General features: G+C 43.4%; 47 protein-coding genes and 3 tRNA genes (1 of these 50 running past the window's edge). 26 read left to right on the top strand and 24 right to left on the bottom strand.

Going from position 1 to position 57,671, the window contains the following annotated elements; all coding sequences use genetic code 11:
- A protein-coding gene (locus H571_RS0108840; RefSeq protein WP_027848983.1) for an LPP20 family lipoprotein crosses the window boundary here: on the top strand, positions 1-292 show its 3' end. The gene continues 308 nt to the left of window position 1, outside the view; 292 of the gene's 600 nt are visible here — the last part of the coding sequence; its start codon lies beyond the left edge, outside the window; it ends in the stop codon at positions 290-292.
- 86 nt (positions 293-378) lie between these two features.
- A complete protein-coding gene (locus tag H571_RS14780; protein ID WP_051168256.1) occupies positions 379-1,575 on the top strand; it encodes a murein transglycosylase domain-containing protein in 1,197 nt (398 codons plus the stop codon).
- 75 nt (positions 1,576-1,650) lie between these two features.
- On the opposite strand, the gene serA is transcribed toward H571_RS14780, so the two are convergent.
- Complete coding sequence (serA, locus tag H571_RS0108830) at positions 1,651-2,880, bottom strand: phosphoglycerate dehydrogenase (protein ID WP_027848982.1); 1,230 nt, start codon at positions 2,878-2,880, stop codon at positions 1,651-1,653.
- Positions 2,881-3,083: 203 nt separating this feature from the next.
- Between serA and H571_RS0108820 the strand changes: the two genes are divergently transcribed.
- From H571_RS0108820 to H571_RS0108770, 11 genes are all read left to right on the top strand, one after another.
- Positions 3,084-4,478, top strand: coding sequence for an FAD-binding oxidoreductase (locus tag H571_RS0108820; protein ID WP_027848981.1), 1,395 nt, complete (start codon positions 3,084-3,086; stop codon positions 4,476-4,478).
- A gap of 12 nt (positions 4,479-4,490) precedes the next feature.
- Entirely contained in the window at positions 4,491-4,736 is a 246-nt protein-coding gene (locus H571_RS0108815) for an exodeoxyribonuclease VII small subunit (RefSeq protein ID WP_027848980.1), read from the top strand.
- A complete protein-coding gene (ispA, locus tag H571_RS0108810; RefSeq protein ID WP_027848979.1) occupies positions 4,736-5,608 on the top strand; it encodes a (2E,6E)-farnesyl diphosphate synthase in 873 nt (290 codons plus the stop codon). The genes H571_RS0108815 and ispA overlap by 1 nt, the downstream gene beginning before the upstream one ends.
- Positions 5,609-5,623: 15 nt before the next feature.
- Positions 5,624-7,510, top strand: a complete 1,887-nt coding sequence (gene dxs / locus H571_RS0108805; protein WP_027848978.1) for a 1-deoxy-D-xylulose-5-phosphate synthase — start codon at positions 5,624-5,626, stop codon at positions 7,508-7,510.
- A gap of 66 nt (positions 7,511-7,576) precedes the next feature.
- The gene (locus H571_RS0108800) at positions 7,577-8,482 is read left to right on the top strand and encodes a hydrogen peroxide-inducible genes activator (protein ID WP_027848977.1); all 906 of its coding nucleotides are present in this window, start codon (positions 7,577-7,579) and stop codon (positions 8,480-8,482) included.
- Positions 8,483-8,486: 4 nt separating this feature from the next.
- A complete protein-coding gene (recG, locus tag H571_RS0108795; RefSeq protein WP_027848976.1) occupies positions 8,487-10,586 on the top strand; it encodes an ATP-dependent DNA helicase RecG in 2,100 nt (699 codons plus the stop codon).
- A 141-nt stretch (positions 10,587-10,727) separates the two neighbouring features.
- Positions 10,728-12,122, top strand: coding sequence for an HDOD domain-containing protein (locus H571_RS14775; protein WP_051168255.1), 1,395 nt, complete (start codon positions 10,728-10,730; stop codon positions 12,120-12,122).
- An 84-nt stretch (positions 12,123-12,206) separates the two neighbouring features.
- Positions 12,207-14,084, top strand: a complete 1,878-nt coding sequence (locus tag H571_RS0108785; RefSeq protein WP_027848975.1) for a TIGR00341 family protein — start codon at positions 12,207-12,209, stop codon at positions 14,082-14,084.
- An 86-nt stretch (positions 14,085-14,170) separates the two neighbouring features.
- Positions 14,171-16,204: a methyl-accepting chemotaxis protein gene (locus H571_RS0108780; protein ID WP_027848974.1), complete on the top strand. Its 2,034-nt coding sequence runs from the start codon at positions 14,171-14,173 to the stop codon at positions 16,202-16,204.
- 37 nt (positions 16,205-16,241) lie between these two features.
- Positions 16,242-17,006 carry a hypothetical protein gene (locus H571_RS0108775; RefSeq protein WP_027848973.1) on the top strand — a complete coding sequence of 255 codons (765 nt, stop codon included), beginning with the start codon at positions 16,242-16,244 and terminating at the stop codon, positions 17,004-17,006.
- Positions 17,007-17,008: 2 nt separating this feature from the next.
- A complete protein-coding gene (locus tag H571_RS0108770; RefSeq protein ID WP_027848972.1) occupies positions 17,009-17,482 on the top strand; it encodes a GNAT family N-acetyltransferase in 474 nt (157 codons plus the stop codon).
- A 10-nt stretch (positions 17,483-17,492) separates the two neighbouring features.
- On the opposite strand, the gene H571_RS14770 is transcribed toward H571_RS0108770, so the two are convergent.
- The 5 genes from H571_RS14770 to H571_RS0108745 all read right to left on the bottom strand — a co-directional run bounded on the left by H571_RS14770 (position 17,493) and on the right by H571_RS0108745 (position 26,041).
- Positions 17,493-17,729, bottom strand: a complete 237-nt coding sequence (locus tag H571_RS14770; RefSeq protein ID WP_051168254.1) for a cell division protein ZapB — start codon at positions 17,727-17,729, stop codon at positions 17,493-17,495.
- A 127-nt stretch (positions 17,730-17,856) separates the two neighbouring features.
- Positions 17,857-19,770 carry a beta-ketoacyl synthase gene (locus H571_RS0108760; protein ID WP_027848971.1) on the bottom strand — a complete coding sequence of 638 codons (1,914 nt, stop codon included), beginning with the start codon at positions 19,768-19,770 and terminating at the stop codon, positions 17,857-17,859.
- A 45-nt stretch (positions 19,771-19,815) separates the two neighbouring features.
- A complete protein-coding gene (locus tag H571_RS16185) occupies positions 19,816-22,488 on the bottom strand; it encodes a LuxR C-terminal-related transcriptional regulator (protein WP_027848970.1) in 2,673 nt (890 codons plus the stop codon).
- An 85-nt stretch (positions 22,489-22,573) separates the two neighbouring features.
- A complete protein-coding gene (locus tag H571_RS0108750) occupies positions 22,574-23,929 on the bottom strand; it encodes a DUF1329 domain-containing protein (RefSeq protein WP_036218009.1) in 1,356 nt (451 codons plus the stop codon).
- Between the two features lie 30 nt (positions 23,930-23,959).
- Entirely contained in the window at positions 23,960-26,041 is a 2,082-nt protein-coding gene (locus H571_RS0108745) for a DUF1302 domain-containing protein (RefSeq protein ID WP_027848968.1), read from the bottom strand.
- Between the two features lie 312 nt (positions 26,042-26,353).
- Here H571_RS0108745 and H571_RS0108740 point away from each other — a divergent pair, with 312 nt between their 5' ends.
- Genes H571_RS0108740 through H571_RS0108725 form a run of 4 tightly spaced genes read left to right on the top strand, consistent with a single transcriptional unit; the run spans position 26,354 to position 29,508 of the window.
- Positions 26,354-27,124 (top strand): ParA family protein, encoded by a 771-nt coding sequence (locus tag H571_RS0108740; protein ID WP_027848967.1) that lies wholly within the window; start codon positions 26,354-26,356, stop codon positions 27,122-27,124.
- Positions 27,114-27,773, top strand: coding sequence for a tRNA (guanine(46)-N(7))-methyltransferase TrmB (gene trmB / locus H571_RS0108735; RefSeq protein ID WP_027848966.1), 660 nt, complete (start codon positions 27,114-27,116; stop codon positions 27,771-27,773). The genes H571_RS0108740 and trmB overlap by 11 nt, the downstream gene beginning before the upstream one ends.
- A 9-nt stretch (positions 27,774-27,782) precedes the next feature.
- Positions 27,783-28,736 (top strand): bile acid:sodium symporter family protein, encoded by a 954-nt coding sequence (locus H571_RS0108730; RefSeq protein ID WP_036218007.1) that lies wholly within the window; start codon positions 27,783-27,785, stop codon positions 28,734-28,736.
- The gene (locus tag H571_RS0108725; RefSeq protein WP_084482775.1) at positions 28,726-29,508 is read left to right on the top strand and encodes a tRNA-uridine aminocarboxypropyltransferase; all 783 of its coding nucleotides are present in this window, start codon (positions 28,726-28,728) and stop codon (positions 29,506-29,508) included. Before H571_RS0108730 ends, H571_RS0108725 begins: the two co-directional genes overlap by 11 nt.
- Here the strand turns inward: H571_RS0108725 and trxB are convergent.
- The 7 genes from trxB to mutY all read right to left on the bottom strand — a co-directional run bounded on the left by trxB (position 29,484) and on the right by mutY (position 33,093).
- A complete protein-coding gene (gene trxB, locus H571_RS0108720; protein WP_027848963.1) occupies positions 29,484-30,440 on the bottom strand; it encodes a thioredoxin-disulfide reductase in 957 nt (318 codons plus the stop codon). The genes H571_RS0108725 and trxB overlap by 25 nt on opposite strands.
- An 89-nt stretch (positions 30,441-30,529) precedes the next feature.
- The gene (locus H571_RS0108715) at positions 30,530-31,132 is read right to left on the bottom strand and encodes a peroxiredoxin (RefSeq protein ID WP_027848962.1); all 603 of its coding nucleotides are present in this window, start codon (positions 31,130-31,132) and stop codon (positions 30,530-30,532) included.
- A 233-nt stretch (positions 31,133-31,365) separates the two neighbouring features.
- Positions 31,366-31,441 (bottom strand) — tRNA-Thr (locus H571_RS0108710).
- A gap of 16 nt (positions 31,442-31,457) precedes the next feature.
- A tRNA-Gln gene (locus H571_RS0108705) sits at positions 31,458-31,532 on the bottom strand.
- 21 nt (positions 31,533-31,553) lie between these two features.
- Positions 31,554-31,629 (bottom strand) — tRNA-Phe (locus H571_RS0108700).
- Between the two features lie 108 nt (positions 31,630-31,737).
- Entirely contained in the window at positions 31,738-32,013 is a 276-nt protein-coding gene (locus tag H571_RS0108695) for an oxidative damage protection protein (RefSeq protein WP_027848961.1), read from the bottom strand.
- On the bottom strand, positions 32,014-33,093 hold the full coding sequence (mutY, locus tag H571_RS0108690) for an A/G-specific adenine glycosylase (RefSeq protein ID WP_027848960.1): 1,080 nt from the start codon (positions 33,091-33,093) through the stop codon (positions 32,014-32,016).
- Between the two features lie 200 nt (positions 33,094-33,293).
- On the opposite strand from mutY, the gene H571_RS0108685 reads away from it, so the two are divergent.
- Positions 33,294-34,493, top strand: a complete 1,200-nt coding sequence (locus H571_RS0108685; RefSeq protein ID WP_027848959.1) for a GGDEF domain-containing protein — start codon at positions 33,294-33,296, stop codon at positions 34,491-34,493.
- A gap of 4 nt (positions 34,494-34,497) precedes the next feature.
- Here H571_RS0108685 and tadA read toward each other — a convergent pair whose 3' ends face one another.
- The 3 genes from tadA to guaB are packed head-to-tail and all read right to left on the bottom strand — an operon-like array spanning position 34,498 to position 38,007.
- Positions 34,498-34,962 carry a tRNA adenosine(34) deaminase TadA gene (tadA, locus tag H571_RS0108680; RefSeq protein ID WP_245562337.1) on the bottom strand — a complete coding sequence of 155 codons (465 nt, stop codon included), beginning with the start codon at positions 34,960-34,962 and terminating at the stop codon, positions 34,498-34,500.
- Positions 34,953-36,524, bottom strand: a complete 1,572-nt coding sequence (guaA, locus tag H571_RS0108675; RefSeq protein ID WP_027848957.1) for a glutamine-hydrolyzing GMP synthase — start codon at positions 36,522-36,524, stop codon at positions 34,953-34,955. The genes tadA and guaA overlap by 10 nt, the downstream gene beginning before the upstream one ends.
- Before the next feature lie 13 nt (positions 36,525-36,537).
- The gene (gene guaB, locus H571_RS0108670; protein WP_027848956.1) at positions 36,538-38,007 is read right to left on the bottom strand and encodes an IMP dehydrogenase; all 1,470 of its coding nucleotides are present in this window, start codon (positions 38,005-38,007) and stop codon (positions 36,538-36,540) included.
- Positions 38,008-38,210: 203 nt separating this feature from the next.
- On the opposite strand from guaB, the gene metX reads away from it, so the two are divergent.
- Genes metX through H571_RS14765 form a run of 6 tightly spaced genes read left to right on the top strand, consistent with a single transcriptional unit; the run spans position 38,211 to position 43,340 of the window.
- A complete protein-coding gene (metX, locus tag H571_RS0108665) occupies positions 38,211-39,374 on the top strand; it encodes a homoserine O-succinyltransferase MetX (protein WP_027848955.1) in 1,164 nt (387 codons plus the stop codon).
- Positions 39,375-39,965, top strand: a complete 591-nt coding sequence (gene metW / locus H571_RS0108660) for a methionine biosynthesis protein MetW (RefSeq protein ID WP_027848954.1) — start codon at positions 39,375-39,377, stop codon at positions 39,963-39,965.
- A 21-nt stretch (positions 39,966-39,986) separates the two neighbouring features.
- Positions 39,987-40,451 (top strand): DUF4426 domain-containing protein, encoded by a 465-nt coding sequence (locus tag H571_RS0108655; RefSeq protein ID WP_027848953.1) that lies wholly within the window; start codon positions 39,987-39,989, stop codon positions 40,449-40,451.
- 3 nt (positions 40,452-40,454) lie between these two features.
- Positions 40,455-41,081, top strand: coding sequence for an RdgB/HAM1 family non-canonical purine NTP pyrophosphatase (rdgB, locus tag H571_RS0108650; RefSeq protein WP_036218005.1), 627 nt, complete (start codon positions 40,455-40,457; stop codon positions 41,079-41,081).
- Positions 41,074-42,291: a radical SAM family heme chaperone HemW gene (gene hemW, locus H571_RS0108645; protein WP_027848951.1), complete on the top strand. Its 1,218-nt coding sequence runs from the start codon at positions 41,074-41,076 to the stop codon at positions 42,289-42,291. Before rdgB ends, hemW begins: the two co-directional genes overlap by 8 nt.
- A 29-nt stretch (positions 42,292-42,320) precedes the next feature.
- Positions 42,321-43,340, top strand: a complete 1,020-nt coding sequence (locus H571_RS14765; protein ID WP_051168253.1) for an extracellular catalytic domain type 2 short-chain-length polyhydroxyalkanoate depolymerase — start codon at positions 42,321-42,323, stop codon at positions 43,338-43,340.
- A gap of 9 nt (positions 43,341-43,349) precedes the next feature.
- Here the strand turns inward: H571_RS14765 and H571_RS0108635 are convergent, their stop codons facing one another.
- Positions 43,350-43,868: a hypothetical protein gene (locus H571_RS0108635; protein WP_027848950.1), complete on the bottom strand. Its 519-nt coding sequence runs from the start codon at positions 43,866-43,868 to the stop codon at positions 43,350-43,352.
- A 209-nt stretch (positions 43,869-44,077) separates the two neighbouring features.
- On the opposite strand from H571_RS0108635, the gene H571_RS0108630 reads away from it, so the two are divergent.
- Positions 44,078-44,896 (top strand): AEC family transporter, encoded by an 819-nt coding sequence (locus H571_RS0108630; RefSeq protein WP_342664340.1) that lies wholly within the window; start codon positions 44,078-44,080, stop codon positions 44,894-44,896.
- 12 nt (positions 44,897-44,908) lie between these two features.
- On the opposite strand, the gene H571_RS0108625 is transcribed toward H571_RS0108630, so the two are convergent.
- Positions 44,909-45,301 (bottom strand): CoA-binding protein, encoded by a 393-nt coding sequence (locus tag H571_RS0108625; RefSeq protein ID WP_027848948.1) that lies wholly within the window; start codon positions 45,299-45,301, stop codon positions 44,909-44,911.
- 52 nt (positions 45,302-45,353) lie between these two features.
- Between H571_RS0108625 and H571_RS0108620 the strand changes: the two genes are divergently transcribed.
- Positions 45,354-46,148 (top strand): enoyl-CoA hydratase, encoded by a 795-nt coding sequence (locus H571_RS0108620; protein ID WP_027848947.1) that lies wholly within the window; start codon positions 45,354-45,356, stop codon positions 46,146-46,148.
- Between the two features lie 36 nt (positions 46,149-46,184).
- Here H571_RS0108620 and H571_RS0108615 read toward each other — a convergent pair whose 3' ends face one another.
- From H571_RS0108615 to H571_RS15945, 6 genes are all read right to left on the bottom strand, one after another.
- Positions 46,185-46,379 carry a hypothetical protein gene (locus H571_RS0108615; RefSeq protein WP_027848946.1) on the bottom strand — a complete coding sequence of 65 codons (195 nt, stop codon included), beginning with the start codon at positions 46,377-46,379 and terminating at the stop codon, positions 46,185-46,187.
- 24 nt (positions 46,380-46,403) lie between these two features.
- Positions 46,404-50,780 carry a protein kinase domain-containing protein gene (locus tag H571_RS15555; protein ID WP_051168252.1) on the bottom strand — a complete coding sequence of 1,459 codons (4,377 nt, stop codon included), beginning with the start codon at positions 50,778-50,780 and terminating at the stop codon, positions 46,404-46,406.
- A 13-nt stretch (positions 50,781-50,793) separates the two neighbouring features.
- A complete protein-coding gene (locus H571_RS0108605) occupies positions 50,794-51,540 on the bottom strand; it encodes a PP2C family protein-serine/threonine phosphatase (RefSeq protein ID WP_036218003.1) in 747 nt (248 codons plus the stop codon).
- 16 nt (positions 51,541-51,556) lie between these two features.
- Entirely contained in the window at positions 51,557-52,459 is a 903-nt protein-coding gene (locus H571_RS0108600; protein ID WP_027848944.1) for an adenylate/guanylate cyclase domain-containing protein, read from the bottom strand.
- Positions 52,460-52,486: 27 nt separating this feature from the next.
- Positions 52,487-52,894, bottom strand: a complete 408-nt coding sequence (locus H571_RS0108595) for a hypothetical protein (RefSeq protein WP_027848943.1) — start codon at positions 52,892-52,894, stop codon at positions 52,487-52,489.
- Positions 52,895-52,970: 76 nt separating this feature from the next.
- Positions 52,971-57,671, bottom strand: a 4,701-nt coding sequence (locus H571_RS15945; protein ID WP_036217999.1) for a beta strand repeat-containing protein, incomplete at its 5' end; no start/stop codon positions are given.

The raw sequence follows: 57,671 nt of genomic DNA, 5'->3' as shown, positions 1-57,671 counted from the left end.
GTTAACTAACTGGTCGCGTGCCACTGGTGCAGGCGAAAACCAAACTTATGAAGCCAACTTTGAGAATGTTTCACGTCAAGTTTCTCAGCAAACATTGGAAGGCAGCCGCCAGTTAAAGCGTTGGCTTACTCCTGATGGAACCTTGGTTTTATTAGTAGGTGTATCTGATTCAGCTAGCGTTAAAGAAGGCCTAAAAACTAGCCTTAAAAATGAGGAAGCTTTATGGCAGCAATTCCAAAGCAAACAAGCTTTGGAAGAGCTAGACAAACAAATGGATGCAGAGTTTAAATAGTAGGCTGTATACAGGGCAGCTAAGCTGCCCTTTTTTATAGATAAATAGTGTAACCCTAAATTTTCAAAAGACAGGAGAGCAATAGAATGGATAGAAGGCGTTTTTTACAAGGATTGAGTTCATTAGTGGTACTTTTTCCATTAAACCCAATATTGGCAGCGTCTCCTAGTTTTGAAGATTTTAAAAAACAGCAAAGTGATGGCTTTGCTAACTACCAAGCTGAATTAGAGCGTGATTTTGCTAACTACCAAAAAGCCATAGATGAAGAGTTTGGTAAGTTTAAAGGTCAGGTTAAAAAAGTTTGGGGCGATGAAGAAATCGGCTCACCCACTGTTTTAGTGCAGTACTCCAAAGACTTAAAATCTAGAACGATTATCGATTTTGAAAAAGGCACCATGACAGTTGAGCTAGTTGCTGCCGAGAATGCCGAAGGTATGGGTTCTAAAGTACGTCAAGCACTGGTTGACTCAGCTGGCGCTAGTGTAAAAGAGGCTTATGACCAAGACCCTCTATTACAAAAATTAGAAAAGCGTTTAAACACAGAAGTAGCTAATCAAGAAAAAGGTAAAGCTAAACGAGAGCCGGTTATATCTGATGTGCTTACGGGAAAAGCTAACCCAACTAAGCAGCAGCTTGAAGCTTCGGTTGTTCAAGCAGCACAGCAAGGCACGGCAACAACTCGTAGCACGCCCCAAGCAGGGCAAAAGGTTTTTGCTTTTAGTATTCCTTTAAATAAAGTGCGTATAAGTAATAAATCACAGCAGTTTATGCCAGCCGTTAAAAAATACTCTGCTAAAGAAAAAATTGATCCAGCGCTAGTGCTAGCCATTATGCACTCAGAAAGTGCTTTTAACCCTATGGCAAAATCTCATGTGCCAGCTTATGGTTTAATGCAAATAGTGCCCGTTTCAGCAGGAAAAGATGCCTCAGAAAAAGTTTATGGCAAGCAGCGTTTGTTATCACCTTCTTATTTGTACAATAGTGATAACTGTATAAAAATGGGCTGTGCCTACTTAAATATTCTTTACTATCGTTATTTAGTAAAAATTGAAAATAAAGAAAGTCGAACCTATTGCACCATTGCTGCCTATAATACAGGCGCAGGTAATGTTGCTAAGGCTTTTGGAGCAGGTACAAGCATGGCACGAGCGGCCAAAACTATTAACCGCATGTCACCCCAACAAGTTTATAATAAGTTAGTTAAAGATTTGCCCTATGCAGAAACGCGCAACTATATGAAAAAAGTAACGCCTAGGTATAAAGCTTATCAGGCACAAGTTTAGAAGCTGTTTGGTTAAAAATTAAATATAAAAAAACCGCAGACTATTATAAGCTGCGGTTTTTTGTTTAAGACAAGCCTAGAACAATACGCGGCTACGCACTGTGCCCTTAACATTTTTTAAGGCTTCTAATGCTTGCTGGCTGTACTCACGGTCAACATCCACCACGACATAACCGACTTTTTCGTTAGTCTGTAGGTATTGGCTGCTAACGTTAATGCCATTTTCAGAAAGCACACGGTTAACCTCAGACAGCACTCCAGGAATATTTTCATGGATGTGTAGTAAACGGTGCTTGCCAGGGTGAGCAGGTAAAGCAACTTCAGGGAAGTTAACCGCAAAAGTTGTGGTGCCATTATCACTGTAACGTATTAGCTTCTCAGACACTTCCTTACCAATATTGGCTTGGGCTTCTAGGGTAGAGCCACCTATGTGCGGTGTCAGAATTACGTTGTCTAAACCGCGTAGTGGGCTAACAAACTCATCATCGTTACTGCGAGGCTCAACAGGGAAAACATCAATCGCTGCACCCGCAAGATGGCCTGATTTTAATACATCGGCTAAATCTTCAATAACAACTACTGAGCCACGAGAAGCATTAATTAAATGTGCGCCTGCTTTCATTTTGCCAAGTTGTTCAGCAGCAATCATCCACTTAGTAGAGTTAAGCTCAGGCACGTGCAAAGAAACCACATCAGATTCAGCAAGCAACTCATCTAAGGTATCTACTTGGCGCGCATTACCCATGGCTAATTTGGTGACTACGTCATAGTAAATAACTTCCATGCCTAGGCTTTCAGCTAAAACAGAAAGCTGCGAGCCAATATTACCGTAACCCACAATACCTAGTTTTTTGCCACGTACTTCATAACTGCCTTCTGCAGATTTAATCCAGCCACCTTGATGGCACTCACGGCTTTTATGAGGAATGCCACGCATCAACATGATCATTTCACCTAGTACCAACTCAGCAACTGAGCGTGTATTAGAATAGGGAGCATTAAACACAGGAATACCGCGAATCAAGGCGGAGTAAAGTTCAACCTGGTTAGTTCCTATGCAAAAGCAGCCAACAGCAACTAGTTTTTTAGCAGCGGCAAACACTTCTTCAGTTAATTGGGTGCGAGAACGAATACCCACAAAGTAGGCATCTTCAATTGCTTTTAGTAAATCAGCTTCAGATAAAGATTTGGGGTGATATTCTATGTTGGTGTAACCACTAGCCTTGAAGTTATCAACAGCAGTCTGGTGAACGCCTTCAAGCAGCAGAATTTTAATCTTGCTTTTATCAAGTGAGGTTTTAGGCATGAGAGGTCAGTGTCCTGATATAAGAGGTAGTACTAAGGTGGAAAAAATACGGGCAGGCAAGCCAGCCTTAACGCAGCTATGTTACCATATCAAGATCAATATGCAGCCCCCAGACAAAGATTACCTAGGTGAATTTAACGCGCATTTAAACTGCATTTCATTCAACCTATGATTTGATTATTACCTTATAAAGAGCCGCCGAGATGACACCCGAGCAAATTAAGTTAGCCCTTGAAGCCCAGATTGGAAAAGATAGAGTGCGCCTAGATGGTGAGGCGCTTGATATTTACGGTCGTGATTGGACTAAAATTCACTCACCTAACCCACGTGCTATTGCCTTTCCTCGCACTACTGAAGACGTACAGAAAATTGTTCAATTTGCTAACGAAAACCAAGTTTCTATTGTGCCTTCTGGTGGTCGAACAGGGCTTTCTGCTGGTGCAGTAGCCTCCAATAACGAACTGGTTATTGTGATGGACTATATGAATAAAGTTGTAGACTTTAATCCCATTGATCGCAGTGTCACCGTTCAAGGTGGCATGATAACCGAGCAGCTTCAGGCGTTTGCTGAAGAACAAGGCTTATACTACCCTGTCGACTTTGCTTCAGCAGGCTCTAGTCAAATTGGTGGCAATATCTCGACTAATGCTGGTGGTATTAAGGTTATCAAATATGGCATGACCCGTGACTGGGTATTGGGTTTAACCGTGGTAACTGGCAAGGGTGAAATTTTAAACCTGAACAAAGGCCTAATTAAAAACAACACGGGTTACGATTTACGCCACCTATTTATTGGTGCAGAAGGCACGCTAGGTATAATTACTGAGGCCACCATTAAGCTAACGCGTACACCCAAAGATTTAACCGTAATGGTTCTAGGTGTACCTAGTATGCCAGCGGTAATGGAAGTGCTAAAAACCTTCCAAAACAGCTTAGATTTAACTGCTTTTGAATTTTTCTCAGAAAATGCACTGGCTAAAGTAACCGCACATCATCAGCTACAACGCCCCTTTGCAACAGCGACACCCTATTATGCTTTACTGGAGTTTGAAGCAGAGAATGAAGGTGTAATGGATAGTGCTATGGAGTTGTTTGAAGAATGCATGGAAAATGGCTGGGTAGAAGACGGCGTTATTAGCCAGAATGAAACGCAGCTACAAAACTTGTGGAGTTTGCGCGAATTTATTTCAGAAACCATCAGTCATGAAACGCCCTATAAGAACGATCTTTCAGTCATCGTTTCTAAAGTGCCAGAGTTTTTACAAGCCGTTGATAGCTTTGTAGAAGAAACCTACCCAGGTTTTGAAATTGTCTGGTTTGGCCACATAGGTGATGGTAATTTGCACCTAAATATTCTAAAACCTAAAGACATGGAACAAACAGAATTCTTTGAAAAGTGCCACCAAGTAAGCGCCAAGGTGTTCACTATAACTCAAGCCTTTGGTGGCAGTGTTTCAGCAGAACATGGCGTAGGCTTGGTTAAAAAAGACTTTTTACACTTCAGTCGTAGCCCAGAAGAAATTCTGTATATGAAAGCCATTAAAAATGCCTTTGATCCAAACAAAATAATGAACCCAGGCAAGATGCTGGATAGTTAAAGGAAGTTTCCCTTGAGCAGTGAACAGCCTAACTTTGAACAATTGATGCAGCAGCTAGAAACCTTGGTTGCCAGCATGGAAACGGGTGAACTGAGCCTAGAAGCTTCTTTGCAAGCTTATGAGCAAGGTGTACGCCTAACCCGCCTGTGCCAGCAACAGCTAACCCAGGCAGAGCAGCGAGTATTTAGTCTGCAAGAGCAAAAAGGGCAAGTCAGTTTTGAGCCACTGAACATTAAGCCTCAAGCAGGAAATATTTAATGAAGCTAGAAGAACTCACTAGACTTTACGCCACACGTGTTGATGCTGCGTTAGCTAAGTTGCTTACAGAAACGGCTGGTCCTAGTGCCCTATTAAAAGAAGCGCTAGAGTACAGCCTGCTTAATGGTGGTAAGCGCCTACGCCCACTCTTGGTTTATGCCACGGGTCAGGCTTTAGGTGCTGATTTAATTCACTGTGACAAACCCGCCATGGCAGTCGAACTTATTCATGCCTACTCCCTAGTGCATGACGATTTACCTGCCATGGATGACGATGACCTGCGCCGTGGGCGCCCCACCTGCCATAAAGCCTTTGATGAAGCCACCGCAATTTTAACCGGCGATGCTTTGCAAACCTTGGCTTTTGAAGCCTTGGCAAGTGATCAACAGCCCGCCGCCTTAGCCATGGTGAAAACCCTAGCGCAAGCCAGTGGCACGCAAGGCATGGTGGCTGGGCAAATGCTTGATTTACAAGGTGAAGGCAAGCAATTAAGCCTAGAAGAATTACAGCGTTTACACAGCCATAAAACCGGTGCGCTTATTCGTGCCGCCGTGCGCATGGGTGGATTAGCCGCTGGCGCGAGTGCCGATGTTTTGGCAACCCTAGATATTTATGCCACCGCTTTAGGCTTGGCCTTTCAAGTACAAGATGACCTGCTAGATGTTAAAGGTGATGAAGCCACACTAGGCAAAAAAACCGGCTCAGATGCACTCTTGCATAAAGCCACCTACCCTAGCTTGTTGGGCGTTGAAGGCGCAGAACAAAGAGCGCAGGCGTTAGTTAAGCAAGCCTGCGACAGTTTGACTAATTTATCAGGTGAATGGAGCAGTCTAGTTGAGCTAGCTAACTGGTCTATTAACCGCAATTTTTAATGAGCAACTTAATTCATGTTTGATGCCCTGCCCACGCAAGCACCCTTAACGCCTTTGCTCGATGCAATTAAGCAGACAGCAGATTTAAAAAAGTTATCCGAAAGGCAATTGCTTTTGTTGGCACGAGAAGTGCGTGCTTGGTTATTGTGGAGCGTTAGCCAAACGGGTGGTCATTTTGGTGCGGGTTTAGGTGTAATAGAGCTAACCGTTGCGCTACATGCCGTATTCGATACACCAGATGATCGGTTGATTTGGGATGTTGGGCATCAGGCTTACCCACATAAAATCTTAACCGGTCGTAAAGAGTCGCTACTCACCATTCGCCAAAAAAATGGCGTGGCAGCTTTTCCTAAGCGCAGTGAGTCTGACTACGACGCTTTTGGTGTTGGCCACTCAAGCACCTCCATTAGTGCGGCTTTAGGCATGGCACTAGCTGCTAAAGCGCAGGGTAGTAAACGCCGTAGCATTGCCGTTATTGGTGATGGCGCTTTAACCGCGGGCATGGCGTTTGAAGCACTGGCACATGCTGGGCATTTACAGCCTAACCTTTTAGTAATTCTGAACGACAATGAAATGTCGATTTCAGAAAGTGTTGGCGGCATGGCAACCTACTTGGCTAGGTTGCTGGTAAGTGAACCCTTTAACCAGCTACGTGAAGGCAGTCGTCGGGTACTTTCTAAATTGCCTTTAGCTTGGGAACTAGCCCTTAAAACTGAAGAACAGGTGAAGTCTTTTATTAGCCCTAGCTCTTTGTTTGAAGAGCTAGGTTTTAATTATATTGGCCCTGTAGATGGCCATGACTTGCCTGAATTAATGGCAACACTTAAAAGCCTAAAGCATTTAAAAGGCCCGCAGTTTTTGCATTTGGTGACTAAAAAAGGCAAGGGTTTTATTCCAGCCGAGGCCGACCCGATTGGTTATCACGCCCTTAGTAAGCTAGAAAAACCAACAGTAGAACAAGCTCCCACAATTAAAAAACCCAGCTATTCCAATGTGTTTGGCCAGTGGTTGTGCGATACCGCTGCGGTGGATAAACGCTTATTAGGCATTACGCCAGCCATGCGTGAAGGCTCAGATATGGTCAGGTTTTCGCTTGAATACCCTGAAAGGTATTTTGACGTTGCCATTGCCGAACAACATGCCGTTACCCTAGCAGCAGGCATGGCATGTGAAGGTATGAAGCCGGTGGTGGCTATTTATTCTACTTTTTTACAAAGAGCCTATGATCAGCTCATTCACGATGTAGCCGTACAAAATTTAGATGTGCTTTTTGCTATCGACCGTGCCGGTGTGGTGGGCGAAGATGGCCCAACCCACCACGGTACTTTAGATATTTCATTTTTACGCTGCGTTCCAGAAATGCTGATTATGGCACCGGCTGATGAAAATGAATGCCGCCAAATGCTCACCACAGGTTATCACTACCCAGGCCCAGCAGCGGTACGTTACCCAAGAGGTAAAGGACCAGGTGTTCTAATAGAAGAAGATTTAACCAGCTTACCGCTAGGAAAAGCCCAGGTAAGACGCAAGTCGGGTAAAGAAAAGGGCAAAAAAATTGCTTTACTAGCTTTGGGTAGCCTAGTTGCGACAGCGGCAGAAGTGGCAGAAGAGCTAGACGCTACCTTGGTAAACTTACGTTTTGTAAAACCTTTAGATGAACAGCTTTTATTAGAAGTAGCAGCAAACCACGAGCTGCTAGTAACGCTAGAAGAAAATGCTCTTATGGGCGGGGTAGGCAGTGCCATTAATGAGTTTTATGCCAGCCAAAACCTACAACCTAAACTGCTTAACTTAGGTTTGCCTGATGCTTGGATAGATCAAGGTTCGCAACAAGAATTATTAGCTGATTGCGGATTAAATGCCCAAGGTATACTAGCTGCAATTCAACAGCGTTTAGCTTGATTATTTAAATCAATGCACCATACTTTTTGAATACAACTTTAAATAAACACCAGCAGGTAGGAACCTATGACTCTGACGGAACTTAAGTATATTGTCACGCTGGAACAAGAAAGGCATTTTGGGCGTGCGGCAGAGCGGTGTTTTGTTAGCCAACCTACCTTGAGTGTGGCGGTAAAAAAGCTAGAAGAAGAGTTAGGTGTTGCACTGTTTGAACGCAGCAAAAGTGCTGTGCAGCTAACGCCTATAGGCGAAAAAATTGTTGAGCAGGCACGCAAAGTGCTTGAGCAAACATCAATCATTAAAGAAATGGCGCAAGAAGGCAAAAACCAGCTAACTTCACCTTTGCGTTTAGGTGCTATTTACACCATAGGGCCTTATCTTTTCCCCCACCTTATACCCAAGCTACAAACCCTAACGCCCGAAATGCCGCTTTATATAGAGGAAAATTACACTGCTAATTTGCGTCGTAAGCTGCGTTCAGGTGAGCTGGATGCGATTATTATTGCGCTACCTTTTACTGAAGCGGATGTTGTTACACGCGAGCTTTATAGCGAACCCTTTGAAGTGCTACTACCCAAAAGTCATGCTTGGGCAAAGCGCAGCAAAATTCCCATTAGCGACTTACCCAGTGAAAAACTATTAATGCTAGGTGAGGGGCATTGTTTTAGAGATCAAGTAATAGAAGCCTGCCCCGCGTTAGAAATTAACATGAAAGACCCACGCCAAGGCTTAATTGCTGAGGGCGGTTCTTTAGAAACCATTCGTCACATGGTTGCTTCAGGCTTAGGTATTACCGTTCTACCCTACTCAGCCATAGGAATGAATCAGTACGCGCCCGATGTTTTAGCCAGCCGCCCCTTTGCAGACCCAGTGCCCTCAAGAACAGTCGCTTTAGCTTGGCGGGCTAGCTTCCCACGCCCCAAGGCTATTGAGGCTTTGGTGCAGGCAGTGGCGCAGCTTAAGTTGGTATAGTCTTATGTCAGCCCTACTGCATAACCTAGCTTTAACAGAGCTAAAAGGCGTAGGTAAAGCCTTAGAAGAAAAACTTCAGCGGCTAGGTATTCATGATATGCAGGGGCTGCTTTTTCACCTGCCCTTACGCTATGAAGACCGTACTAAAGTTAGCTCCCTTGGTAGTCTTAGAGTTGGCAGCACCGCAGTAGTAGAAGGTGAAGTGATTTCTAGCCAAGTTCATCTAGGGCGACGACGAAGTTTGCTGGTGCGTATTCGTGATGCTACGGGTTTACTAGGTTTAAGGTTTTTTCACTTTTCTGCAGCAATGAAAAAGCAGCTAGAAGTAGGAAACCAGCTACGTTGTTATGGTGAAGCTCGCCCCGGTGCAACGGGTTTAGAAATTTACCATCCCGAATTTAAAGTCTTAAATCAAAACCTAGCTGCACCTGAATTAGAACAACGCCTAACGCCGGTTTATCCCATTACCGAAGGATTTCAGCAGCAGCGTTTAAGGCAACTGGTAGAGCAAGCCTTAGGTTATTTGGCTAGCCACCCTCCACAAGAACTTTTACCGCAAGCAATTCAGCAAGAACAAGCTTTTCCACACCTAGCCGATGCACTCTTTTATTTACACCAGCCGCCCGCCGATGCTGATTTAGCCTTGCTAGAAAGCGGGTTACACCCAGCACAAAGACGCTTGGCCTTAGAAGAGTTGCTAGCTCAGCAGCTAGGCATGTTGCTTCTGCGTCAACAAAGCCGTTCGCAAGCGGCTTGTCCGCTTTTGCCTTACCAAGCAGCTGATGATATTTCTTTAGAAGAAAAGTTTTTAGCTAGCCTGCCATTTAAACCCACCAAGGCGCAAGAAAGAGTAACCGCAGAAATTTTTCAAGACCTAGAACAGCCCCACCCTATGCTGCGTTTAGTGCAAGGCGATGTTGGCTCAGGCAAAACGCTGGTAGCCGCTATGGCTTGCTTGCGTGCAATTACCGCAGGTTATCAGGCAGCTTTAATGGCACCAACAGAACTCTTAGCAGACCAGCATTTTCAAAACCTTAGCCATTGGTTAGAACCTTTAGGTTTAAAGGTTGGCTGGCTAACAGGTCGCATGAAAGGCAAGGTGCGCGAAGCTGTTCTGGCAGATCTTGCATCAGGTGAAACCCATTTGTTAATTGGAACCCACGCACTTTTTCAAGAAGAAGTGGTTTTCCAGCGATTAGCCTTGGTAGTGGTCGATGAACAGCACCGTTTTGGGGTGCATCAGCGTTTAGCCTTGCGAGACAAGGGGGTGCAAGGGCAGTTTTTACCCCATCAGTTAGTGATGACTGCAACACCCATTCCCCGCACCCTAGCGATGAGTGCTTATGCTGATTTAGATATTTCAATTATTGATGAGCTACCCCCCGGACGTCAGCCAGTAACCACCCTAGTATTACCCGATACACGCCGTAATGAAGTAATTGAAAGGGTGCGTCACGCATGTTTAGAAGGGCGACAAGCCTATTGGGTTTGTACGCTTATTGAGGAATCTGAAGCCCTAGAATGCCAAGCAGCAGAAGTAACCGCTGAAGAATTGCGTGAAGCCCTACCTGAAATAAAAATTGCCCTAGTTCATGGTCGCTTAAAAGCAGCAGAAAAAGCAGCGGTCATGGATGCCTTTAAACAAGGTGAATACCAGCTGTTAGTTGCTACCACCGTTATAGAGGTAGGTGTGGATGTACCCAGAGCCAGCTTAATGATAATAGATAATGCCGAGCGTTTAGGTTTAGCACAGCTACATCAGTTACGAGGCAGGGTAGGGCGAGGTTCCACCGCTAGCTTTTGTGTTTTAGTTTATCACCCGCCACTTTCTGCACATGGGCGAGAGCGTTTGCAAGTAATGCGTGAAACCAATGATGGCTTTATTGTGGCACAAAAAGATTTAGAAATTCGAGGACCAGGTGAGCTTTTAGGCACACGCCAAACGGGTGAAATTGAATTACGTATAGCAGACCTTAAACGTGATACAGATTTACTTGTTGGCTTACGACCTATAGCCGAACAAGTGCTTCAAAATTCACCAGAAAAAGCGCAACAACTACTGATGCGCTGGCGTGGTGACAAGGTGCGCTTTGCTCAGGTATAAGGCCTTAGTTAGTCGACTTTTTAACACTTAGCCTTTACTCTGTATCCAGTTAATTTTTTTCGATTTTATTAGTGTTTTTTAATGTAGCAGACAAGGTGGTTTGCAACTTCTTGTTATGTTTATGGGTTCAAGGAGTCGTTAATGAGTCAAGATGCCATGCAAATTAAACCAAATTACAAGCTTGCTGATTTAAACAGCGAAGATTTATTACAACGACTAGTGCCTCGCAGCCTTGCCACCCCTAACCAACTGTTAAGGAGCACCCTTCTACAAGCGGTAGATGGGTTCAATTTGCAAGCAGTTTATCCAGCACACTGTTTGCTTGATTTACAAAAGCTCAACTCAGGTGGTACTGACTGGCGTGCTCGTTCGCCAGATTATCGGCGCTCTTTATTAGCGGATTTAAAGCTACAGTCCCTACCTGCTTTACCTGGTATTTTATCCATGCCCTTGTGTGTTGATCTGCGGCATGTAAAAGGCGACTGGGTTTTTATTGAATCCGGTAATCCAGAAAAACTCTTACGTTTTACAAAAGAAGAATACCAATCACTCATTGAAGCGGCTGAAGCAGAGCAAGACAAATTTACCCTTCCCCTAACAGAAACCAGACCTAACTTAGATTATCCACAACAGGATGAAAATGAGATTCGCTCAGCAGTTGAAGCCATTACGCAACAAAGAGTAAGAGCACGTCTAAGCGAGTCGATTGAAATAGCACCTCTGCCTTTAAGTTCACGTCACTTGCTCGGTTTAAAGTCTAAAGAAGATGTGAGTGGTACAGAGCTGGCTAATGTTATCGAAATGGACCCTAGTCTAGCTTCACAGGTTATTAGCTGGGCTAATTCACCCTACTATGGAGCACCCGGTAGTATTCGCTCTATACAAGATGCCGTTATTCGGGTGTTAGGTTTTGATTTAACTATGAATCTAGCGCTTGGCTTGGCTTTATCTAAGCAAATACGTCTACCTAAAGATGGCGTGCATGGCCATAAACACTTTTGGCGAGATGCACTACTACGTGCTTTATTAGTAGAAAAGCTCGTTAGAAAAATGCCACCCTTAGCTCGACCCTATACAGGTTTAGCCTACTTAGCAGGGCTGCTACACAATTTTGGCTACCTAGTGTTAGCCGAAGTCTTTCCGCCCTACTTTTCCCTTTATTGCCGTAATCAAGAAGCCAACCCCCATGTACCTTCTATGTATTTAGAAAGGTTTTTGTTTGGTATTACCCGAGAGCAAATAGCCAGCTATTTGTTTACCACTTGGGGCCTACCTAATGAAATGTGCGTTGCGATAAGGCAACAGCACAATCCCCACTACACAGGCGAGCATTTTAAATATGCCAACCTGCTCTACCTAGCAGAACAGTATTTGCAAACCAATTGGGAACAAGGGTTAACGCGCATTCCTGCAGCCGTTTACGATCGCCTGCAATTGTCGCCAGAAGATGCCTTGGCCGTAAGGCAAGAACTAGATGAGCTACCTAGCGAGCAGATGGACGATCTAGTTAGATTGTTAGATACCACCAAGCGCTAATTTTAGCACCTAACACTTGCAAGTTAGTGAGCTTAGGATAAGAAACTGTAGAAATAACGCTGTGTTAGGACAAGACTAACGACCATGCCGCAATTAATACTGCTTTACGACTCAGCAAGTGAAGTAAAGGTGCAGGAAAAGATCCTACCTGCCTTGGCAAAACAACAACCTAGCTTACACCCCTGGTCAGCAGATGAACTACCGAGCTGGCCAGAAGGAACACGTTTAGTTACCTACTTGCCTGATGCAGTACTTTACCAAGTTATTCCACAAATTATTGCTAAAAAATGGGTGTTGGGCTTGCTGCCTCACCCTGAAATGATTGAACTAGCCAAAGGGTTTAAAGTACGCGCTAGCTTAGAAAAGGCTCTAGCAGAATTAAACTTTACTGCTGAGCCTCTAGCCGTAGATCAACTTTACTGTAACGATAAGCTAGTATTTAACGCTGTTAGTATTGGTGACCCTTTTGGTTTGCGTGCTTCCTCTAAAACTGAAAGCCTAGCATCCCGCTGGCGCCGATTTAAGCTACTGGTTGGTAGTTTAAATAAAGTGCGTTTAAGGTCTTTTACCCTAACAACAGAAAAAGAAAAGACGTTAGAAACGGCTGCCTTAGGTATGGTTGCCGTTGACAGAGGTGATGCCAGTGCCTTTGCCCGGCGAGTGGTTGATGAAGTGCAAGCGGATGACTGTCAGCTTAATTTGTTAATTTTATCGCCACGGAGTTTAATGCAAGCGTTTAGCTTTTTGATTGCTTCAGTTTTTTTTGGTTTTTTAGGTGTTAATCGCCTACCTAAATACCTAGGCGTTATAAAAAGCAGTGCCGTAAAAATAGAAGCTGGCCAGCCAGTAACTTATATAGTGGACGGTCAAAAATACAAAAGTGACACCATACAGCTGCGTGTTGAACCAGGTGCCTTAACCTTATTTAGTCATCTCTTAGGCAAAAAAGACTTAACACAACAAAATAACCGTAAAGAATCTTTTAGGGTTAAAGGTTTGCCTATAGGAGAAGCACGCAAAGAGCTGGTTGCTTATCCTTTGCCTTGGATACACCACGCGGGCACCGATGAATTTAAAGACTTGTTTTTGGTTTTAAAAGAAAACGCTAAAACATCTGAGGTTTACCTAACCTTAATGGTGCTAGCAACACTCTTGGCACTTATTGGTTTATTTGCTAATTCCGCTCCCGTAATTATCGGTGCGATGATTTTAGCTCCACTTATGTCACCCATTATCTCCTTCTCTATGGGCGCTTTACGTCAAGACGAGCAGCTAATAATAGAAAGCGGACGGTCATTGGTGCTGGGTGTTGGATTAGCGCTATTTTGTGCCACCCTTATGACTTGGCTGATACCGCTTTGGTCTATTAACGAACAAATAGCTGCAAGACTTAGCCCAACGCTTTTAGATTTAGGTGTTGCCATTATTTCAGGTATTGCTGGTGCCTATGCTCACTCACGTGCAGAAGTAGCAAAAAGCCTTGCAGGTGTTGCTATAGCGGTTGCCCTAGTTCCCCCTTTAGCCGTTGCAGGTATTGGTATAGGTTGGTTCGACTGGGCAGTATTTTGGGGCGCTTTTTTACTTTTTTTAACCAACTTGGCAGGCATTGTTTTAGCCGCTGCCTTAACCTTTATGGTGTTAGGTTTTAGCCCCTTTAAGCTAGCTCGCAGAGGACTAATTATTTCACTCCTAGTGGTTGTGCTGGTTAGTATTCCTTTGGCGAGCAGCTTTATACGCATGGTAAATGAGCATGGTATAACCAGTCGTTTAGAAGGGCAGGTTTTTGCAAATGCAGAATTGCAGGATGTACGGGTGAAGCCAGGCGAAACCTTGTTGGTATCAGCAAGGCTGCTAACGGCTGATCCACTTAACCTAGTGGAGCTAGACTTAATAAAACAAGCCATTGAACTTGAGCTGGAGCAGACGATACGCCTAGAGGCTACTTTAGTCTTGGTTCGTTAGCTTATTAAGTTAAAATGCATGTAAGCTTAGAAGTATAGATAATAACTTGTAGACAATAGCAGCTTTAACAAAGAAGGAATTTCCGAATGCTAGCGAAATTAACTATGACTCGAAAGTTAATTTTTACTCTCTTTCCACTAACCCTAGTGATATTTGTTGGAATTATACAGTTTATTCATGTGACGGTTGATAAAGCGTTTACAGAAAAAGCTGTTATTGCAGCAGAGGAGCTTGCCTTAGCAGAAGGTGAGCGAGTGGTAGAGAATTTATTAACCCGCTTAGGTGGTATAGAAGATTTAGCTTCAGCTGTAAAAACAGTTGGGCAGTTTCCAGCTATGCAACGCCGTGAAATTATTAATAGCTTCTTAAAAAAGCACCTAGAAAATTACCCTAATATGCTAGGTGTTTGGACTATTTGGGAGCCAAATGCTCTCGATAATCTCGATGCTTTTTACCAAAACACAGAAGGGCACGATGCCACAGGGCGCTTTGCTTCCTACTGGGTTCGTCATAAAGGCCAGCTACTTAACGAAGTTATTGTTGGTTATGACGCAGTAGATGCCGACTATTATCAGGTAGCCAAACACACTCGTAATTCAGCAATTATTGATCCTTACATCTATGAAATAAATGGGGATAAAGTGCTGATGGGTTCTGCCGCCGTACCCCTAATAATTGATGGGGAGTTTTTAGGGGTGATGGGCTTTGACTTTAAAGCAGACAACCTACAAAAGTTTGTTAGTGGAACAAAACACTACGGTGGAGTATCAGCCTTGTTTGGTCAGCAGGGCGCGATTATTGCTCACCCAGACCCTAGCCGCCTTGGTAAAAACATGCTGCAAACTGAGCAGGACTTTATGGGTGAAGAGTTGCAAGCTGCAACAGAGGCCGTAAAGGCTGCTAAACCCTATACGACCCAAATGTATAACGCTCTATTTAAAGAAGAGGCCCTAATCGTATTTGTGCCTATTCCACTAGGTAAAACAGGAAGCTATTGGTCTTTTGCTATGGCTATGCCAATGAGCGAAGTGCTTAAAGACGTTGATACAATTATTCGCCAAGTTATTGCAATAGGCGTTACGGGCTTAGTTATTTTATTGGGTGCAATGTTCTGGTTATCACGCAGTATTGCTCGTCCCCTAGAAAATGCGGTAGCAGCTATGGAAGACGTTGCTAGTGGTGAAGGTGATTTAACCCGCCGTTTGAAAGTTATAGGCAAGGATGAAGTTGCTCAGCTAAGCAAAGCATTTAATACCTTTGCTGAGCAGGTGCGTAGAGTGATTGCCCAGTTAGCCGATCATAGCCAAACCCTTGCCAGTACTTCAGCCCAGTTAGAACAAACCAGTGGTAGAGCTTCGCAAGGTGCAAGCCAGCAACGTAGCGAAATTGATCAGGTAGCAGTTGCCATGGATGAATTAACCGCAACAGTACAAGAGGTTGCAGGCAGTGCTCAGCAGGCTTCAGCTGCAACCCAAGCTGGGCGGCATGAAGTAGATGAAGGCAAAAAGGTTATTGAAGGCGTAGCTAGAACCATTAGTGGTCAAGCGGGCGAGGTAGATAAAACCGCACAAAAACTAGCCGAGCTAGAAGGTGCGAGTAGTGAAATTGAAGAAGTTATTACTACCATTCAGGCAATAGCAGAACAAACTAACTTATTGGCACTAAACGCTGCCATTGAAGCAGCACGAGCAGGTGAACATGGGCGTGGTTTTGCGGTGGTTGCAGATGAAGTACGTAGCCTAGCTACACGCACACAAACCTCAACGGAAGAAATTAGTTCAACTATAGTACGTCTGCAAGCCATGACACGAGAAGCTGTAGCTGCTATGGGTGTAAGTAAGCAGCTTTCTGAACAAAGCGTAGAAAGTGCAAAAGAGGGCTTAACAGCGCTAGAAACTATTGCCACTCAGATGCGCCAAATTGAAGATATGAATTTACAAATAGCTTCAACAACTGAACAGCAGTCAGCCACCACAGAAGAGTTGGCTCGCAATACCAACCGCTTAGGTGAGCTGGCTGATGAAGCTGCTCAGGGTGCTAATGAAACATCCGATGGTAGTCAGGCAATTGAAGCCTTGGCTAAAGAATTAAATAGCCTAATAGGCCGCTTTAAGTACTAACTTTTAGAGATAACCATGAGCAAACAGCAGCGATTTAATGCAACAACTTAGCGCACAACAACGTTATGCCACCTTGCAGGTGATGGGTACCCGCTTATGGGTACCCCGTGTTCATCTGCCCGGTGCTGCAACAAGTCAGGCTTGTGCTTGGCCTGCACCAGCAAAAGGGTTAACTGCGCGTGAGCGCCTGCTACAACAGCAGGCTATAACACTTCCACCAGAGCAAGAAACTTCTGCTCAACCAGCTATTCAGCCTGTGCCTCAGGCCGAGCAACCACCTTTAGCAAAAACAGACCCTATTGCTCAAGCTAATTTGCTAGTGCAGCCAACCCAAGCAAGGGTTCAACCACTTCACGCTGATATTTGGTTGTTAGCTAATGGCTGGCAATTGGTTATGGAAAATCTAACGGGGCAACCAGGCTTGCAAACAGTCGAAATAAAACTGTTACACAACCTCTTAGTAGCGCTTTATCCAGGTGGACTAGGCATTAGTGGACAACAGTTTTTTAGCTGGCCTTTGCCTGGTATTCCTGTTGAAGCAGGTAATGAAGGTGAGCTAAATATGAGCTTACAAGCCTTTTTAACGGGTGCTCGTTTTCAAGGTGTGCAATTAGCTGGCTGTTTAGTTTTTGGTGAACGTCTACAGGGGTTAATGAGTAAAGCGACTCATCAGTTAAGGGTTTTTCCAGCCCCTTCTTTGGCAGAGCTACAGCAAAACCCAGCAGCTAAACAAGCTTTTTGGCAGCAGGCGGGTAGCTCAGGGTTAAGAGCTGCTTTTGCAAGTTCGCCTTTGGTGCTTTAAAAATGCCTTTTGAACAACTGAGTTTATCTAACCTAGTTGAGGTGGTTGAGCTAGCAGAAAGGTCTGATCCTTATGCCTGGCCAGAAGAACAATGGCGATCTAGCTTAAGAGATGACTGGGTAATTGCCAAGCGAGTGCAAGGCAAGCTAGTTGCTTTGTTGGTTTTACGCCCTACATTTTTTGAAACAGAACTGCTTTATTTGCTAGTTGCACCAGAGGCTAGACGACAGGGTTTAGCTGCGGACTTGTTAGCTAAAAGCTTGGAACACAGCAAGGCGCTTAATGCAGAGCGAATGTTATTAGAAGTTAGGGTTTCTAACCTAGCGGCGCTAGCACTTTATACCAGTAAAGGGTTTATTCGGGAGGGGCGGCGCAAAAACTATTACCCCCTGCTAGCTGAAGATAACACTTCTGCAAACAAGGGGCGTGAAGATGCACTGCTGCTGACGCATTGGTTTATTGAGCAACCAGACTAGCAGCCCAAGTTTAGTCTTCGACTGTTTCGCCTTCTAATGCAGCATTATTAGACTCAGATACAACCGAAGTTTCTAGCTCACTAAACTTATTTAGAAGCTGACCCAATCTAGCTTCCCAAGCTTGTTTTTCATTTCTAAGGGTTGTGTTTTCTTGTTTCAGCTCTTCCATTTCCATGCGTAGCATTTCAAGAGAATCAAGCGTTGTTTGAACCTTCGCTTCTAATTGGTTTAGTAATTCCAGGCTCATAAAGCACCCCTGTTAAAATATGTAAAAAAGTTAAGCTAATGCACTGTTTTTGTAGCTTAGCGTATTTTGTGGCTATTAAAGTCATTTTTTTGACATAACGCAACTGTATTCTTTGTTCTACAGGTGTCTAGAACATACCTTTAAAGGGGTTAGGCAAATTCAAGTTCACTTTTTGTGCATAACCCGGAATTTCTAGCGCATTGGCTGTAAACTTAAGCTCATCACCCTCTAGTACATTCACCCCAAACTGGTAGTTAAGGTTAAAGCGACCTGCAGTAAAGTCGGCATCATGCTGTTCACTAGAAGCGAGTGTTTTTTCTAGTTGGTTTTGGTGTTGCTGCATAGCCTTAGTACCATGACGGTGCGTTAACATGCCTTGGGTTATTTCTGGTGATAGAACTAGCGCACTGGCATTGTTACCGCCAAAGCCCTTGGCATTTAAAAGTGCCATATCCATTGCTGTTTTGCCAATTTCTTCATGCTTATTGTTAAGCTTTAGGTTGGAAGCTTCAATATCACTAGCAAAGTGGTCAACCGTAGTAATGCCCGGTAGCCAACCTTCAGCCCAAGTACCTAAAGCACTCATCATTTGATCGCCACCCGCTGTACCTTGAGAATGACCCACATAAGCTTTAATGGCAGCAACTGGCCAGGCACTAATTCCCATCGCCTTGGCAACTTCATTTATAACGTGAGATTCAGTGGTGCGGTTTTTAGGTGTGCTAGTACCATGCGCATGAACGTAACTGCGTTCTTGTAGGGCTTTTTCGCCCAAGAGACTACGACCTAAAGCTGCTGCTTTGGCTAGGGTTAAATAGTTGCCTATGCCTGGAGCAGAAATAGAGCGTTTGAAACCATCGGCATTAGAGAAAACCTCAGGAACTGATCCTAAAACCTGTGCGCCGCTAGTGACGGCTAAATCATCAGACACTAATAAAATAAACTGTGCTGATTCAGCAATAGTGAAACCACAGTTATCAGCAAAGGGGCGGCAAGCACGGCGGTAATGATCTGCTGTTAGTTGTTCAACGCCATCTAGGTTGCGTAGGCTGGCATTATCAGCCAAAGCACCCATAGCACGAAAACCCTCAATAATTTCTGGAGTTACTGGCGCATCAGAAGTACCCACCACAGCAATTTTTATACGGCCAGAGCGAATACCGTTAGTGGCTGCCTGTAGGTTGTAAAGAAAGGTGGCACAAGCACCTAATAATCCACTGGATTGCCCAATATTGCCCAGCATATAGGCATTAATAAAGTCAGCTGTCATTTGTGCATAGCCTAAAGGCATTTGCTTAGAGGTAGTGCGTTTGCCAACAACAGGGCTTTGCAACAAACCACCCCAGCCTTCTTGATCTAGCTGACCTATGGAATTACTAGCAAAAACACCAATTTGATCAGGCTGAACCTTAGCTGCTAAGTCTTGCCACACCAAACCACTTTGACCGAGCAAATCTGACACACCAAAAACAGCCATTTGCAAAGCACGCGGATGGTTGGCGCTACGGTAATGCGCACCCGGATTAAAGCCTGTAGGTAGCATACCCGCAGCTTGTACTAGGGCTTCTCTAGGGTCGGCAATAGTAAAATCTTGCGGGCCAGTAATGGTCACTTCTATTTCTGTAGCCGTTAAGTCGCGTAGCTGCCAGTTGGCTGGAATGCGTTCAGGTAATTGACGCTGACGCAGTACAAATTTAAGGGGTTGGTCATGGGTTTGTAGCGTTAAAGCACGTCTGCCGGGCTGAGCGTGAACATCAAACCAGTCAGGGTGAATGCGGCGTATTAACGTGTCATCAAGTAGTTGCTGCTGGTGGCGTTCAAGTAAAACGGCAGCGCTAAGCCTTTCACCCTGAGAGGTTAACCATTCATCAGCAGCTGTTTGCTTGGCAAGTCCGCTAAGGCTGGCTAAAGATAATAAACTGGCCTTTTGCTGGTTTTGCGAAAGCTGATTAAAAACTAAGCGTTTAAACGCGTGGTGCCCCGATGTGCGTCCTGCTGGGCTGACGCCGCCCATACCGATAATGACTGGAAGGTGTGACAAAAGACTATCCTCAGGATAAAAAATTCTGCGTAGCTTAACATTATATTAAAGCAACCTTAATTCCCTTGCTCTAGTTAAAGCTTGAGTTCGTGAACTGACATCGAGTTTACGCAGAATATGACGAATATGTGTTTTAACTGTATGAAGTGAAATAAACAATCTTTGAGCGATTTCTTTATTTGCTAAACCTTCTGCCACCAATATTAGCACTTGTTCTTCTCTGACTGAAAGCTCCTCTAGTGGGCGCGTTGGGTCTTTACTTGAACCAGTAGCAGCTTGCCCTAGTTGACCCAGTAAATGCTGAACAAACTTTAAGCTTCTTGAACCTTTTGCAAGCTGTTCTTTTAACGGCAGTAATAGCTCTAATAAACTGTTATCTGCACTTAAAAAAGGCATACAAAAGTTTTCTGGCTCTGCCAAGTGTAAGGCTTCACGCAGGGTAGCCAAGGCTTCTTTTGTTTGGCGACTATGCTTAAGTGCTAGGGCTTTATGTACCAGTAAAAACAGCCCAGATACAGGGTAGTTAGTGGTTAGGCTTAATTGCTTGTTAACTAACACTAAAGCTTGCTCATAGTGGCGGTGGCTCATTAAAGCGCGGCTATACAAGAGCTGTAATAATTGATTTTGTAAGGGTAGTTGCACCAAGGCTGGCTCTGGTGCTTTATCAATTAGTTGCTGTAACCAGGTTAAGGCTAAATCGATTTTACCCTGATCTAACCAAAGGCTGGCTTTAAAAGCAGTAATCATGGGTTGCCAACTAGCAGAGGCAGGGTGCTGTAAATGCAGGGCTTTTTCTGCCTCATCTAGCCAATCAAAGGCTGAAGTTAAATTATGATTTGAACGAGCGACAAGCGATAAAATTAAATAACCACTAATTAAATGTTGGTCACCGCTGGGTTGTAATAACACTAGGGCTTCTTCTAAAAGCTGGGTTGCTAAAGGCACCTTACCTTGGCACCAACATAAAAAGCCTTGAAGCAATAACAGCCTGCCTCTGGGTAAAGGCTGGTTGCTTGGCAGTTGTAAAGCTTCATTAAGCAGGTGCTCAGCAAGATTTAAGTGCCCTTTATTTACTTCTAGCGTGATTTGATCGTAGGCTAAAACTTGTTGCAGCTCAGGACTTTCAACCTGATGAGCAAGCATTTGTGCCTCACGATTAAACCCTCTGGCAGCACGCAAGAGGTTGCGAGAAGTATGCCAGCGGGTAATTAAAAGCAAAGCGTGAATAGCAACTTCAGGCTGATTCTCTCTTAGTTCCGGGTAAAGAGTTAGCGCTTCTTGTACAGCCTGTTCTGTTTTCTGCTCACTCACTAATAAATAACAATTAATTAATTTTGCTTCTGGCAGGTTTTTAAATTGGCTGGTGTTTAATAACTTGCTGGCCGCTTGGGTTAGGTTGGCAAAGAGTAAAGCCCAACAGTTAATAAATGTTAGCTCTGCTGAAGCCTCTATTGTTTTTATTTCAAGGGCATTACGCCAAATTAAAAACTGGCTAGCATCTAGGCTGCGTAATAAGTGGCTGGCTAGTTTTTGCATATAATTGGCTAGCAAGGTAGTTTCTTTGGCTAAAAAAGCTTGCTGGGCGGCAGGAAAAAACAAACCCCGTTTAGCTAAGGCTTGAGCAGCTTGCTTATGAAAAGCTAAATCTTTCGTTAAGAGAGGGCTGGATTTTTGAAAGACAAGACTAAGCAGCAAGGGGTGTAATTTAAACCAAGGCTCAGCGCTAGAAAAGGTAGTGTTTGTAATACTTTTGGCATCGGCCGAGGTGGGCAAAATTAACCCTACAGCGGCTAGGTGTCTAAGCGATTCCTCGGTAACCTGACTAGCCGTTAACTCAGTTAATAACTCAGCGCTGGCAGCATCAAGTAACGCTAAGCTAGCTAAGAGCTGCCTTTGTTGATTTGTTAAAGGAGCTAGCACTTCAAGCTGCAAAAAAGGGCGTACCAAGGCAAGGCTACCAGCTAGGTCGCTACTACTGCTTTGGCAAATAAACTTAATAGCAGCAGGCCAGCCGAGGGTAAGCTGCCAAATACTTGTGACGGATGAAAGGTGCAGGGTTTTATTAAGCTGTTGTAATAACTGCCTAATTTCATCTTGGGTAAAGTCTAAATCTTTTCTTTGAATAACCCTAAGTTGATCAGCTAGCTGTAAAGGCGTTAACTGTTGTAAGGGTAAATGGGTGCGACTGGCAAGAATTAAACTCAGTTTACTAGGTAGAGCCTGCAGCAATAAATCCATTAGTTTTAGCGTTGCTGGGTTAGTTAAGTTTTCTGCTGCGTCTATTACTAGCTGGCTGGGGGTTTTAAGTGCTGCTTTAATTTCAGCCATTAAAGGCAGCAGCAAGTGTTCTAAATTATCAGAAGGATTAGCCGCTAAGTCTGCCAGTGTTGATTCGCCCAATTTATTAGGAAGCTCTGGCAGCTTGCGTAAACTCTGTATTAGTCCATAAATAAAGCTGGCGGGTGTTACAGTGGTAGACGTTAGGTTAAACCAGGTAACGGCAATTCTTTCGCTGGCTTTCCACTGGCTTAATAGCAGAGTTTTGCCTGTACCCGCTGGTGCTAGTAGAAGCGTTAAACGGCAAGCAGCTGCGGCCTGAAGCTGGCTAAGAAGGCGGTCACGTACCAGAGTTTGTGCTGGCATTTTAGGTGGTTCGTAACGAAAAGAGAGTAGGCTGTAATTATTGTTTTTAGCCTGATTTATTGCACTGCTAGCCATTTAATCCTTAACCTCTGCTTGTCGCTAAAGCCATTAAGCTAAACAAAATGGGCTAGAGCGACAAGAGAAGCAAGGATTTTAAATGTTAACGACCTCCAGCACGGTTTAGAGCAGCAGGCGTAAAGCTACTGCGCTTGGCGTTGTAGTCCCAGTTATAACCACGCGTATCGTTGATTAAACCAGACACTAGGTAGCGACCATTCACTAGGTCATAAACAGTTTCTGCAGAGTACCAAGGAATTTGCACATCTTGGAACTGAACAGTATGACCTTCCGCTACACGCCATAAATTGTCACGACCATCGTAATGATCTACATGAGCAATTTGGTAGGTGTCTTCATCGAAGTACATTACACGCTTGGCATAAATATGGCGCTGACCATCTTTTAGTGTGCCTTCAACTTCCCAAACACGGTGTAGCTCATAACGTGTGTGGTTTGGGTTCATATGACCGGCTTGAACAATATCGCCAACACTCAAGTTAGTATCAAGCAGTTGGTAAGCGTTGTAGGGAATGTACATTTCTTTTTTGCCTACTAGCTTCCACTCGTAGCGATCGGGTGAACCATTAAATACGTCTAGGCCATCGGAAGTACGCTGACCATCTGCTGCGGTACCTGGTCCGTCATAAGCAACCTGAGGTGCACGGCGAACACGGCGCTGACCGGCGTTATACATCCAAGCACGGCGTGGCTCTTTAACTTGGTTCATGGTTTCCTGCACAAGTAACACTGTGCCAGACAAACGCGCTGGCGCAGTAACTGACTGTAAGAAGTAGAAAAGGCTGTTTTCTACTGGGTCACCAATAAACATAAACTCTTCTGAAAGTGTAACGGCCGTGTAGTTACCACCTGCTTGAGGTGTAACTAGGCTTACTTCACGCTCGGCACCTTTGCCACGGTAGCGAGTCGAGTGGTTCCATACTAGCTCTACACCCGTTTTAGGCAGAGGGAAGGGGGTTACTTCGGTAAAGTTTTCTACACCATTACCACCATCCACTAGCTTGGCTGTTTTAGCATTTTTCTTAACTAGGTCATAAACAGACTGAGGGTAGTTGGCAGTACGATGGCTTTTATAAACGGGAATTTTAAAAGTATCTGGGTACTTTTTAAGCATTTCAATTTGGCCAGGTGCCATATTCTTTTCATACTGCTGGTAGTTTTGAGCAGTAATCACAAACAAAGGTTTTTCGTTAGCAAAGGGGTTGCCATAGCCTTCTTTCCAGCCGCCTGGAGCACTTTTTAAGCCACCGTCCCAAGCAGGGATTTTACCATCGGCACTGCCCGCACGCTCTGCACCCATAGGGGTAAGCTGGTTACCACCTAAGCTATCGGCTGCAAAGGCTGAGCCAGTAGTTGCCAACAAACCAGCTGCTACCAGGGCTGTTGCCAGCCCGCTTAAAGAAAAGCTTTTAGAGAAATTACGATTTAAGTGTTTCATAAGACTTATCCTTCAATTTTATTTTTGTTCTTAAAAATTAACGCCCACATTTAGACTAACAAAATCCCGGTCATCCAAATCCCAGTAGTCGGTATCGAAGTAGTTGGTGTAGCTAAGGTTAGCTGTGTAGGTGTTCATGTATTCAGCAGCTAAAGCAGTACCCAAAATCATGCGGCCTTCATAAAACTGGCTGCCAGGCTCTGGGCCGTAACCGCTCACATCATGGCTCCAAGACAGGGTTGGCTTAAGCGTTAAACCACTGATTAAAGCGTTGGTGTATTCCAACTGACCCACTAAACGGTAGCCCCAAGACAAGTCGGTTACATAACCGTTGTCGGCAAACCTATAAGCATCTGACGATAGTTTTGCCGCATCCGCAGGGCTATTAACAACAACTTCTTTGCCGTAAGAGCCATAGACAGAAGAGCGACCAAAGCGCATTTTACTGGTATCAGGTAAACCATCTACATAAGTGAAACCAACTTCACCAATTAAACGCAGGTTATCGGCTGCTAATACACGGTTAATATCATGAATAAAAGTAGACTGAAATTGGAAAACATTTTTCTCTTCATAGCCCTTTTGCTCACCTGTACCTAATGCAGCAGCATTTGATGGTAACAAACTCATGAAACGATCGTAGTTATCTGCTGCTCCTTTGAGGCTGGCAACTACTCCTGCTGCTTGTGCGGCACTTAAGCCAGCACCCATCAAAACAGCATTTTTAGATACTGATAAAGAGGCAGCTTTGGCCTCTAAATTATCGTTGCCTTTTTTTAATGCAGCAAGATTGCCAGCGGCTCCACGAACTAAAACATCATTGGCGTTGATTTGAATTGGGGTGTCTGGTCGATAAGTAAACTCACCTGACCATGCTGTTCCAGTAGGGAGTAGTGTTGCAAAAGAAGCAGAAATGATTTTTTGATCTTCAGGGAATTCTACGCGATAGTTAGTACCACCGTTTGGATCAGATGTTATTCCTAATGAGGGTGCTAAGCTAGTTAATGTGGATGGAATAACACCTGTACTAACACGGCCACTAACCATAGGTAATCGGCTATGAACGTTTTGATAAGAAATACCAAACTCAGTGCCATTGAGTTGTTCTGCATACCATTTTAGAGCAATACCATATTGTCCTGTATCACTGGGTTCATTGTCCTCTAGACGAGAAGCAACACCGACTAGCTCACCTAGGTTATTTTGTTCAGTTTTTGTACTTTGGAAATATACTGGTCCACAGCCTTCAGCAGCAAAATCACTATTTGAAAAATAAGTACCACAAGCATCAGCACGAGTACGTTGCCATTCTAACTGGTAATAACCTTCGAGGTTAAAGTTACCCATTTCATCTAAGGCAATCGAACCTGATAACATGGTAACAGGTAGCAGCGCATCTTTAAGTGTAGCACCCGGACGACGTAGTGCTTGCACATCTATAGGGTTGGCTGCGTTTTGACCGCCCTGAATAAAGCTGCTTTGACCCCAGTTAAGGACATGGCGACCTAAAATTGCTTGCGCAGGACGACCTGCTACGTCGAACTCACCCCAAATATAGGCATCCATTAATTCAATACCGCTTTTAGCATCATCAAAAGCAGTTGTGTTTTTCCAGTCATGAATCATGCCTGCGTTGGTGGAACCGTCAAGCTCGCTCAGGGCATGGTCATACCAATAACGGAAGCTAACTTTTGCGCCTACATTACGATATTCGTTGTGGGTTAAACCTAGAGTGTGGTTACCTGTAATTACTTGTGAAAAGGCGTCGCCTTTATCAAAGTTCATATTACCGTCATCAGTATTACTGGAAGAGTTACCCTGATAGCTAGGATTTGAGGTTTGACCGCCAGCAGAAAGAATTGGTCCTGGTGCATTGCCGGGCGTTATACCCTGTTCAGCAAGTGTTCCTGCCGCTATATAATCATTATTGCGTTTCTCCATACGCCAGCTAGAGCCTAGGGTTAGCTTGGAGTCAATTTTAAAATTAAAGTCACCTGCTGCAAAATCTAAAGCATGTACTTGCGACATGCCTGCAATCGCTAAAGCCAGCACGCTTAGGCGTGGTAAGTGCTTGGTAAAGCCGTTTTTAGTCCGGCGGGGTTGCTTACTCATGATGTTCACCTCTTGTTGTTATACGGTGCTAATGATCAAGTGCTTGATTGGTGCTTACATAGAGTTGTTATGTAAACGATTGTTTGAAAGCTATGGAATTAGTCTGGTGCGCCAAGGGTTTTGCAGCTATCACTCTTTAGGATGATTTTTCAAACGCTTTGCTAAAGCTATTGTGGGGCTGGGTTGTTAGGTAACACTTTTGCAGGGTGCAAGTAACCTTTTAAAGTGAAAGGTTGCTTGCAGCCGCTTGAGTGAGGTAGCAGAATAGTTGCTATTATTTTTTGTAGCCTAGCTATTTTGAGGAAAGCACCTATGCGTCGAGTTGTATTTAATCAGAAGGGTGGTGTGGGTAAGTCTAGCATTACCTGTAATCTGGCGGCCATGAGTGCTGCTAAGGGACAGCCAACACTTGTTATTGATCTTGATCCGCAAGGCAATTCCACCCACTACCTAATGGGGCAGCCAGCACAAGATTTAGATTCCAGCATGTTCGACTTTTTTGAACAGTCTTTAACCCTAGGTGGTGGTCGTAAATCCATTGCTGATTTAGTTTATGCCACGCCCTATGAAAACCTTTACGTTTTAGCTGCTCACCCAGAGTTAGAAAGCCTAGAGGCTAAGCTAGAATCACGTTATAAAATTTATAAGTTAAAAGAAGCTTTACAGCAGCTAGAAGAAACCTACCCTGCCATTTGGATAGATACGCCACCAGCGCTTAACTTTTTTACCCGCTCTGCCTTAATTGCCGCACAAAAGTGTTTAATTCCCTTCGATTGTGATGCTTTTTCTCGCCAAGCCCTTTATTCATTAAACGAAGCGGTAGAGGAGTTAAAGATGGATCACAATGATGCGTTAGAAATTGAAGGCATAGTGGTGAACCAATTTAATGCTCAGGCTAAATTACCTAAGCAACTGATAGATGAGCTGCTAGCAGAAGGTCACCCAGTCTTGCCGGTGCATTTAACTAGCTCAGTTAAAATGCGTGAATCGCATCAGGTGTCTAAACCGCTTAATCACTATGCGCCCAAGCATAAGCTAACTCAGCAGTTTCAGGCGTTATTTGAGTTGCTTCATGCCAGCTAGTGTTTCGCGTCAGGTTATTAGTAACCAAACCCAACCTTACGAGAAGCTAACCGAAGTTTTGCAGCGCCACCAAACAGTGCCTTTTCAAAAGCCGATTGCAGATTTTAATCGCCAAGCTTTTGAAGAGGCTCAGGTGCTTTTAGCCAACCACGGTGGACCGCTAATTTTAGATTCTTGTTGTGGTGTTGGGCAAAGTACCCGCCTGTTAGCTAAACGCTATCCTAAGCATTTTGTTTTGGGGGTGGATCGTTCTGCTGATCGCTTAGAAAGAAAACTGGGTAAATTGCCAGAAAATGCAGCTTTGATTCGGGCAGATTTGGTCGACTTTTGGCGTTTAGCCGCTGCTGCCGCTTGGCGGCCGGAATACCATTTTTTGCTTTACCCCAACCCTTCACCCAAAAAAAAGGATTTTAAGCTGCGCTGGCATGGGCATCCGGTTTTTAAGGATATGTTGGCTTTGGGTGGTCGTTTGGAATGCCGTACCAATTGGCAACTTTATGTTGTTGAAATGCAACAAGCACTGAAGTTTATGGGTGTAGTTGCCGACCTACAACCGTTACATCTAGTAGATGAACCTCTAACCCCTTTTGAACGCAAGTACGCAAATAGCGGTCACGACCTTTGGCAGCTAACAGCGCAAATAAACTAAGGATAAAGTATGAACAAGGCGTTGAAACAGTTTAATCAGATGTTTCCTATTTGGGCGTTGTTGCTGGCAACACTTGCCTATTTTCAGCCACAGTTATTTATTGGCTTAGGTGATTTACCTTTTATTACTCTAGGTGAGTTAATCTTCTATTTATTGGCACTAATTATGTTTTTTATGGGGTTAACCTTAAAACCCACTGATTTTATTCGAGTATTTACCCAGCCACATAAGGTGCTTATAGGTACGGGTATTCAGTTTATTGTTATGCCCTTGGCTGCTTTTATTATTAGTAAGGCGTTACTTTTATCACCTGAAATAACCGCAGGTATGGTGTTGGTGGGTGCCACTGCTGGCGGCACTTCTTCTAATGTAATTACCTATTTAGCCGGTGGAAAAGTTGCACTTTCTATTACCATGACTTTGGTTTCTACCCTAGTGGCGATAGTGGCTACGCCTTTATTAGTAGAACTTTATGTAGGACAAACCTTGGATGTTCCTGTCGTGAATATGATGCAGGATATTGCCAAAATAGTGGTTATACCTGTGGTTTTGGGTGTGGTGGTAAACCTTTTGTTAGGTCGTCGGCTGCGTAAGGCGGGTAATGCGTTAGCTACGGGTTCTATGCTGTGTATTTTATTGGTTATTGCGATTGTTGTTAGCTTGAATGCTGGTCGCATTGCCACGCTTGGTCCTTTACTTGCCTTGGCTGTAATGCTGCATAACCTTGTTGGTTTTGCTGCAGGTTATTTTGGTGCGAAATTGGTTAAGTGCGATGAGCGCGAATGCCGCACTATTGCAATAGAAGTAGGTATGCAGAACTCAGGTTTGGCTGCAGGTTTAGCGGCTAAGTATTTTGGTGCTGCTTCTGCTTTACCTGGAGCAATCTTCAGTGTTTGGCACAATATTTCTGGTGCGCTTTTGGCGGGTCACTGGAGCCGTGTAAAGGTTAAAGATGACAGCTGATATTTCTGAGCCAGCCCCTTCAGCCTTTGAGCTGGAGGTGCGCCGTGTTGCCAATAATCCTAACAAAAAAGCCTATCCACGCAAGGCATTTAATGCACGAGGCAGCTTTGTTACTCGCTGCGATGCTTGCCGTATGCCACGCCTGTATTGCCTGTGTAAGTTTCGTACACCTGTTGAATCTAAGGCAGTTTTTTGGGTATTAATGCACAGTAACGAAGCTTATAAGCCAACCAATACTGCACGGCTAATTGGCGACACCCTGCCAGAAACACGGGTATTTGAATGGAACAGAACTCAGCCACCCCAAGGCTTTTTAGACTTGTTGGCTAATCCTGAATACCAGCCTTTTTTAATCTTTCCAGACGATCAGCCTGATTACCAAGACAGGGTAGTTAACTTACCCACCGCCCGTTTAGGCCAAGAAGCACGTCGTCCAGCATTTATTCTTTTAGATGGTACTTGGCGGCAGGCAAGACGCATGTTTCGCAAAAGCCCTTGGTTGGCAGATTTACCTGTGTTGCCTTTGCACAGCACAGAAAAAACTGACTACCGTTTGCGTAAAGCCGCTTCAGAAGAGCATTTGTGTACTGCGGAAGTGGGAATTGAGTTATTGAAACTGGCAGGCGAACAAAATGCAGCCGAAGTATTGGGTTATTACTTTAAGGTATTTAACCAAGGTTATGCTGCTGCAAGGCACCAGAAGCCGACTTTAGAGCTGACTGATGCCATGCAATGGTTAGTTGATTATCAGTCGGCTAGCGCGTCTAAATAGCGTTCTGCATCTAAAGCTGCCATGCAACCCATACCAGCAGAAGTAACCGCTTGGCGATAGATGTGATCGCAGACATCGCCAGCGGCAAACACGCCTGTAACGCTAGTGGCTGTGGCGTTGCCTTCTAAACCCGATTTCACCTTAATATAGCCATGTGCCATATCGAGCTGGTCGTTAAAAATCTCGGTATTAGGTTTATGACCGATAGCAATAAACACACCAGCAACGGGCAGCTCTTGAGTTGAATCATCGGTGGTTGATTTTAGCTTTAAGCCAGTAACGCCCGTAGCATCGCCTAGCACTTCTTCTAGCTGATGATTCCAAAGAATTTCAACATTGCCGTTTTTGGCTTTTTCTAAGAGCTGATCTTGCAGAATTTTTTCAGATCTTAGGCTGTCACGGCGGTGCACTAAAGTAACTTTTTTAGCGATATTGGATAAATACAGCGCTTCTTCAACCGCGGTATTACCACCGCCTATCACGGCTATTTCTTGGTTTTTGTAGAAAAAACCATCACAAGTAGCACAGGCAGAAACACCACGCCCCATAAAGGCTTCTTCACTAGGCAAACCTAAATACATAGCGCTGGCGCCAGTAGCAATAATTAACGCATCGCAGGTGTAAGTACCTTGGTCACCTGTTAGGGTGAAGGGGCGTTCTGTTAGTTCAACCTTATTGATATGGTCAAACAGCACTTCGGTATCAAAGCGTTCAGCGTGTTTACGCATTCTTTCCATTAAAACTGGGCCTTCAACGCCTTCGTTATCGCCTGGCCAGTTGTCTACTTCGGTGGTGGTGGTTAGCTGCCCACCCATTTGCATGCCAGTAATAAGTAAAGGTTTTAAATTAGCGCGGGCGGCATAAACAGCAGCGGTATAACCGGCAGGGCCTGAGCCTAAAATAATAAGTTTACTGTGGCGATTGTTGTTCATGGTGACCTCTTAAAAACCATAAAAAAAGGGGGAGCGGTTTGCACCGTTCCCCCAGTTTAGCACTTCTATAAGGCTAGGTGCCTTAAGGCTTATAGCTTGTCAGAAGCTTCTGCTAGGTAGTCTGCAACGCCTTTAGCGTCTGCTTTCATACCTTTTTGGCCAGGAGTCCAACCCGCTGGGCAAACTTCACCGTGTTCTTCGTGGAACTGAAGTGCTTCAACCATACGGATCATGTCATCAACGTTACGACCTAGGGGTAGGTTGTTAACGGTTTGGTGCTGAACGATGCCGTCTTTGTCGATTAAGAAAGAAGCGCGTAGTGCAACGCCTTCTTCTGGGTGCTCAATACCGTAAGCACGAGTAATTTCGTGCTTAACGTCAGCAACCATAGTGAATTTAACTGGACCAATACCGCCCTTGTCTGGGCTAGTGTTGCGCCATGCGTGGTGAGTGAACTGGCTGTCAATTGAAACGCCAATCACTTCAACGCCTAACTCTTCAAACTTAGCCATGCGGTTGTCATGAGCAATAATTTCAGAAGGGCAAACAAAGGTGAAGTCTAAAGGCCAGAAGAATACCATGCGGTATTTGCCGTTAGTGTCTGACAACTTGAAGCTATCAACAATAGTGCCGTCGCCTTTAACTGCGGGTGCATCAAAATCGGGTGCTTTACGAGTGACTAGTACGCTCATTTGTTTCTCCTTTAAGAACAAAATTAAGGTGTGTTTTAGCCCTACTAGCTAAGGTATCTAAGCAGGATGTAATTAAGAATAAGGTTTTAGGCAGCGCTAAGCAACTTGATTAAAGTAATCAGGTTGATAGTTTTTTTTAATGATGGGAGTGTTGCTGGCTGTTTAAGACTATAAAACAAAAAAACAGCCCTGAAGGCTGTTTAATAGTTAAGCTTAAAGCTTAGATTTTTTAGTGGTGCCGACACCAAGAGTCGAACTCGGGACCTACTGATTACAAGTCAGTTGCTCTACCAACTGAGCTATGTCGGCTTCACTAAAAATTAGGTGGCTGGGGTAGGAAGATTCGAACTCCCGGATGGCTGGACCAAAACCAGCTGCCTTACCACTTGGCTATACCCCAACGTATTACCTAAATCTTTGTTGGTGGCCAGAGGCGGAATCGAACCGCCGACACAGGGATTTTCAATCCCTTGCTCTACCGACTGAGCTATCTGGCCTCAACGGAGACGTATTAAATAGATTTTAAGCTTGCTCGTCAAGTGCTTTTTGAAGATATTTTGTTCTTTTCTTTCAAAGCCTTACAAATCAAGGCTTAGCGAAAGTAGCTAAGCATCTTTAGGCGGCACATAACCTTCAATTTCATCCAATGCTTCATTGTTAAAGAATTTTTCCATCTGCTCTTGCAGGTAGCTGCGTGCTTCGGGTTGAAAGACCTTTAGTCTTTTTTCATTAATCAGGCGTGTCTGATGTGCCATCCATTCATCCCATGCCTGTTTTGAAATGTTGCTTAGAATATCTTGGCCTTTTTGACCGGGTAGTGGTGCTACCGATAAGGCGGGTAAATCTTTTTGATACTTGCGGCAAAAAACAGTGGCGGACATTTAGCTTTCTCCTAAGTTTATTTTGGCTAGATAGGGTAAGAGCTTTTTGACAGGTGCTGCTAATCCTATGTTTCCAAACTGTTGCTGATCATACCAGTTTAATTTCTCTGTGTAGTTGGCTCTATTTTCTGCTAACTGAGGTTTAGTTAAGCGAGCTACGCTAAGTGTCAGGCTTAGACGGTAATGGCTAAATAAATGGTTTTGGGTGGTTTTTAGACTTGGTTCAAGTTTTGCTAAGGGTTGGTGAGCTACTATCCACTCTTGTAACGCCTGTTGGCTAGAAAACTCTGGAAAACTCCACAAACCACCCCAAATGCCTTGGTCGGGTCGTTTTTCAAGTTGGATAGCGCCTTGGTTATCTAAAAGAACCAGTGCATGGCGTGTTTGCTGGGGTAGTGTTTTTTTAGGGCGTGGTGTAGGAAGTTCAGCCGTTAGACTCTGTTTTTTTGCTAGGCAACCACTGGCTACAGGGCAAACTTCACACTTGGGTTTGCTGCGAGTACAAAGTGTAGCCCCTAAATCCATAATGGCTTGGGTGTATTCTGCTAATTGTTGGTGAGGGGTTAGTTTATCTGCTGCTTGCCAAAGTTTACGAGTAACTTTAGCTTTACCGTACCAGCCTTCAATTGCAAAGTAGCGAGCAACAACACGTTTAACATTGCCATCTAAAATAACGGCTCTTTTTCCGGTACTAAAGGCACAGATAGCGGCAGCAGTTGAGGGGCCTATGCCGGGTAAACTTTCCATAGCAGTAAGGCTGTGCACTGGAAATTTCCCTTGGTGTTCTTTTACCACTTGTTGAGCGCAGCGATGCAGGTTTCTAGCGCGAGTGTAATAACCTAACCCACTCCAAAGGTGCAGCACTTCATCGCTAGTTGCCGAGGCTAGGCTGGTAACGTCTGGAAAACGCGCAATAAAGCGTAGGTAGTAGTCAATAACTGTGGCTACTTGGGTTTGCTGCAACATGATTTCTGAAACCCAAATATTGTAGGGCAAACGATTTTTTTGCCAGGGTAAATTTTGACGACCCTGGGTTTTATACCAGTGCAGAAGCTGGCTAGCAAAGGGGTTGCAAGGCATGTTTTTCTCTAAGTGAAATTTTAGGCTTGTTTATTGATGATATTAATTTATATGTAAAGCTTTTTAGTGTTTGCATTTAGTAATAGATGGCTATAAATTGATCAGCCAAAGTATAATTTTAAGCGGCATAATAACAAAAAATTAGTAGTGCATTTTTATGTGGGTTTGCACTGCTTGTTTCATTTGAAGGTGAATAAGAGATGGACTCTCAAGCAATACAGGACGACCAAAAACTAATTGCAGATCAAAAACTGCGGTTAAGGCGTTCTCTTATGGCTGTTGGTGCGGGCTTTGCCAATAGTCTAGTTGTTCTGGTTGCTTGGCAGTTGGGTTATGTTTTTTTTAGTGTTGAATCGCTTTTAGCTTACTTTGCTATTTCTAGTCTTGGTTATGCTCTCTTTCCTTGGTTAATACATACCAACAAAAACTTAAGTCGCTCTGATCCTAGCTTAACTGGCCTGCAAATAGGCTGGCAGCTTTTGATGGTTTTGGTGTGTATGTATGTTGCGCCAGGTGTTCGTGAGCTGCTGATTGTTAATTTTTTATTGATTCTGCTGTTTGCGGTGTTTCGTTACCATCCTAAGCACCTTCCTATTCTATCTTTTTTGCTGCTGTGTAGTTATATGCTAGTAATTTTAGCACAGGTAATTTGGAGTCCTGTTGTTGTACATTGGCAGCACGAGCTAATCACTAGTCTTGTTTTTGTGTTGGGCTTAATTGGCGTTAGTTTGCTGGGTGTAGAAATAGGCAGTCTGCGTGTTGCTTTAAAAAGGCGCAATGAACACCTTGCTTTGCTAACAGCTAAAAATGAACAGTTGGCCGTTACTGATGATTTAACGGGTTTGTATAACCGCCGTCATTTAATGCGTATTTTGCGTCGTCAAAAGAGTTTAAGTGACCGAGGCGGGTATCAGTTTTCTATAGGTTTTATTGATTTAGATTTTTTTAAACAGGTGAATGATACTTATGGTCATGCAGCGGGTGATGCTGCACTTATAGCGGTTGCTAAAGAAATTAATCGTAGTTTGCGTGATGTAGACTATGTTGCTCGTATTGGCGGAGAGGAGTTTGTTGTTGTACTTTCACAAACCGACTATGCCGAAGCCTTACGCATTGCAGAGCGTTTACGTGCTGATATTGCTCAGTTAGAAATTAACTTAGGTGAAGGGCAACCCGCCATTGCTTTAACTGCTTCTTTAGGCATTGCTACTTATCGGCCAACTGAAACGATTAATGACCTTATTCATCGTGGTGATAGTGCCGCTTATGCAGCTAAAAACTGTGGTCGTAACTGTATTGTTGGAGAAGAAGAGTTACCTGAGGCGTTGCTTAATAAAACAGCCTTAGATGAAGTTGCTGTAAGTGATGTTGCTTTGGCAATGGAGCCAGCCACTGACTAACCTATTAACGCCTTGCCTGAAAAAAATTTTCCAATAGTTTTTTAGCTGCTGCTTGCAACAAACCGCCTTTCACTTCTAACCGATGATTAAACCAAGGTTGTGCTGGTAGGTTGCATACGGATGCAATTACTCCTGTGCGTGGCTCTTTAGCGCCGTAATAAAGGGTTTTAATGCGTGCATTGAGAATAGCGCCTATACACATGGTACAAGGCTCTAGGGTGACGTATAAAGTGCACTGGTTTAAACGGTAGTTGTGGGTATTTTGGCAGGCATCACGTATGGCTTGAACTTCTGCATGAGCCGTTGCATCTTGCTGGCTAATACATTGATTAAACCCTCGCCCAACAATTTCACCTTCTGCATTGACTATTACTGCACCTACAGGCACCTCACCTAAAGCAGCCGCTTGGGCGGCCAACTCTAAAGCTCGGTGCATGTAGTATTCAGGCTTGTGGGGCATTATTCCCATTCAATGGTTGCTGGTGGCTTAGATGAAACATCGTAAGCAACACGTGATACCTGAGGTATTTCATTGATGATGCGGCTAGAAACTTTTTCTAACAGCTCATAAGGCAAGTGCGCCCAGCGTGCGGTCATAAAGTCGATGGTTTCTACAGCTCTTAGGGCAATAACCCATTCGTAGCGGCGGGTATCACCTACCACACCTACTGATTTTATTGGTAGGAAAACGGCAAAGGCCTGGCTGGTTTTTTCATACCAACCGGCAGCACGTAATTCATCAATAAAAATAGCGTCGGCTTCACGCAGAATGTCGGCATAGTCTTGTTTAATTTCACCAAGAATACGTACACCTAAACCTGGCCCTGGGAAGGGGTGGCGGTAAACCATATCGTGAGGTAGGCCAAGTTCAACACCAATACGACGCACTTCATCTTTGAAGAGTTCACGCAAGGGTTCAACTAATTCCATACGCATGGTTTCAGGCAGGCCACCTACGTTGTGGTGTGACTTAATAACGTGGGCTTTACCATCTTTAACCGCAGCCGATTCAATAACGTCTGGGTAAATGGTGCCCTGAGCCAAGAAATCAACATCGGTTAACTTGGTGGCTTCTTCATCAAAAATATCAATAAAGGTGTTGCCAATAATTTTACGCTTGGCTTCAGGGTCACTTTCGCCTTTAAGTCTGTCTAAGAAAAGTTTGGCTGCATCCACACGGATAACATGCACACCCATGTTTTGGGCAAACATTTCCATGACTTGGTTGCCTTCATTCTTGCGTAGTAGGCCATGATCAACAAATACGCAGGTTAGCTGTTTGCCGATGGCTTTATGTAGCAGAGCGGCCACTACAGAAGAATCGACACCACCTGAAAGACCTAGTAGTACTTTTTTATCGCCTACTTGATTACGCACACGGGTAATCATGTCTTCAATGATTTGTGCTGGTGTCCAAAGGGCTTCACAAGCACAAATTTCTAGTAAGAAATGCTCAAGAATGCGCTTGCCTTGTAGGGTGTGAGTAACCTCTGGATGAAACTGAACACCAAAGAAGCGTTTTTCTTCGTGGCTAATGGCAGCAATGGGGCAGCTAGGCGTTGAAGCGGTTACCTGAAAACCTTCGGGTAGACTAATCACTTTATCGCCATGGCTCATCCACACATCAAGCAGCTTTTTGCCATCTTTTAGGTGGTCGCTAATGTCATGGAACAAAGCTGTTTCGGCTTCTAGCTGAACTTGGGCATAGCCAAATTCACGCTGGTTAGAACTTTCTACCTTGCCGCCCAGCTGTTCAGCCATTGTTTGCATACCATAGCAAACACCTAGTACAGGAACGCCCAAGTTGAATACAACTTCAGGTGCACGAGGTGAGGCGTTTGCTGTTACTGACTCGGGACCACCAGCAAGAATAATGCCCTTAGGTGCCATAGCCAATAAATCTGCTTCTTTCATGTCATAGGCATGAATTTCACAATAAACGCCTAGCTCACGAATGCGGCGTGCAATAAGCTGGGTGTACTGAGAGCCAAAATCTAAAATTAAGATTTTATGCGCGTGAATATCTTGCATGCTAGTAGACCCTTTAGCTGACACGGTAGTTGGGAGCTTCTTTAGTAATTTGTACATCGTGTACGTGGGATTCTTGAATACCAGCACCAGTAATTTTTACAAAACTGGTTTTAGTGCGCATTTGCTCAATATTATTGCTGCCGGTGTAACCCATAGAGGCGCGTAAGCCACCCATGAGTTGATGAACTATCGCGCTCATAGCGCCTTTGTAAGGTACACGGCCTTCAATGCCTTCAGGAACCAGTTTTTCGATACCTGCATCGGTATCTTGGAAGTAGCGGTCAGAAGAACCTTGTGACTGCCCCATAGCACCCATAGAACCCATGCCACGGTAAGCTTTATAAGTACGACCTTGAAAAAGCTCAACTTCGCCGGGTGCTTCTTCAGTACCTGCAAGCAAGCCACCCACCATAATAACGTACGCACCAGCAGCAATAGCTTTGGCTAGGTCACCAGAAAAGCGTACCCCGCCATCGGCTATCATGGGAACGCCGTAGGGCTTTAGTGCTTCAGACACATTAGAAACAGCGGAGATTTGTGGTACACCTACACCAGCAACAATACGGGTAGTGCAAATAGAGCCTGGGCCAATACCTACTTTAACACCATCGGCACCGGCTTCGGCTAAGGCAACGGCTGCTTCAGCTGTGGCAATATTGCCGCCAATCACATCAATTTGTGGGAAGTTATCTTTAACCCAGCGTACACGCTCAATTACACCTTTGGAGTGACCGTGAGCGGTATCAACAACAATCACGTCAACACCAGCTTCTACTAAGGCAGTAACACGGTCTGGCGTTTCATCGCCAGTACCCACGGCTGCACCGACCCTTAAGCTACCACTGCTGTCTTTGGTTGCTAGGGGGTAGGTATGGGCTTTTTCAACATCACGGAAAGTGACTAGCCCAGACAGGTTGAATTGATCATCAACCAAGAGCATTTTTTCAATGCGGTGTTCGTAAAGACGCGCTTTAATTTCTTCTAAAGGAGTGCTTTCTTCAGATGTAATTAATTTATCTTGAGGGGTCATGATTGCAGCTACGGTATCACCACCATGTGGCTTAACGCGTAAATCACGCCCCGTCACTATACCCACTAGCTTACCAGCTTCCACCACAGGGAAGCCTGAAAAACCGTATTCTTCAGCCATTTTTAGTAGTTCATGGATTTTGGTGGTGGGTTCAACCGTTACTGGATCTTTTACAACTACGCTTTCGTATTTTTTAACCTTACGCACTTCTGCTGCCTGCTGCGTAATGGTCATGTTTTTATGGATAATACCCAAGCCACCTTCTTGTGCCATAGCTATGGCTAGACGAGCTTCGGTAACTGTGTCCATTGCTGCAGAAACTAAAGGGATATTTAGTTCTACGTTGCGTGTAATGCGTGTTTTAAGGCTGACGTCTTTAGGCAGGATATCGGAATAACCGGGTACCAGCAAAACATCATCGAAGGTGAGCGCTTCTTCAACGATACGTAACATAGATGACCTGCAATTCTGGGAGATGAAAGAAGAAAATATTCTTACCATTTTAGCTGACCTAGGGATTATCGTAAACGCTAGGTTTTATTAATTGCCTATTTAGCTGCTAAACACTTGCAAAGGATAGCTAACATCCTGATCTTGATATGTTAGATTAGCAGGCTTGCTATTGATTTACTGTTTTAACAAGGATACACACTTACATGATCGCCTCCAGTAACGGAGATACTTTTCCACCCGATAACTCTGTTGGGCTGGTGAAGCCAGAAATATGTCAATTTAATCAGCCACTTAAACTAGCTAGTGGCAGTGTTCTGCATGACTGGCAATTAATGGTAGAAACCTACGGCGAATTAAATGCGGATGCCAGTAATGCTGTGCTGATTTGCCACGCTTTATCTGGTAATCATCATGCTGCTGGCTACCATTCAGAAGAAGGTTCTAAGCCAGGTTGGTGGGATGCTTATATTGGCCCGGGTAAGCCGATTGATACTCGCCATTTTTTTGTAGTGGCGCTGAATAACTTGGGTGGTTGTCATGGTTCAACCGGTCCTTCTTCTCTAGACCCTGCAACTGGCCAGCCATTTGGCCCAGACTTTCCTGTATTAACCGTGGGTGATTGGGTGGACTCTCAAGCACTTTTAGCCGACCGCTTAGGTATTCAGCAATGGGCAGCAGTGGTGGGTGGTAGTTTAGGGGGAATGCAGGTTTTAGAGTGGTCGTTACGTTATCCGCAACGCCTACGTCATGCTGTAGTGGTTGCTAGCTCACCTAAGTTATCGGCACAGAACATTGCTTTTAATGAGGTGGCACGCCAAGCCATTATGTCAGACCCAGAGTTTCGTGATGGGCGCTACCAAGAGGCGGAAGTGATTCCGCGTCATGGTGTTGCCTTGGCTCGCATGGTGGGACACATTACTTATTTGTCTGAACACTCAATGGGTGAAAAATTTGGACGTGATCTGCGTACCGATAAACTCAATTACGGCTTTGGTGTCGATTTTGAAGTGGAGTCTTATTTGCGTTATCAAGGCAAGAGTTTTTCTGAACGCTTTGATGCCAATACTTACCTGTTAATGACCAAAGCTTTAGATTATTTCGATCCTGCCAAAGCCTTTGATGGCAATTTAATTAAGGCGTTAGAGCCCATTCAGTGCCGGTTTTTAGTGGTTAGCTTTAGTACTGACTGGCGCTTTTCGCCACGTCATTCTGAAGAATTAGTGAATGCTTTAACCGCAGCACAAAAACGCGTTAGCTATGCACGCATTAAATCACCTCACGGGCACGATGCCTTTTTAATTCCTGATGAGCGCTATGAAGCGGTATTTACTGCCTATATGCAGCGAGTGGCAGGGGAGGTGAATTAAATGCGCCAAGATTTAACCATTATTGCTAACTGGGTAAAGCCTAAGAGTCGTGTATTAGATTTGGCTTGCGGCGATGGCGAGTTATTGCACTATTTAGAAGAGCACAAGTCAGTGACTGGCTATGGTTTAGAAATAGATGCCGAACAAATTACTGCTTGTATTGCCCGGGGTGTCGATGTTTTAGAGCAGGACTTAAATCGTGGGTTAAGTAACTTTGCAAACAGCAGTTACGACACAGTGATTATGACGCAAGCCTTGCAAGTGCTAAGGCGCCAAGATCTTGCTCTTGAAGAAATGCTGCGGGTTGGGCAAGAAGCTATAGTGACCTTTCCTAACTTTGCGCATTGGACTAACCGCTTTTATTTAAGCTGGAAAGGTCAGATGCCTATGTCTAAGACCCTGCCGCACCAGTGGTATGACACGCCTAATATTCATCTGTTTACCTTTAAGGATTTTGAAGCCTTGTGTCACGAAAAAGGCATAAAGATTTTAGATAGAACGGTCGGCGATTTTGCTTATAAAAGTCATTGGAAGGCGCGTTTATTGCCGAACTTATTTGGTGAAGTCGCTATCTACAGAATTGGTCGCTAAGTTTTACTAAGGAGTTATTTTATGTTGCGTCGAAATATTGTCTTATCAGGGTTGTTATTGTTTGTTCTTAGCTTGTTGCCGCTTACGCTTTTGGCACAAGATAAAAATATGGAACGAGTGGGTGACTACGAGATTTACTACGATGTATTACCAACCAGTTTTTTAAATCCTCAAGTTGCTCAAGGTTATGGCGTGGTGCGTAGCAAAGGCCAAGGCATGATACGAATAACCGTTTTGCATCGCCTAGCCGATGGTTCTAGCGAACCTGTGAATGCACGCGTTTCTGGTCATGCAGGTAACTTGGCAGGGCAGTTAAATGGGTTAAGTTTTCATACGCATCAGGTGGGTCAAAACCAAGGTGTTTTTAATCTTGCCACCTTCCGCTTTGTTCACGATGACCCGATGCGTTTTAACTTGCGGGTGACTTACGATTCTAAAAAGCCAGCCCATGAGTTAGCTTTTATTCGTCGCCTTTATATGGATTAAGCTATGACTTCTTCTAAGACTAAACAAACACTGATACTTGCCAGTGGCAATGCTGGCAAATTAAGCGAGTTCTCGGGCTTATTAGCGCCTTTAGGTTGGCAAGTAGAAGCACAAAACTTACACCAAGTACCCGAAGCGGCTGAAACAGGTTTAACCTTCGTTGAAAATGCCCTTATTAAAGCCCGTAATGCTGCTCTACATACGGGGTTTGCTGCCTTGGCTGATGATTCAGGTATAGAAGTGGATGCGTTACAAGGTGCTCCGGGCATTTATTCGGCACGCTTTGCTGGCGAAGGTAGTAAAGATGCGGATAACAATGCTTACCTCTTAGAAAAATTAGCAAAAGTACCTGAAGCAGAACGCACGGCTCGCTATTGGTGTGTGCTGGTATTTTTACGTTTTGCTGAAGACCCGACCCCTGTAATTGTGCAAGCCAGTTGGGAAGGACAAATACTAACAACACCCAAAGGTGGCGGTGGTTTTGGTTATGACCCTTTATTTTGGTTGCCTGAACTTGGCAAAACAGCGGCAGAGTTAAGCAGTGAGTTAAAAAATAAACTCTCGCATCGTGGCATAGCTAGTCAGCAATTAATTAAGGCATTAAACCAACGCTACCCAGCTAATGATTGAACTAGCTAAAGCCTTGCCGCCTTTATCCCTTTATGTGCACCTGCCTTGGTGTGTTCAAAAGTGCCCCTACTGTGATTTTAATTCTCATGCGCTAAATGCCAGTGCTGGCGCAGGCGCTAAGCCTCGCCTAGATGCCTCGGTTGAAAAGCAGTATGTTCAAGCTTTGTTGGCTGATTTAGATTTTGATTTAAAAGCTTTTCCAGAAGTAGCCAAGCGCCCAATTGTTTCTATTTTCTTTGGTGGCGGCACACCCAGTTTAATGTCGCCGCTAGGCTATCAAGCATTTTTTGCTGGGTTAGAAAGTCGCTTACAGCTAGTTGATGATTGTGAAACTACCCTAGAAGCCAACCCTGGCACGGTAGAACAAGGCAAGTTTAGCGGTTATCGTGAAGCGGGTATTAATCGTTTATCCATGGGCGTGCAGTCTTTTGCAGATAAACAACTTAAAGCCCTAGGGCGTATTCATAGTGGGCAAGAAGCGGTGACTGCCGTGGCCACAGCACGCAAAGCTGGCTTTGATAATTTCAACCTAGACCTAATGCATGGTTTGCCAGAACAAACTCAAAGCTTGGCGTTGGCGGACATTCAACAAGCGTTGGATTTACAGCCTACGCATTTATCTTGGTATCAACTCACCCTAGAGCCTAATACCGAGTTTTATCGCCGCCCACCTAAATTGCCAGAAGAAGATACTTTAGCCGCCATTCAAGATGCAGGTAGTGAGCTAATTCAGCAGGCAGGTTTTATTCACTATGAAGTCTCGGCTTTTGCCTTGGCAGGTAAACAAGCTAGGCATAACCTGAACTATTGGCGCTTTGGCGATTACCTAGGTCTAGGCGCTGGCGCACATGGCAAGTTAAGCCGTTTTAATTCGGCAGGCGAACTGGTCATTGAAAGGCGTTGGAAAACTCGTCAGCCACAGGCTTATTTATCCCGTTTAATTGAGAATCGTGATTTTTTAGCTGGTACGGAAGTTTTAACCGCCGATGAATTACCCATCGAATTTATGATGAATGCACTGCGTTTAGCCGAGGGTGTAGAGGCAAAAAGTTATCCACTGAGAACGGGGTTAAGTTTAGCCGATTTACAACCCCAAATAGCGGCTTTAAAGCAACGTAATCTCTGGACAAATGACGATAATAGAATTGCTTGTTCAGCTTTAGGTTGGCGCTGGTTAAACACAGCTCTTGAACAGTTTATAAAAATTTAACTAACAAAGTTATCCACAGGTGGATCAATATGCAAAAACATAAAAAAGCTTGGCTAAAGGCAAGTTTGTTGCTAGCAAGCTTAGTGCTGTTAACAGCTTGCTCTAGCAATGAATCAAAGCACCCAGAGTTACCAAAACTGAATACAACTACTGAGCGCTTATACATAGCTGGTATTTCTTCAGGTGGCTATTTGACGCACCAATTACACCTAGCTTGGCCGGATGAAGTGCGCGGTGTGGCTGTGTTTGCGGCAGGTCCCTATGCTTGCGCTAAAGAGGGTGTTACCGCTGCTTTATTCAACTGTATGGCGGTTAGTCGTGGAGCACCCAGTGCCGAAAAAAGCCTGCAGTTAATTGAAGAGGCGGCCAAAGAAGGCGAGCTAGGTGATCCTAAGTTGGTGGAAAATAGCCGTGTTTATCTTTACAAAGCTGCGGCAGATTCAGTGGTTGCTCAACCTGTCTCTATTGCCTTAGAAAAAACTTATGCACAGCTGGCACCTGAAGGTTTAAAAATTCATACACAAGCCTTAGCGGGTCATGGTTTTCCCACTTTAGATAAAGGTGTTGCTTGTGAAAAAACCGCCACGCCCTATGTGAATGCTTGTGGCTATTCAGGCGCAGCAGAGAGCTTGAATTACCTTGATGGACCCACCAAAAAAGCGGTTCAAGCTGAAGCCACAGGCCAGTTATTATCCTTTAACCAAAATACCTTTAAAGCGGAAAAAAGTAAGGGTTTAGCGGAAGAAGGCTTTTATTATGTGCCTAAGCAATGTGCAGCCGGTGGCTGTGGTTTGCAGGTGGTTTTGCATGGTTGTGAGCAGGGTGCAGCAGAAGTAGGCGAAGACTTTATGCGCTTAAGTGGTTATTTACAGCAGGCCGATGCGCGTGACCTGGTGTTGCTTTTCCCTCAAGCAAAAACCAGCTTACCTAACCCTAAGGGTTGTTGGGATTGGTGGGGTTATGAATCAAAAGCCTTTGCTACCCGTGAAGGGCCGCAAATGCAGGCAATTCATGCCATGTGGCAACAGTTGAGTTCTACACCAGAATAATTCAATGGCTTAACTTTTAACCGTAAAGTCAAAATAACTACCCTTAATGGTAGGCGGGTTGGTGCTTAGATTATTAAGAAAAAGGCTAGCTCGCCATACCATCACTTCTTCAGTACAAATACTTAGAATAGGGTTGGCGGTAAATAGTCCCTTGCCTTGATAAGTCATGGCTGTACGGTTATAACCCATGTACATATCTCGCCCTTGCAAGTCGATTTCTAGCTGTAGGTTTTTGAGCTCTTCTTCACTGTAACCTTCTAGCTGTACACGAATAGGTAGGCTCTCTAAGGGTTTGGGTTCTTGTTTGTCTAGCCTAAATGTTAGGTGTTTTTGTCCATCTAGCTTAACAAAACAGGTGTCTTGTGGAAGTTGGCAGCTAGAGGCAGAATACCAGGTTACTTGATCGTCTTGCTTTTCATTTAGGTAAGCAGTTACGTACCAGACGGCTAGCAGGATACCGACTAGCGTGACTAGAATGAGTAGATTAACTGGATAGGGGTTTTTGTGCTTATCCGGTTCTTGATTCATGGATTAATATCTCAATAAAGCAGTTCGTCAGCTTAACAAAGCGTTATCTAAGCCGCCTGTGGTTAGATGACGCACAACTAGGGATTTTCAGGTATATGCTCTCATTAGTCCATGCGCTAGGTCCGGTGTTTATGGTTATTTTAGTTGGGGTTTTTCTTAAGAAAATTAGATTCCCCTCTGTTGAATTTTGGCCGCAGTTAGAGCGTCTGGTGTATTTCTTTTTATTCCCTTCAATGCTTGCCACCCGTTTAGCTTTAGCTGATTTTTCTGATGTAGCAGTGGGAAGAGTGCTTTTAGCTGTATTTTTACTTTTACTAGCAATGACTTTTTTAATGCTGCTAATGCGCCGCTTTATAAGTCGGAATGGCGCAGAGTTTACCTCGGTTTACCAAGGTGGCATAAGGTTTAATACTTATGTGGCTATAGCTGCCTCGGCTGAACTGTTTGGTGGTTTAGGCTTGGCCTTAGCAGCCGTTATTATGGCGTTAATGATTCCACTACTGAATGTTTTATGCGTTATTATTTTTTCACTTTATGCGGGTGAACAACGCATGGATAGCCGTAAAACATTGCTTACTGTTATTAAAAATCCACTGATTCTAGGGTGTTTGTTGGGCATCTTTTTAAACGTAACTGGCATAGGTATGCCAGGCTGGACTCAGCCAGTTATGGAAATTATCTCTCGTGCAGCCTTACCCTTGGGTTTGTTAGCTGTTGGTGTGGCGCTGAATTTAGGGGCTTTACGTACAGCAGGTAAACCACTGGTTATTTCTAGTGGGTTAAAGCTGTTGATTATGCCTTTGGTAGCGGTAGGAATTAGTCTGCTGCTTAAACTAGAAACACAAGAGCAGGCTATGTTGGTGCTATTTGCTTCTGTACCTACAGCAACCAGTGCTTACATTTTAGCCCGCCAATTAGGCGGTGATGCACCTTTGATGGCGGCGATAGTGACAGCTCAAACACTGGTTGCCATGCTTACTTTGCCACTGGTTATTTATTTAAACCAGTTGGCTTTTGGCTTGGTTTAAAGTTGGTTAGGTTTAAAGATTAGAGTGAACAATTTTTGTACATTCGTCTTCAACATAAGCGATGCCATGTTTTTCCGCTAAAGCTTTGCAGTCTGGGTTACTAATACCTAATTGTAGCCAAATAGACTTAGCACCTATTTTTACTGCTTCTTCAACAACGGGCAGGCAGTCTTCTGCTTTACGAAAAATATCCACCATTTCAACAGGGTCAGGAATATCGCTTAGGCTGGCATAACAAGGCTGGCCTAAAACTTCTTCGTATTGAGGGTTAACAAAATAAAGCTTGTAGCCAGCATTTATTAAGTAAACAGCAACACGGTTACTGGCACGGTCTGGTTTGTTAGAAATACCCACAAGGGCAATAGTTTTTGTATCTTGCATCAGTTTTTGTGCAGTGGTATTCATAGTGCTTCCTTTTTGCTGATGAATAAGAAACGAATCTTTTGGAGAGCATAGCATGACAAATACAAAAAATGATGCCATTACGCTAGCAAATTTAGGTGAGGGTGTGGCTTTGTTAACGCTTAATCAGCCTGAAAGCCGTAATAGCTTATCGCTTGCTATGCTGGAGTTATTAGACCAGCGTTTAGATGAAGTAAAAGCCGATAAAACATTTAAAGTGATTGTTATTGCCGCAGCAGGCAAGGTGTTTTGTGCAGGGCATAACTTAAAAGAAGTGCAAGGTCAGCTAGGCGACCATCAAGCCCAGTTAAAATTATTTAAGCGTTGCAGCGAAGTGATGCAAAAAATTGTTGAATTGCCACTAACCGTGATTGCTAGCGTAAGGGGTGTGGCCACTGCTGCCGGTTGTCAGCTAGTGGCTAGTTGTGATTTAGCCGTAGCTACAGAAACCGCACGTTTTGCTACCCCTGGGGTAAATATTGGCTTATTTTGTTCTACGCCCATGGTGGCTTTAACCCGCAATGTGCACCCTAAACATGCTATGGAAATGCTGTTAACCGGTGAAATGATTTCTGCAGCACGTGCTGAGCAAATCGGTTTGGTTAACCGAGTGGTTGCCGATGATGAGTTGGAACAAAAAACCTTAGAACTTGCAGAGCTAATTGCTTCAAAATCACCTAAAACCTTGGCGATAGGCAAAGAAGCTTTTTATACCCAAAACTCTATGTCGTTAAGTGAAGCTTATAACTACACAGCTAAAGTAATGGCCACAAACTTAGATATTTTAGATGCCAAAGAAGGTATTTGTGCTTTTGTTGAAAAGCGTCATCCCCAATGGCAGGGTAAGTAAAGGGTGTGATGAATAATGGTTAAGAGAATACCTAGTTTAGTTTAACTTGGGTGTTGGCGTGATCTCTTCCTCGTCTTTGTTAACTGCGTTATCGGTTAGGGTGGTTTGAGGGACGGTTAAGTCATCATTTACCAAAACTTCAAGTAAATTAGTTCGTGCTTTGCGGTACTCTGTTTTAGTAAGGATACCGCTTGCATACTGCCTAGATAAGGTTCTTAGATTAATTTGCATAACTGGGCCTTGGTTTTTTGGTAATTAAGGTGTGTTGGTAGAAGTGGTTTCTACTTTAATTAGTTGGGTTTCAATTTCTTCTAACAACAATCTGAAACCAGTTGTTTCATCAGCAGTGCCTGAATGGATACGTGTGAAATTTAGGCTGCATTCTGCATGGGGATCTTGATAAGAGCCGCCAAGAGCTAAAAACTGGTTGGCTTGCTTTACTAGTTCTTGGGCGTTGCCTATGTAGTTTTGTAATCCCCAGCCGTTTTGATGACCTGTAGATACTCTATTCATTTGATCACCCTTTAAAAGTTGTCCTCCAAGTCTTACGCGGCAGTTGTAATCTTTAGGTGGTTGTTGTCCAGCTGCAAATGCAGCATGTTGCCATTCATCTGCTGTGGGTAAGCGATAGGTGCGTCCCGTTCTAGCGGAAAGCCACTGGGTATAGGCATTTATTTCTGCAAGACTGAGTTGAGTGCGTGGTAGGTTTTTATCTTGAGAGTCATCTACTGGGCAGGCACCACTGAAAAAGCAGTATTTGTTGTAATCTTCGTTGGATACTTCGTATTTGCTAATAGCAAAACTGGCATGCCGTTCACTTGCAGGAATAACGACCATTAGCGGACCACGGACTCGGTCGTGAAGCATATCAAAGCAAATTGCACGTGCTCTGCGCCCATAGCCTGCTAGATTGTCTGTGCAGGGGCGAATGCTTGTAACTGGTGTCCAAGTTTGTGCGGTAACATCAGCACCTGTTTGATCTTGTGATGCTTTAAGAGTGCGAATGTCTACATCACGTTGGAGTATTTGACCTTGCCAGCGTTGTTGTGCCATACGCTCACTCAGGGTGGCTATTGCCCCTCGGTAGGTTGGGTTATCTGACCAAAGTTGTCGAGCTTCTGCTAACTGACTACGAGCCTTTTCAAAGTTCTGTGCTTCTAAACTGGCCTCATAACCACTAAATATGTTTTCTGCTTGCTTTATCCTTGCTGTTAAATCTTTAGTAAAATCGAGAACTTCAGGGTGATCGGGCAACTTTTCTTGTGATGCTTTAAGCATTTTTTGTGCTTCAGATAAACGGCCTGTCGTTAGGGCTGCTCTAGCGGTACGGCCTTCTATCCAAGGTGCGGGTGCTAACTCTGCACGTAGCTGTGCTAGTTGGGTGCTTTTAGGAAAAAGAATACTTGCGCGTGTTGCCAAACTTTCACTTTGACGCCTATTGGTTTCAGCTAGTTCTAGTAGGTGTCTCACTAGCTGTTGAATGTACTGTTGCTCTAGCTCTTGGTAACGAGCTGGCGCAAAACGGTTAACTTCATCTAACATTTTTTGTACTGCTGGTGTGTCAAAATGCTCTAGACCTTGAAAAACAGTATCGAGTTGATTGATATTTGCTTCTACTAGGTAGCGCTCGCTTGCCGTTTGCAGAAGAAGATCATTCGGTGATATTTCTAAGCCTCGGTTGGCGAGTTTAACTGCTTCTTGGTAGTTACCTTCACTTGCTTTAGTTTCGGCAAGCTTTAAATAAACCTCAGCCATAGCATCGGCAGCTGTGATGGTTAAAAAGGGGTCATCATCTTGTAGAAGATTCTTTAGTTGGCTGAGTGTTTCTTCTGCTGCATTAATTTCCATTGCTTGGGTTTCAACAAGTAAATTACTTTGTAAGCCCTCTATTCGTGCTTCTCTGGCAGCGGCTTGACGTTCTTTTAGGAAGGTTTGGTATTCCTGTTGCATTCTATCTTGCGTTTTTTGAAGTTCAGGATTTTTTAAAGCAAATTTATCTATTCGTGTTAGTACTGCTTGAGCAAGACTAAAGCGTTTATTTTTTTCAAGCGTTGCTAGGTGTGCTAAATAGATAATTGCTAGCTGCTCTCGGTAGGTGTGCTTAATAGCTGCTAGGTCTAACCATTTTATTAGGTTATAAACTTCGGCTTCCCAGCTAGAGCTTAGGTTTGCTTGGTTAAGAAGTTCCTCTAAGCGTTGTTCAGCAGGTTCTGTTGGTAGCTTATATTTAACTAAAAGCGGCTGCATATTGAGTGCTAGAAATAAACTTTCCTCTTCGGTTGTTGGTTTGTTACTACTTAATTCTGATTCAACAACGGGCTGTGCCAAGCTTGCTAGGGCTTTTAAAGCTGTGTTATCGGGTGAGAGCTGTGCTAACTCTATAATTGTTGCCTGCTGGTTTAAGAGAGGTGTTAGGCTAGCTAGTTGACTAGGCTGCTCTCCAAAAAGTTGCTTTAATTGATTGATTCGTTGCGTTTTTTGTTGTTCTTCTTCTGCTAAGGTTAGTCGATCTTGGGTGTTGATTAAATCTAAGTCGTTAGGAATACGTGCTAGACCTACTTCAAGATAAACTTTAGCTTGCTCTAGATCACCCAAATTAATCGCTTCTTGGGCGGCAGTGGCATAAATATCAGCAATGCGTGGGTCTTTTAGCAAACTATGCTTGGGTGCTACTGCGGCTATTAAAGAAAGGGTTTCAGTGATACTTGTCTGATTGCTTTCAGTTGAAGGTACTAGCCATTCATTTTCTATGGCTAAGTTTAAATTTAGGCTAAGTTGATGAAGGTAGCGGTTGCGCTGTAACTCTAAGTGGCTTTCTAACGTATTGAGTGCAACTGAATCTGGGTAGACTTGCGCCATACGTGTCAGGATTTCAGTGGCTTTATTGAAGTTGTACTTTTGTTCTTTTAGGTTTACTGCCTCATTAACGAGTTGTTTAAAGTAGTCTTGGAAAATATCGCGACCACTTTCAGTAATACGGTTGCGTGCGTTTATTTCTAATTGTGGTAGTTGCTCTAGGGTATTTTCTAAATATGTCGGTTCGGCAGTTAGTACTTGTGCAATGATTTTTTGAACCTGCTGGTCTTTTATTTGGTTCATTATTGGGTTGTAAGCTGCCAAGCTAAGTATAAGTGTAAAAGCTGAGCCTAGTACCCAAGGGTTTTTATGCCAGTTTGCTTTACCTTCTAATTCTTCTAAAAACTCATCGACTGTTGCTGTCCGTTGTTCCTTTTCAAAAGCTAGGCCATGAAGTAGCCCTTTCATTTGACGTTTTTTTAGACCCTTAATTGGTGCTGGTATTAACTTGGCTTCAAGCGCTTTAGCTGCTGATTTACGGTTAAAGGGGTGATAGCCCGTTAGCAGTTCATAGGCAACACAGGCAAGGGCATATAAATCATCTTGCGTTGAAGGGTCTTTACCCTGCAGCATTTCTAATGAAGCATAGGTTGGTGTTAGCGCCCCTAAAGAACCTGCATCAAACTCATCTTCTGGTGTGCTTTCATCATTACCACCCCCTGCGTTGACTGCTCTAGCAATACCGAAGTCTAAAGTTTTTACTGTGCCATCATCACATAAAAAAGCGTTACCCGGTTTGAAATCAGAGTGGACGATATTGCGCTGATGGGCATAAGAAAGGGATGCGCCTAGTTGTTGGATAATAGGGAAGGCTTCTTCAAAAGGAAGGCCACCTTTAGGGCGAACAACTTTACGAATAAAGCTATCTAGGGGCTTACCAACTAGTAACTCCATGGTAATAAATACCTGAGTTCCAGTCATTCCTATGCGGTCAAAGTCATAAACAGTTGCGATATTGGGGTGAGCAAGTTTTTGTTGGCGGCTTGCTTCGCGCTGTAAAGCCATAAAAGCTTGTGGGTGTGCTTTGAAGTCTTCAGTTAACACCTTCATGGCTACATAGGGGTTGGCATCTTTGGCTTCAACTTTTAACAAGTCTCGGGCTTGGAATACCTTACCCATACCACCTGCACCTAATACTTTGTCTAGGATAAAGCGGTCTTTAATAATAGAACCTGGACCCAGTTTTTTTAGTTCTGGATTGGTTGCACCCGGTAAATCCCAAGAGCGCATGGAGGTGCTGGTTGTGGAGCTAGAGCTAGTAAAGGTGCTATTTAAGTGGCTGGTATTCTGAGTGGCATCACTTATAACGGTTAAATCATCGTCTTCATTATTAATTGGTGGTATAGCTAGTTGTGTTGGTGCTTCATCATCAAAGTCAGCCTCGTTTTGAGGGTAGGCAATGATAGTTGCATCTTCATCTAAGGTGTCTTTATCTCTTGCTTGAGGCGTTGCAATAATTGTTGCATCATCATCTAGATTATTTTCTGCTGCTGGTTGAGCCGTTGCGATAATTGTTGGGGCATCGTCATCTAGCTCAGGTGATGGCTGATAATGCTGTAAAGCAGCTAAAGAAGCGGGTGATGGTAGTTGAGACCTTATTCTTTGTACTTGATGCTGGCTAATAATACCTTGGCTTAAGGCATCTATAAGTGATGCATCTAACTGTTTAAAACTAAGTTTGCCGCTTTGTAAAAGGCTAACAAAAACCACCTGAATTTCAGGAAGCGCAATATTCGCTTTTGATAGGTCAAGTAGTAGCTGTTTTGGGTCTACCATAGTGTTTCTCTCTTTAGCTTAGATCGACAATAACTACGGTTACATTGTCTTTGGCTCCACGCTGTAGAGTTAACTCTATCAAGGCTTGGCAAGCTTTATCTGGGTTATCTTTAGCAATAATGTCTGCAATTTCTTTGTCTTCTAGATGCCGTGTAAGCCCATCTGTGCACAGCAGATAGCGGTCTTTGGGGCTGAATTCACAAAGGTCTGCCTCCATAAAAAGTTCTTCTTGGCTACCCACCGCACGAGTGATGACATTGCGCTCTGGATGAGTGCGCGCTTCTTCTGGTGTTATAATGCCTTGACGAATATAGCTTTCAACTTGGGAATGGTCAGAAGAAACTTGAGTTAGTTTGTTGTTACGTAATCTATAAACCCGACTATCACCAGCCCATAGAATTGCACCTAGTTGATGATCTAAAGCAACGAGTAGGGCAATAGTGCTACCAATAATTTTCTTTGGTTGATTTGAGTTGCTACCTTGGATTAAGAGTTCATTGTTCACTTGATCAATAGCATCTTCAATTTGATCTAAGCGCTCTGCTAAAGAACCGTTGAGTTTTGTGGATTCCAAGGATTCTATAATCATACGGCTAGCCAGATCCCCCGCTTGATGACCACCCATTCCATCAGCAACAACCCATAGCCCTTTTTCTGGCTGATCTAAATAAGCGTCTTCATTAATTTTTCTTACTAAACCACGGTCAGTTAAACCCGAGGAGTTAGCTAGCTTATTGGTATTATTGTTTTCAGTAGTCATTTAGCTGTCTCGGTTTTCAGGCATTGAAAGAAAAGCGGATTAGTTCTTGTGGATTATCACTAAATGCTCTTCCTAAGCTGATAACGCCTTCACCTACTAGGGGAACTTCTTCGCGTCTTACAAAGGATTGAGTGCCGTCTGTATGTTGAAGGTAGGTGCCATTGGTGCTTTCATCAATTAGAAAGAATTTGTCTCGACGTAGCTCTATTTTTATATGCTGGCGTGAAGCAAGAGTTTCGGCTACTGGAAGATCACAGGTTGGGCTACGGCCTATAACTGCAATTTCACGCTCATGATTAAGAATGACTTGTATATCTCGGTAGTGCAAAGCTAGCTCTGTTGGATTAGTTTGGTTAGTGGTGGCTGCAGATAAATCTACCGACATGCGTGTTACATCATCTTCTTGCCAAATAAACTCAACTATCTCTATTTCACCCTTGCCTTTGATTGAGGCGTAATCTACAAAACGAGTGCTTTCTTGTAACACTGAAGGGAGTAGCTTAGCCGATTCTGCAGTGGTAATGATTTGCCGTGACTTTGCTTGAGCAGCCATTCGAGCTGCAACATTAACTGCATCGCCATGAACATCACCATCTTCAAGGATGCATGAGCCATAATGAAAACCTACTCGAATGGTGACAGGTATCTCTGTAACACCTTGCTCATTAGCTTCTTCTAAGCTTTCTTGCATATCGCAAGCTGCTTTAGTTGCTATTTCGGCATTGTCAAAGGTGCACATAATTTCATCACCTAGCGTTTTTATTACTGTGCCTTGGTAGCGATTTATTACTTCGGTTAATAGATTGAGTGTGGTTGATACAATTTCTCTAGCTCTCGCATCGCCCAAGGAATCGTAAAGCTTAGTGCTGCCACAAATATCCGCAAATAAAATGGATAGTTTTTTCGATTTAGTAAGCATGAGTTATTACACCTTTGTTCTCTGATTTTATTCTATCGGTAAGGGTTGGCTAAGGTCTTCAAAGCGGCTAAGAAGTATATCTTCATTAGGAAAAGGTACTGTGGTGCCTATCACAAACTCATCAAAAACAAACTTATCTGCCCAATTACCTTCTAAACTTGCAGGGTCTATTTCTGTTGTAACCTGGGTGAGTTGCTGCTGAATAGTTAGGTAGTTAGTACGCAGCTGGTTTAAGTTATGTATTGATGCTTGTTGCTCTGTTGTAGCGCTTGCTAGTTGCTCAGCAACTTTCTCTAAATTTTGTTTAATGTGTTCAACTTCCTGCTCATTAAGAGCTGTAATACAGTGAGCTTCATCGTCACAAGCTGCTAAGGTTAAAATAAGACCATCTTGGATGTTTTGTAGAAGTTGAAGGTCTTTTTCTAGATCGATCATTTCTTGTCCAACACTCTTGTTGAGGGGTGTTAGCAAAATTAAAAATATGAGTAGTGTTAAGTTTTTTCTTATCAATTTATTCACCGTCAAGCATTTTTTCGACTCTTGCTTCGCTCATGGCCGCGGCAGTCAGGGTGCTATCTATAATTTGGCTTAGACGATCACCGCTTAAATCTAGCCCCGTTCGTTGAGCAAAATCTTCTCGACGTTTTTTATTAAACTGTAGGCTTTCTAAGAATCTAACGCGTGCATAGATTGTTTCTATTACGGCTACTTCACGCTGAAGAGCTTCCATATCGATTTCGTTAGTTGTTCCAAAATCATTTGCAAAGGCTTCTTCAAACCCAGTGAATTCTTGTAGGTCATTTCTGTAAGTGGCTAACTCTTGAAGCTCTGCTCTAAAACCTATTAGCAGGTCTTGAAGTTGCTCTTTACGTTTAGGGTCTTTATTCGTCTCTAGTTCTAACTCAAGTTGCTGAATGCGGAATTCTATAGCTTCTATAGCAGTAGATAGTTCCTCATCTGTTACATCTGGGGTGCAGCCTTCTATTTCTTCACACTGCTCAAATGCTAAGGCAACCCCTTCTCCTAAACGACCAAAAAGTGTTAAATCTTCCTCAAAAAGAGCTAAGTCAATAACTTCAACAACCCTAACGCCCATAACTGCAGCAGCAGGGTTAGTAAAATTAACGGTAACACTCACTAGGTTAAGCCCTAGCTGCTTAATGAACCCATTCGTAGTATCTAATAATGTAATACTGCGAACATTAGAAAAGTTACTGGGTTGAGAGTTGTCTTTTTGTTCAGCACTAACGGCAAGTTCAAAATCGCCACCATTAAAATCAAGCACTAAATCAGAAGCATTGACTATGCCTCGTGCAGCAATAATTTGACCACTTTTAGCTTTTAGAGTGGTTTCTTGATTAATAGTAAGGTCACCATTGCCACTTAACCCATCGACACAACCATTACAGATATCACCTGCTGCAATAAGACTTGCACTTCCATCAGCATTAATCTCAGGCGTAGCTAGCGTTATATCAGAACCAAAAAGTACTAGGTTGCCACCAGTTTTTATAGGTTGGCTAACAGTCAAGTTGTTGGTGTTTATTTTAGCTAAGTTACCTTCTGTTAAGGGTAAATTATTTAAACTAAGGCTACCACCAATAATGGTTGTTCCAGTATGTAGTTTAAGGTTTGGAAGGATTAAATCATTCCCACCAATCGTTAGATTGCTACCCTTGCCAGATGCTGGAGTGCTTATAGATAAATTACCAGAACCTAGTAAATTTCCTCTAGTTAAAGTATTGCCTGTTGAGTATTCCCAGGTATTGTTATTGAATAGGGTTATATCACCAATATACTGCCCATTAGATTTGAAGCTGTTGGTTCCACCTAGCCCACTTTTTAACGCACTGAACCCACTAAAGCTAGTAGTATTTACAGTCCCACTCGTGTTACCGGATAAACTCCAACTGGTCTCTACAACTTTACTGCCTTCTAAGGTTGCACCCTTAGCAATTAGGTGATTAAAGTTTGTATAGCCTTCGCCAAGTATTAGGCTAGCACTAGCACCCCATCCACTAATATCATAGGTATTGTTGCCTAAACCACCGTCTAATGGATTAGTCAGTTTGCCAGTGGAGGAAAATATTGCTGTGTCGTCTCCGCTACCAAGGGTTAGTTTGCCTAGATAGTTACTGGTTATGTTGTAGGTGTCACCACTGTTGCCGCCAATTAAGTGACTAAAACCTTTGAAGGAGGCAGTGTTACTGTTGGACTTTAACAAACTGTTTTCTAGTGTGCCTTGATATTGGCTATTTAAAACCCATTTGTTTTTTGAGTTTTTAAAGCTAATTAAATGGTCATAGTTGCTTCCTTTTAAGTTTATTTCATTACCTTCAAGAGTGAGTGTATTTAAATCAAGTGTAACTCCACTAGTGTTAGATTCCTGATTGATAGCAAGGGTAAGTGCGTTACCTGAATGAAGGTTAGTGCCAGTTGAATAACTAATATTGGTATTTGAATAAAGGCTAAGGGAGCCGCTTGCTTTTATATCACTAAAGCTTAGCTTATTTCCTTTTAAATAAAAGTTTCCTGTAACCTTGGTTGCCTGAGATAGGTTAATATTACCAGCATGACTCAATAGATTAGTAGAATTAGTAGAATTAAAAGAAGCAAGGTAGTTTTGATCACCTTGAGTTATAATGCTATTATTTGTTACATGAGTAGCGCCACTAATACTTAGCCTGTTGAGTGCAATAGTGTTACCTAGGTTTCCGTTGATATTGGTTTTGTTTGCGGTAATGTCTAGTAGATAGCTACCATTGATATCGCCTTTAAGGGTTATTTCTTGGGCTGTAGCCAATAGAGTAGTGTTGTCTGTTAAATATATTGCACCTGAGTAGGTCTGTCCGCTTGTATTAGTGGTAATAGTACCATTTAGATAAGAAGTTCCTATTAATTCTAAGCTTGCAAGATTGCTAAGATTGCCATTGGATTTCCAGGTGCCACTAGCTTTTAAACTATTATTGTTTCCAATTAAACCTTGATTTATGAGTAGTTCACTAGCAGTCAACTGGCTAGATCCACTAAGTGTTACTTGTTGATAAAATTTTTGATAAGATGCTGTTTGAATACTTCCTTCAAAAACGCTGGTGCCACTAACTTCTAAGTGTTTTAGGTTGTTTATACTAGTTGAAGGCAATATAGCAAGGTTGCCTTGAATAGTTAATCCAAGGTTATTAGCATCTATTAGTTTCCCTACAGTAGTCTTACTTGCACTAATAGTTCTATCATTGTTTAATAGCTCAGCGCCACCTTGTAAATTTATTTCCCCTTTACCTATAATATTACCAGCAAGTGTAGATTTTGCTTTTGCATTTACATTGAGGTTGCTAAGGTTTTCTGCTCCCAAGCTTCCGATATGCCAGTTGGCATTATTTATATTGATATTTAAATATCCAGCATCTAACCCGCCTTCCATTTTTATTAATTGGCCTGCATTGCTGGTTAAATTAACGGTTGAACCACTTATGCCCTCAAGTGATAGCTTGCCTCCATAATTTTGATTGCCTGTTGTTGTTATATTTCCTTCAAGATTGGTTTTTCCTATTACCGTGATTTCACTGAGGTTAGTGGTATTACCCTTAAATGAACCATTGCTTATAAGATTTAGTAGGTGGTTATTGCCAGTAAGATTTCCATTCATAGTGACAAGTTTAAGGTTTGAACCATCCTTAGCGGTAAGGTAGGTATCATCCAAGAGGTTTAGGCTGCCTTGATAGTTTTGGTTTTCTAAGGTAGTAACTTGGCCTTTGAGATTGATGTTTGAAGCCTTAATATTTAGGCTGCCAAGGCTAATATCTTTATTTTGAGTGAAGCTTTTTGATTCACTGGTAAGCGTTAAGGCGTAGCTTCCAGTTATCGCTTCATCAAAAATTAACTGATCTGTAGTTGATGTTAGTTGAGTATTCCCAATTAAATTAAGAGTATTTCTATACTTTTGCTGACCACTAGTAGTTAGGTTTCCAGATATTTTGGTAGTGCCTTCAACTATAAGCTTGGAGTTTGAAAGGTTGCTTATTCCTTCATGGTGCCAATTACCATTAATTTTTAGGTCTACAGTGTCACCTTCAATACCCTTTACAGTAGTAATATTTTTAGATTCTAATTGCCTATTTCCAGTAAAGGTAACCTGGCCAGCATAAGATTGTTTAGATTTTGTGTGAATATCACTGTTTATTTTGATGTTACTATTACTAATAATTTCTAAGTATTCTAGTTTGCTCTTGGTTGTATCTTTTCCTATGTCTTCATTAAAAATAATTTCGTTAGCTGCTGATAGCTTTAACCCAAAAGATTTGGTGGTTAGTAGGCTGCTAATAGAATCTAGCTCACTATTAATTGCTGCATCAAAAATTATACTACCATTGCTACTAGTTAATTCGACTCCTGACATGGATGTAGTTGCATCATTGTCTTTTATCAATAAAGAGCCTTTATAATGTTGATTACCTTTGGTTATAATGTTGTGACTTAAATTTATTCCAGACTTTCCTTCTAGAGATAAGTTGTAATTGCTCGAAAAAATGCCACTTATATTAATATTGGCTGTTGTTGTTAGTGAAAGATCGAAGCTAGGGTTGAATTGATAAAGAGTTATGTTGCCTGTATGTCCTGCTGAGCCAATGTTGAATAAGCTTGCTTTGTATGAGAAATCTCCACCTATATTGTAAAGAGCGTGGTTTGGATTGCTGCTATCATAGTTAGCATCTGTTGTGCATATTCCACTACAAACAAATAATTCTCTATTGATGTTTAATGGGGCAATTGTAATTCCACCCGTGCCAGCATCTAAAAGACCAGAAATAGCTAGGTTGTCGGTGTATAGCTTTATATCACCATTAGTGGCTTCAGTAGATAGTTTTTTACCACTGTCTAAGGTTATTGTTTGTGTTTTAATATTAAATACATTTGCAAATGAGTCTCTAGTGAAATGCGTGTTACCTATTCCGGTAAGCTGCGTCAGGTTACCACTTAGGTTGATAGACCCATTAAAATTAACATTATTAGCTTTATTGATTGTTAAGTCGTTAATTGATGAAATGCTGGTGTTAAAGTTGATACTTCCTGTTACTGCCTCAATAACCAGATTATGACTATTGCCTATTAAGGTGCTATTAAAAGATAACTCTGATCCTTTTAGGCTACGGTTATTAACTAGGGTAGTTGCACCGGTATAGGTTTGGGTAGCTGTGGTAGTGACATCACCAGC

This window comes from Marinospirillum minutulum DSM 6287, from assembly GCF_000422325.1.
Taxonomy (GTDB): domain Bacteria; phylum Pseudomonadota; class Gammaproteobacteria; order Pseudomonadales; family Halomonadaceae; genus Marinospirillum; species Marinospirillum minutulum.
This window is presented reverse-complemented; position numbering and strand designations above follow the sequence as displayed.

Coding starts and splice junctions, on each gene's coding strand:
- H571_RS0108785 (WP_027848975.1), top strand. CDS start 12,207: ATGCCGCAATTAATACTGCTTTACGACTCAGCAAGTGAAGTAAAGGTG.
- H571_RS0108800 (WP_027848977.1), top strand. CDS start 7,577: ATGACTCTGACGGAACTTAAGTATATTGTCACGCTGGAACAAGAAAGG.
- metX (WP_027848955.1), top strand. CDS start 38,211: ATGATCGCCTCCAGTAACGGAGATACTTTTCCACCCGATAACTCTGTT.
- trmB (WP_027848966.1), top strand. CDS start 27,114: ATGCCAGCTAGTGTTTCGCGTCAGGTTATTAGTAACCAAACCCAACCT.
- H571_RS0108600 (WP_027848944.1), bottom strand. CDS start 52,459: ATGCTTACTAAATCGAAAAAACTATCCATTTTATTTGCGGATATTTGT.
- guaA (WP_027848957.1), bottom strand. CDS start 36,524: ATGCAAGATATTCACGCGCATAAAATCTTAATTTTAGATTTTGGCTCT.
- H571_RS0108615 (WP_027848946.1), bottom strand. CDS start 46,379: ATGCAAATTAATCTAAGAACCTTATCTAGGCAGTATGCAAGCGGTATC.
- H571_RS0108655 (WP_027848953.1), top strand. CDS start 39,987: ATGTTGCGTCGAAATATTGTCTTATCAGGGTTGTTATTGTTTGTTCTT.
- H571_RS0108745 (WP_027848968.1), bottom strand. CDS start 26,041: ATGAGTAAGCAACCCCGCCGGACTAAAAACGGCTTTACCAAGCACTTA.
- mutY (WP_027848960.1), bottom strand. CDS start 33,093: ATGCCTTGCAACCCCTTTGCTAGCCAGCTTCTGCACTGGTATAAAACC.
- H571_RS0108605 (WP_036218003.1), bottom strand. CDS start 51,540: ATGACTACTGAAAACAATAATACCAATAAGCTAGCTAACTCCTCGGGT.
- H571_RS0108820 (WP_027848981.1), top strand. CDS start 3,084: ATGACACCCGAGCAAATTAAGTTAGCCCTTGAAGCCCAGATTGGAAAA.
- H571_RS0108775 (WP_027848973.1), top strand. CDS start 16,242: ATGCAACAACTTAGCGCACAACAACGTTATGCCACCTTGCAGGTGATG.
- tadA (WP_245562337.1), bottom strand. CDS start 34,962: ATGGGAATAATGCCCCACAAGCCTGAATACTACATGCACCGAGCTTTA.
- metW (WP_027848954.1), top strand. CDS start 39,375: ATGCGCCAAGATTTAACCATTATTGCTAACTGGGTAAAGCCTAAGAGT.
- H571_RS0108725 (WP_084482775.1), top strand. CDS start 28,726: ATGACAGCTGATATTTCTGAGCCAGCCCCTTCAGCCTTTGAGCTGGAG.
- rdgB (WP_036218005.1), top strand. CDS start 40,455: ATGACTTCTTCTAAGACTAAACAAACACTGATACTTGCCAGTGGCAAT.
- H571_RS0108595 (WP_027848943.1), bottom strand. CDS start 52,894: ATGATCGATCTAGAAAAAGACCTTCAACTTCTACAAAACATCCAAGAT.
- H571_RS0108740 (WP_027848967.1), top strand. CDS start 26,354: ATGCGTCGAGTTGTATTTAATCAGAAGGGTGGTGTGGGTAAGTCTAGC.
- H571_RS0108695 (WP_027848961.1), bottom strand. CDS start 32,013: ATGTCCGCCACTGTTTTTTGCCGCAAGTATCAAAAAGATTTACCCGCC.
- H571_RS0108685 (WP_027848959.1), top strand. CDS start 33,294: ATGGACTCTCAAGCAATACAGGACGACCAAAAACTAATTGCAGATCAA.
- H571_RS0108730 (WP_036218007.1), top strand. CDS start 27,783: ATGAACAAGGCGTTGAAACAGTTTAATCAGATGTTTCCTATTTGGGCG.
- H571_RS0108750 (WP_036218009.1), bottom strand. CDS start 23,929: ATGAAACACTTAAATCGTAATTTCTCTAAAAGCTTTTCTTTAAGCGGG.
- H571_RS15555 (WP_051168252.1), bottom strand. CDS start 50,780: ATGGTAGACCCAAAACAGCTACTACTTGACCTATCAAAAGCGAATATT.
- H571_RS0108770 (WP_027848972.1), top strand. CDS start 17,009: ATGCCTTTTGAACAACTGAGTTTATCTAACCTAGTTGAGGTGGTTGAG.
- trxB (WP_027848963.1), bottom strand. CDS start 30,440: ATGAACAACAATCGCCACAGTAAACTTATTATTTTAGGCTCAGGCCCT.
- ispA (WP_027848979.1), top strand. CDS start 4,736: ATGAAGCTAGAAGAACTCACTAGACTTTACGCCACACGTGTTGATGCT.
- H571_RS0108620 (WP_027848947.1), top strand. CDS start 45,354: ATGACAAATACAAAAAATGATGCCATTACGCTAGCAAATTTAGGTGAG.
- H571_RS14780 (WP_051168256.1), top strand. CDS start 379: ATGGATAGAAGGCGTTTTTTACAAGGATTGAGTTCATTAGTGGTACTT.
- H571_RS14770 (WP_051168254.1), bottom strand. CDS start 17,729: ATGAGCCTGGAATTACTAAACCAATTAGAAGCGAAGGTTCAAACAACG.
- guaB (WP_027848956.1), bottom strand. CDS start 38,007: ATGTTACGTATCGTTGAAGAAGCGCTCACCTTCGATGATGTTTTGCTG.
- H571_RS0108635 (WP_027848950.1), bottom strand. CDS start 43,868: ATGAATCAAGAACCGGATAAGCACAAAAACCCCTATCCAGTTAATCTA.
- dxs (WP_027848978.1), top strand. CDS start 5,624: ATGTTTGATGCCCTGCCCACGCAAGCACCCTTAACGCCTTTGCTCGAT.
- H571_RS14775 (WP_051168255.1), top strand. CDS start 10,728: ATGAGTCAAGATGCCATGCAAATTAAACCAAATTACAAGCTTGCTGAT.
- H571_RS0108625 (WP_027848948.1), bottom strand. CDS start 45,301: ATGAATACCACTGCACAAAAACTGATGCAAGATACAAAAACTATTGCC.
- hemW (WP_027848951.1), top strand. CDS start 41,074: ATGATTGAACTAGCTAAAGCCTTGCCGCCTTTATCCCTTTATGTGCAC.
- H571_RS0108780 (WP_027848974.1), top strand. CDS start 14,171: ATGCTAGCGAAATTAACTATGACTCGAAAGTTAATTTTTACTCTCTTT.
- serA (WP_027848982.1), bottom strand. CDS start 2,880: ATGCCTAAAACCTCACTTGATAAAAGCAAGATTAAAATTCTGCTGCTT.
- H571_RS0108715 (WP_027848962.1), bottom strand. CDS start 31,132: ATGAGCGTACTAGTCACTCGTAAAGCACCCGATTTTGATGCACCCGCA.
- H571_RS16185 (WP_027848970.1), bottom strand. CDS start 22,488: ATGGCTAGCAGTGCAATAAATCAGGCTAAAAACAATAATTACAGCCTA.
- H571_RS14765 (WP_051168253.1), top strand. CDS start 42,321: ATGCAAAAACATAAAAAAGCTTGGCTAAAGGCAAGTTTGTTGCTAGCA.
- recG (WP_027848976.1), top strand. CDS start 8,487: ATGTCAGCCCTACTGCATAACCTAGCTTTAACAGAGCTAAAAGGCGTA.